The organism is Paenibacillus sp. FSL L8-0502 (genome assembly GCF_038593055.1).
In the GTDB taxonomy this organism is placed as follows: domain Bacteria; phylum Bacillota; class Bacilli; order Paenibacillales; family Paenibacillaceae; genus Paenibacillus; species Paenibacillus polymyxa_D.
Genome location: NZ_CP151958.1, coordinates 3,345,074 through 3,402,744 on the forward strand (window position 1 = coordinate 3,345,074; position 57,671 = coordinate 3,402,744).

Below are 57,671 nucleotides of genomic sequence, written 5' to 3' on the forward strand. Positions count from 1 at the left end.
TTTCGTCTCACCCTTTATCCGAAGATTTAGGGCTTTAATTTATCGAGCCAGGTCGTGGTAGCTCGCATGACCTCTTCACTGTAAGAGACGCGCTCTTTTGGAGGAATCGGCTTTCCGTCTGTTTGCGGCATCATTTTGTCAAAGGCTCCACTGGACAACAAGATCAACGTTAGGCTTGCGGCGACAACATAGTGAAACACAGGTTTTTCAAACCAGCGGCGTTTTTTGAACATAACTTGACTCGGTTCAGCTTCTAGCTCGGGAAGAACGGCCATTACCTGATCTGTGAAGCGCTCCGTATCCATCCAGGCAGAATAATCTTTCATAGTTGACTCCAATTGCTCCAGTGCAACAAGATATAACATCAGCGCCTGTTCGTCTTCCAGCAGGAGCCTTTCCAGCCGGGCAGATTCCTCTATCGTGCAAGTTCCTGCAATGTAAGCATGCCAGTCATTCGATTTCCCTTCAATCCACGGTTTATCCTGTTGGTCAGTCATTGCCATTCCTCCTCCTTCCAGTGGTTTCGAATCCATAGTCGCGCCCGGTAGAGTCTCGACTCTACCGTTTTTAAAGCTACCTGCGTCTCTTCTGCAATTTGGTCGTAGGTTTTGCCCTGCATATAGTAGGCTTGAATAATATCCCGATGTTGCTGGGGCAACTGAGCGATTTTTTGCGATAGTTCTTTAATTTGCTCCTCGCGGATGAGACGAGCCAGCACATCCTCATCCCGGGAAGGGAGCTGTACAAGGGACTGTGCGACGTCTATTAGCTCTGCGGGGCGTCTGTCCTGTTTGCGCTTAATATCCAGCGCTTTGTGGAGCGCAATTCGGCTCAGCCACGTTTTAAAACCTTCGTTCCGGTACTGGGGGAGAGACTTGTACACCTGAACGAATGCCTCCTGCGCGGCATCTTCTGCTTCCTTGCTGTCATGCAGCACCGAATAGGCGATATGAAATACATGCTTGCTGTACAGCTCTACGATCTCACGGAACGCCTGCCGGTCACCAGACCGTATTCGTTCAATGATTCTCTCTATATCAATGACGCTCTCCCCCTTCCCAATACTATAGACGCCAGGAAATTTCCTTCCCCTGCATATTTCGAAAAAATAATTTAAAAAGGACACACCCTCCTGACGGAATGGTGTGTCCTCTATCATTAAAGCCTATTTACTCGTCTTCATTTCGGCTTAGCTCACGCGCACAGGCGATATTCCATGTTGTCCTCATTGCACAATAGCCAATCTGCAGTAACAGCCTTCATATATAAGTCTACTACCTAAAAGGCTTAGACCGATACATTAATTGCGTCCGCCACCACGGAATCGCTGGGCGTATTCTTTGGCATCCTGTGCATTACGGACACGGTTTCGGCTCCACTCCAGCAAAATACGGTCTATATACCGGAAATGTACCTTCCCTGCAAATACCGCTTCCTTCAAAGCCAGCAAAATAAGCTCCTCGGGATACCGATCCTGATCCACCCAGCTGGTGATCGTCTCGTATTCCATCGGTGATAATGGTCGCCCGAATTCTTTCTCGAAAATCGTGAACAAATTCCGTTCTTCTGTAAGCGGGGATTCCGATATTCCATTCAGTAAATCCGGCTTTCCGGCAAACAAAATGTCATCTTCATCGTGCTGCTCGTTACGCTCGGCGATCATACATTCTGCCAACTTACGATACAGCCCCGTCAAATTGTAACGTTCGAATTGTACAGATGAACTGCGGTCTTCTACGGAATCAATTCTCAAAAATCCTTCTTTCATGAGCTTACTGAAATAGAGTGCGATTTCATTCGCAGTGCATCCGATACGGGCCTGCAATTGTTCCCATGTCGGAAATTCATTACGTTCCGCTTGTTTGAAGGCAAGCAACTGCATCAGTAGCAGCATTTCGCCATCTGCCAGCCGAAGTGTTCGATAATGCTTGAGCAGGGCGTAGGGAATCTGGACCATTCCGGCTTCCATAGCAAAGGCTACTCCCTCCGCCCATTCTGCCGCTGATGTCTTGTCGAATGATCCGGTCATCGGTTACGGATACAAACGATACAGCATACGTGGGAACGGAATCGTTTCACGTACATGATCGAGTCCACAAATCCATGCTACTGTACGCTCCAGGCCCAGTCCAAAACCAGAATGCGGAACGGTACCATATGTGCGCAGATCCATATACCATTGGTAGGCTTCACGAGCCAAGTTATGCTCGTTAAAACGTTCTTCCATCAATGCTGGATCATCAATCCGTTGGGAACCCCCGATAATTTCGCCGTAGCCTTCAGGAGCGATCATATCGGCACACAGAACAACCTCTGGACGGGTCGGGTCTGGTTTCATATAGAATGCCTTAATGTGTGTCGGCCAATGTGTAATAAACACAGGCTTGTTATATCTTTCGGCAATCGCCGTTTCATGAGGAGCACCAAAGTCTTCCCCCCATGGGATATCGAAACCTTCACCTTGAAGGAAGGCAATCGCCTCATCATACGTAATACGTGGGAATTCGCCTTGAATTTGCTCCAGCTTCGAAACATCGCGTCCGATAGTTTCAAGCTCCTTCGCACAATTTTTCAGAACAGATTGCACGATATGGCTTACAAACTGCTCCTGTACGCGCAAGGATTCTTCATGATCCACAAAAGCCATCTCAGGTTCGATCATCCAGAACTCAATCAGGTGACGACGTGTTTTGGATTTTTCTGCACGGAAAGTTGGACCAAAGGAATACACTTTGCCCAGCGCCATTGCCGCGGCTTCCATATACAACTGTCCGCTTTGTGTCAAATACGCATCTTCATCAAAATATTTAATGTGGAACAACTCTGTTGTGCCTTCTGCAGAGGAAGGAGTCAAAATGGGTGGGTCCACCTTCGTAAAGCCGTTGCCGTTAAAGAATTCCTGTACAGCACGGATAATTTCCGCCCGTACGATCAGAACAGCACGTTGCTTGGCGGAACGCAACCACAAGTGACGATGATCCATCAGGAAATCTACACCGTGCTCTTTGGGTGTAATCGGGTAGTTTTCGGTCAAATGAATAATCTCAATGCCTGTAACCGTTAATTCAAAGCCCGATTGGCTACGCGGTTCTTCACGCACCACTCCAGTAACGTAAAGGGAGCTCTCTTGAGTCAAGGATTTGGCGTCATTCCAAATATCCTCGGACACTTCGCTTTTCACGATAACCCCTTGAATATACCCGCTACCATCGCGCAGTTGCAGGAACTGAATTTTACCACTAGATCGTTTATTGTTTACCCAAGCGCCGATTGTAACCGTTTCCCCTACATGGCGACCCACTTGGGCAATCGTACTTTTATTCGTCATGACCGTCTCTCTCCTCTTAACCGAAAATCAAACAGCCCTTCCCCCTGGGTCAGGCTGTTTGCTCTCGCTGTTTGGTGCATGCGGAACTCAAACAATAGTCCACATGCATAAAGTTTACACTTTCGAACCGAACTACTGAACCAGACGGAACGTGTCGCGGGCAATAACCAGTTCTTCGTTCGTTGGAATGATCAGTACTTCTACCTTTGAATTTGCAGTTGTAATCCGGCGAGGCTCGCCAGAACGAATAGCATTCAACGATTCATCCAGCTCGACACCGAGGAATGTCAATTGCTCCAACACTCTCTTACGCAGAACGATGGAGTTCTCGCCTACACCTGCTGTAAATGCAATTACGTCTACCCCGTTCATTGCGGCAGCATACGATCCAATGTATTTGCGCAGACGGTATTCATACATTTCAAATGCCAATGTAGAATTAGCTTCGCCTTTTTCCATACCTTCTGTGATTTCACGCATGTCACTGCTGATACCGGAGATAGCTAAAAGTCCACTATGCTTGTTCAGCATGGAATTGACTTCATTGACAGTCAATTCTTCTTTGTTCATGACATAAGGTACGATTGCTGGGTCCAAATCACCACTACGAGTACCCATCATAAGGCCTTCCAGTGGAGTCATCCCCATGGAAGTATCAACAGACAAACCGCCTTGAACTGCTGTTATACTACCACCATTACCGATATGACAAGTGATAATCTTCAGGTCTTCCAAAGGACGACCAAGGAATTTGGCTGCTTCCTTACTCACAAAGTCATGGGAAGTACCGTGGGCACCGTAACGACGAACCTTGTACTTATTGTACAACACTCTTGGAATGGCGTACATATAAGCTTTTTCAGGCATGGTTTGATGGAACGAGGTATCGAATACTACAACCTGCGGTACATCTGGCATATTCAATTCAGCCGCTTTAATCCCCATCATGGAAGCAGGGTTATGCAGTGGCGCCAGGTCAAACAAGCGGCGGATTTCACTCTTCGCTTCAGGCGTTACAACTGCTGACTGTTTAAAGATTTCGCCTCCATGAACCACACGGTGGCCCACAGCCTGAATTTCGCTAGTACTGGAGATTACACCATGTTCAGCATCTGTGAGTGCGTTTAGCACTTTACGGATGGCTGTAGTATGTTCCAAAATTTCGCTAACTTCGGTGTATTCTTCTTTATTGGTTGGCTTATGCGTCAGAATGGAGGAATCCATACCGATACGCTCTACCAGTCCCTTTGCCAAAACGGACTCGTCCGTCATATCATACAATTGGTATTTCAGAGAAGAACTCCCTGCATTGATTACGAGAATTTTCATATCCGGTCACCATCCTTGTCGTACTTAAAGAAGCCTTCGCCCGATTTCACGCCCAGATTACCTGCACGCACCATTTTCTTCAGTACGATGGACGGACGATATTTCAATTCACCAAATTCACGGAACATACGCTCCAGAGCAGCCAAAACGGAATCCAGACCAAAGCGGTCAGCCATTTCCAAAGGGCCGTTTTGGAAGTTATAGCCGATTCGCATAGCGTCATCGATATCATCAGCGGAAGCCACGCCTTCTTGAAGTACATGGGCCGCTTCGTTAATCAGCAGACAGATAATCCGGCTTGTTACGAATCCAGGAGATTCATAAATCATGACTCCTTTTTTCTCCACTATTTCTTCCACGAACATCTTAGTGTTTTCAAAGGTATCATCCGAAGTTTTTAAACCACGAATAATTTCTACGAGATCAATACGGGATACTGGATAAATAAAGTGCATACCAATAACACGCTCTGGATACTTGGTCGAGCTGGCAAGCTCGGTCAGGCTCAGCGTGGATGTATTACTTGCAAGAATAATATTGTTTGGACACACATGGTCCAGCTCTTGGAACACTGCTTTCTTCTCGTCCAGATTCTCTGTAATAGTCTCAATGACCATATCACAGCTGCCGAGCTCCGCTAAATGGGATACTTTCTGAATGCGGGATAAGATCAATTTTTTCTCAGCTTGAGTAATTGCCCATTTTTCCAGTTGTTTGTCCAGACTCGTTTCAATCATATTGTAGGCGTAGTCTAGTTTCTCTGGTGTCTGCTCTACCAGCAGCACATCGATTCCTTTGGACGCGAGCATTTCAGAAATCCCCTGTCCCATGGTGCCGCCGCCGATGACGCCGATTTTTTTAAATTGCATGATTCTTAACTCCACCCTTTCCTGGTCACTCTCATATATTGTATCCTTCTTTGTCGAAAAATACATGTTTATGTCCCAATAGATAATAATATCTTAGCACGGACTAAAAGTAAAAAAAAATAACCAGCATAAAAAATTATGCTGGTAATAAAGCATTTTCACTAAATTGACATCTAAATTGGTCTCCAGACAAAGTTTCCTCCTTCATTAGGATGTCAAGTGAGTTGTCGAACACAGGACGATGCTTTTCCAGCAGTTCCAAAGTTCGGGTATGCAGGTCAGCCATAATCTCGCCATTTTCCCGCATGAGTTCTTCTTTCGTTACCATTTCCATGTTAATAATGCCAAGTGAAGTCAAACCGGAAGTCATCATCGTATGGACGATGTTCAGCGCCTGCTCAAAATCATTACTAGAGCCGGTACTTCGACCGCCATAGTACATTTCTTCTGCCGTAGCCCCTGCGAGCGAGATCATAATCTGCTCCTCCAGATACTGCTTGGTGTATAAATAATGCTCTTGCTGTGGATTGTGGCGCACATACCCAAGCGCTTTCCCACGTGGGCTAAGTGCAACCTGGCTTACGCTACCAGGACGAACAATTTCGGCCATAATAGCATGTCCCAGTTCATGGATCGCTACACGTTTTTTCTCTTCCAAGGTCGATTCTCGATCTGTCTTTTCACCCATCATCACTTTGTCAATTGCCATCGACAGATGTTTCTGTGCAATCATTTTCTGATCCTGTCTCATCGCATAGATTGCCGCTTCATTCATTACGCTCTCCAGCTGTGCGCCAGAAAACCCGTAAGATTCCTCAGCAATTTTATCCAGATTCGCATCTTCCTGAATCGGTTTGTTTTTGGCATGAATTTTAAGAATATGAAGACGGCCCTTCTTATCAGGCAAATCCACTTGAATATGACGGTCAAAACGCCCTGGGCGCGTTAAGGCGCTGTCCAGCATTTCTTTACGGTTTGTTGCCGCAATGATCAAAATCCGCGGTGTATCTACCGAGTAAATACCATCCATTTCTGTCAGCAACTGATTCAAAGTCTGATCATATTCTCGTTGCTGTCCACCCTCACGTTTACCACCAATTACGTCGATTTCGTCAATAAAAATAATTGCATTTTCCTTCTTTTCCTTGGCTGCACGAGTACGTGCCTCCCGGAACAACTCACGCACACGACCTGCTCCAACACCAACGTACATTTCAACAAATTCACTACCTGAGGCTGCAACAAAAACAGAATTAGTATAGTGTGCCGCTGCCTTAGCCATCAGTGTTTTTCCTGTTCCCGGAGGACCTGTGAGCAAAACGCCTTTTAATGGACGGATACCAAACTTGGAGATTTCATCATGTCGATTCAAAAAATCCAAGGCCTCACGCAGCTCCTGCTTAGCGCTTTCTTGCCCACCGATTTCCTCAAAAGTCAGCTTGTCCGGGCCATTTTTTTTACGTTTACGTTCTTGCCCAGCACCTACGGCCAAGCCTCCACGAGCATGCATGAGCATTAACAAGCCGCTGAACATCACACCAGCAACTAGAAGAGGGATAATATTTACCCCAATAAAAACGAGAAATATAATGGTTACCGGCACAATGCCGATTAATATTTCCTTGATCCATCTAGGCATTAGGCCATACCCCCATCTGCTGAGATTGACGTGGCAAAACGATAAACTTGGTCGCTTTCCCTTCGCTGAGTCGGATATAGACATTGTTCGAATCCATGTCGGTATCAGCTTTGATACCCGTCTTTTTCTTTTTCATATGCTCAACTGTAGATGAAATTTGAGTATACTTTCTATTTTCCATCGCTTCGGCTACAGGAAACATAGCCTCAGACCACCATTGATTCAGTGCTGAATTGGAACGGTCTGCAATATCGAGCTTAATGGTGCGGCTGCCAATGATGGATTGTCCTTTTTGCTTAACTACATCGACCAATCCGGCCACATCCGCCTGCGGTTTGAGATCTAGTTTCAATACAACCTGATCCTGTTTAATATCTATTTGAGCGCTTGTCACGCCTGGATATTGAGAAACCAGTTTTTCCAGAGGACTTTGCATTGTAACCTGACGGTAAATGAACCATCCCCCAAATAGCAGCAAAGCTGCCAAAACTGCCGCCACAACGATAGGAACTGCACGCAATTTCAAACAACATCCTCCTCTCAAAATGTAATACTCAGAAGAAACGGGACGAATGTCAACAAACAACCAAATTGCATGATCTTACAGTGATCAGCAATTCTTTTTTCTATCATTTTTGTCTATCACTTATAAAATATAGTATATCATAACGTATATCTAAAATCGAAGGCAATGTGTGGAGGAGTTGTGATGAGGCAAAATCTTTGGTTATGGTGGAGGTGGGACGCTGCGTGTAGGATTTGATCTTACGATCGCTGTTGCCCGCCATAAAGATGAATTTGCCTTAGGAGAGAAGTTGGGTAGGTAAAGATGCTTCGCTGGCATTCAGCTCATCTTTACGGCATAGCAAGACTAAAAGACGTAAATACGAATTTCATCGCATTTACGTCTTTTTCTTGAGCTTTTAATCATTTACTAGTCATTCATTCCACATCTGCTGATCCTCAACCAGCTCAGTTATTGGGCAAAGTATACTTTACCCCCGTCGCTCCCCCATCTGAAAAACGGTAAAAGGCATAGTAATGATGGCTTCCATCATCGTAAAACAGCTGCCACACATATTCGCCATTGAACACACTCGGCTGGAGGCTTACAATTTTCACACCTGGAAGCTGCTGCTGAATTAGCGCCGTCATTTTTTGCTCGTCGACTCCGTTCTTCAGCAGCTCGGTATGAACACCGCTATTATCTGCGGCAGGTACGTTAGGTTGTCCCTCCACTTTTTGAAAAGGAACCCATACCATTATATTTTCATTCTGTGCATTTTTCCCTTGAACCACCCAATATACCTGATCCCACACAGACTTCCATGTTTGAGTCGTGCTAACCAGACCACCTGATTGCTTGGCCTTAATGATAGCGGCATTTTTCTCAGCCACCTGGTCTTGAGTAACATAGGAATAATACCAGAAAATGCTGACCAGGATCAGTATCACGGCCAAAATGGCGACCGCTATCCATTTTTTCTTATTTTTCAAACCCGTGCTTCCTCTCTAAGGGGATGTGACACCTGAATTAGCGCGACAGCAGCCCTTCAAAGGCGGCTTGTGCCTCATGTTTGATACGTTCCTCGTCCATAGTCAGGCATTCGCCGTTTTTCACAACCTGACGACCGTCTACCCACACATGAGCCACGTCCTTGGCGCTTGCAGAGTATACCGCATGGGAAATAAGATCTGTACGCGGCAAGAAATGTGCCTGATTCAGATCCAGCGCGATAAAGTCAGCCTTGTTGCCTGCTGCCAACGCTCCTACTTCTTTTAAACCAATCGACTTTGCACCGTATTCTGTTGCCAGACGCAGCGCTTCACTTGCAGGAACTGCCGTAGGGTCACCGGATACACCCTTGTGAATAAGTGCTGCCAGACGCATTTCCTCGAACATATCCAGGTTATTATTGCTGGCAGGACCATCCGTTCCGAGAGAAACCGTAACCCCTGCACGCAGCAATTCAGGCACTCTTGCCACACCACTTGCCAGCTTCAAGTTGCTGCCAGGATTGTGGGAAACCGCTACACCACGTTCTGCCAGTAAAGCTATTTCTTCGTCGTTCAAATGAACGCCATGGGCAACAAGCGAAGGACGGGAGAAAAAGCCAAGCTTATCCAAGTGTGCAACCGGACGCAAACCGTAGTCGCGTACGTTTTGCTCTACTTCGGCGATCGTCTCAGACATGTGCGTATGCAGTGGCAAGTCCAGATCATGCGCAGCTTGTACGAATTTTTCAATAAACGCAGGTGGACATGTATATGGCGCATGCGGTGACATCATCGTTGTAATACGGCCGTCTGCTTTACCGTGCCAGTTACGCGCAAAAGTCACGGCCTCTGCCAGCTTGATTCGCTGTTCTTCCTCCGAACATAGTCCAATTGCTCCACGCATCAGACTTGCACGAATACCTGACTCTTCAGCCACACGAGCCACCTCATCCATATGATCGTACATATCGAGGAAGGTTGTTGTTCCACCTTTCAGCATTTCCAGCACAGACAAGGACGTACCCCAGTACACGTCTGTAGATGTAAACTTGGCTTCCATAGGCCACATTTTTTCCTGAAGCCATACTTGAAGTGCCAAATCATCTCCATGCCCACGCAGTAGAGACATCGCCGCATGACCATGAGTATTGATCAGACCAGGTAAAAACAATAGCCCTTTACCATCGATCGCTTCCGTCTCTTCCTCACCCGCAGGCAAGGTTTCGCCAATATAAGTAATACGACTATCCTCCACAATCATAAAACCATGGACTACCCCTGCTTCTGGTCCATTTACGGCAAAAGATCCGTTTTTAATCATCCATTTATTCACTGTCATATTGTGCTTCTTCCTTTCCGTCCTCCAAATAATAAGCGAGGCTAAGCAAATCAGTTGTAAAGTCTGTGGCATGAATCCGAATGTTGGCTGGTGCCTTGAGAGTAGTCGGTGCAAAGTTCAGGATCGCTCCAATTCCGCTATCAATAAGCCTATCAGCCACGTGCTGTGCTTCAAAATCAGGTACGGTAATAATCCCGATTCGAATGTTTTTTTCTTTCACAGTCGCTTCCAGTTCATCCATCGGTTGCACGACCAATGTATTGATCTTGGTTCCTACCTTATCCGGAAACGCATCAAATACCGCCACAATCTTCATATTGTCTTTTAAATAAGCGTTATAATTCGAAAGGGCTTGCCCCAGATTACCCGCTCCGACCAATACTACATTAATTTGTTGGTCGATTTTCAGGATATGGCGTATTTTCTCAATGAGATAAGAAACATCATAACCGATACCCTTCCGACCAAAATCTCCAAAATAAGCAAGATCTTTACGGATTTGGGCCGGGTTCAAATCTAGCCTCTGTCCCAGCTCTTGAGAAGAGACCGTAGCCACCTCCCGTTTGTGCAGTGCATTCAGATAACGTAAATATACGGGTAACCTCCGTACGACAGCCTCTGAAATTTTATCTGATTTCATACTTGCTCCCCCTAATTGTAACGAACATACTTATGTCCGTCCGTTATGCCTCTGTCTCCGGGGCGGATTGGAGCCATTCGGCGATGCGGGGCACCATTTGCTCCGATGGCATATGCTCCATTTTTGGTCCCGGTAACGAGTACAAAAAGTGCTTTCCGTAATAGGATTCAATCACACGCGTATCATAAACGATAACGACCCCGTGGTCGTTCGCTGTACGTACCAACCGACCAAATCCCTGTTTGAAGCGAATGACCGCTTGCGGTACAGACAGCTTCATAAATGGATTCTTCTTCTGCTGCTGGAGCAGTTCGCTTTTTGCCTCCAGCAGCGGGTGATTCGGCGGTTGAAACGGCAAGCGAACAATGGCTAGACAAGTCAGAGCCTTCCCCGGAATATCGACGCCTTCCCAGAAACTGCTGGTCCCCAGCAATACAGAAGCTTTCGCTTCCTGAAACCGGCGGGTTAGCTTGCTGCGACTTCCACTGTCCACACCTTGTCCCAGCACAGTAATTTCGCTGGATGCTAAGGCCTCTTTGAGCGGCTCATACACTTGCCGGAGCATCCGATAGGACGTAAACAGAACGAGCATTCTCCCACGTGTCGCCTGAGCAGTCGCTCCTAGAGAGCTAACGAGCATATCTACAAAATGCGCATCTCCTACACTGCCCTTCACACTTGGGAAATCCCGTGGAATAACCAGCAACACCTGATCCCTGTAATTAAAGGGTGACGGGAGCTGCGAAGTCATCAGCCGCTCTTGATCTGCGGCCTCCTGTAAGCCGAGCTGATCGATCATGTACTGAAACGACTTATCTACCGACAAGGTAGCAGAAGTCAGAATAATGCTTCTTTTTTTGTCAAAAAACATTTCTTTCAACTGGCGGCTCACATCGACGGGTACCGCATAAAATTGCAATGATTTACTACGGAATTGCCCGCTTGCCTCGAGCCAGTATACGGTTGTTTCATCATCGAGTCGGATAAAAAAGCGCAAATTTTCTCGAATCCCCGCCAAATCCTTGAGCAGACCCGTGATATCTGTAATAAGGCTATCCGCCGCATAATCGTCATGTTCTTCCTTGACGTCCAGCATCAGCTTGTCGCCCTTGCGCAAAATTTCGCTCATCGTTACATATAGCTGATTTTCCAAAGCTCCCGCCTGATCCCACTTTGCAGGCTTGGCCGAAGGTTTGAGACGGGAAGAAAACTGTCCTGTTTCACCCGGTGTCGCATCACTTCGCTCCGGCAACATGCCAAACAGCTTGTCGCTTAGCAGGTCCCAAGTTTCCTTCACCTCTAACACGAGCGGATACAGCTGGTCGATAGTTGAGGCCCAATCTGCCGACTTCTCGTGCCCCGATTTCGCCAACTGTTGACGAAGTGAAGGCAGTTGTCCATTCTTGCTGTCTTTGAACAGTCGCGTCAGTGTATGCACGAGTGTGAAATATTTCATATGCATACCTAGGTGTTTACCAGCTACTTCCTCCAGGTGATGGGCTTCATCTATCACCAGATGTTCATAGCTCGGCAATAACTGATGACTGGCTTTGACGTCTGTGAACAACTTAGAGTGATTCGTAATAACAACATCCGCTATTCCTGCTTCATGGCGTGCACGATGATAATAACATTTGCGGAACCATGGGCAGGAACGACCAAGACAGGACTCTGAATCACTCGCCACCGTTTCCCAGAAATCCCCTCCACGGTTGCTCAGATTCAGTTCTTCATCATCACCGGTTTCTGTTAGCGTCAACCAGACGATCATCTGAGCCGCTGTAATTAAATCTTCCTTCGGTGTAGCGAAGTCTCTTCTGTTTATTTTATGTTCAAACTTACGCAGACACAAATAATGTCCCCGACCCTTGAAAATAGCAGCCCGGAACGGAAACGGAATCACCTTGGTCAGCATCGGAATGTCGCGCTCGCGTAATTGCTCCTGCAGGTTGATCGTATGTGTACTCACCATAACGCGCTGTCCCTTTTTCACACTGTGATACAGCGATGGGAGCAAATAACCCAGAGACTTCCCTGTTCCTGTACCTGCTTCAATCAGCAGATGCTTGTCTTCACTCAGTGCCTGATTCACACCCTCAATCATCTGTATCTGCGCCTCGCGCTCCTCATATTGACTCAAGGATGAACGCAAATTGTCCCGCACATCATCCATGTACTCCTCAAAGGTAACACCTGACAGTGGATTCGGGTCATCTTCTCTACGCGGAGCAGCTAGCTCCGTCCAATCTTCCACTTTTAGCGCAAGCTGACGAAAAAACTGATATCCCTCCAAATCCTGAATAGGATCAAGCTCTTTCTCTTCACGCACCCCATCAAGAAACCATCCAAGGTCACTGTCTTCCTCTGCAAACAAATCACTAAGCCGCTGTATCGTTATCAGAGGTAATGCTTGAAGCTCACCCAGACACTTTAAAAACACCTCGGCCGTAGCCAATGCGTCGCTGTCTGCTTGGTGAGGGCGATCATGTGCCAGCCCGAACTCAGAAGACACAAAACCCAACTGATACGAAGATAGTGATGGAAACATAATTTTCAGAAAATCCATTGTATCCAAGATTCTTCCGCTAAATGGCAAGTATCCGCACCGATCCAGAGCGTTTTGCAAAAAATTAAAATCAAACGCCACATTATGACCGACCAGTACAACATCGTCCAGCATAGGCACAAGCTCCATCATCATTTCTTCAAGTGCAGGTGCATCCTTCACGTCATCGTCTGTAATTCCGGTCAATCCAGTGATAAAAGGTGGAATAGATCTGCCAGGGTTTACATAAGAGCCGTAAACACGGGAAATGCTGTTATCATGATCTATAATTGCAAGTCCGACTTGAATGATGTCATCCGCGGACTGGGTGCCTGTCGTTTCAAAATCCAATACCGCAAATTTCATTCGGGCTTAATCCTTTCTTATGACACTTACAAAAATAATAACTCCGTATATTAGCATAGCAGAAGATCGCGTGTTTGGAAATTAAGACAGCCAAAAAAGACGATGCATACGCCGCCTCAGGAGGTGGGCATGCATCGTCTTACTCGGTGTCTGACAACTACATCCAGGTCATTATGGAGCTGTCGTATCGAAGCTTTTCGGTACCGGACAAACAGGCTTCCATATTGTGCAGCGGCTCGGGTAACGCAGGATCTAACTGATGTGCGAGAGCAAAACATTTTTGCGCCTCCTCTACGTCAGCCTGCTTTGCCAACAGACAGCCTAGCGCATTATAGATGACCGCTTTTAGTCCTGCCTGCTCAGTCAGGTCCAGCACCTTCTGAAAATGGTATACAGCTTCTGCTGGATCATCTAGTTGAAAATAGGCCATTCCCATATACATGCGACTCTGCCAACTGTTCGGAAAATGCTGTAGTACCTGCTCAAATTGTTGGATCGCCTCAGGGTACATAAGTAATCGATAATACCCTTGCCCCCGACTAAAAGCCGGCAGCTCTTTTTCAGGCAGCTCCGTGTCAGACATATCGGTCTCCGCGGAAAAGCCGGCCGCACGCAGGCACACCATTTTTTCCTCAAAGGCCAGCCACTCATCCATAATTCCGTCACTCATTCTCCGCAGCAGACTCCAGTGCTGTAGCAGCTCCTGCCTGCGGGAGCCCTGGGCTGATGGGTAATGCTTCACGATATCATCTAACATGCTGTTCATTTCTGCGAATACATGCTGGAACATGTGCATCCCGCCCTTATGAAAGATGGATTAATACACTCACATTTTTCGCTTAAAAGACGGGTTTCATCCGCACTCCCATTCATTACATGATCGTCGCATGTACTTCTTTGTTCATCGTTTGGGCTGGTTTATTATGTTCATCAACAAATACCACTGTTGGTTTGTATGTTTTGGCCTCTTCATTTGACATGGAAGCATAGGAAATAATAATGACTGTATCACCAGGCTGCACCAAACGAGCTGCCGCACCGTTGAGACAGATCACGCCGCTCCCACGCGGTCCGGGGATAACATAGGTTTCCAGTCGAGCTCCATTGTTATTGTTTACAATTTGAACCTTTTCATTCTCCAACAGATCCGATGTCTCCATGAGATCTTCATCTATAGTGATACTCCCCACATAGTTCAGGTTAGCTTCCGTAACCGTAGCGCGGTGAATTTTGGATTTCATCATAGTTCTAAACATGGGAAAGCACCTCCGCCTTCTGTATTCTTATATTGTCAATCAGTCGGGTACTGCCAAATTTCACAGCTAGCGCTACGATGATGTCTTCCTGAACATCACATAGCCGCTGCTCGGGAAGAAGGGGCTCCAGACCAGGAAAAGTTAAAATTTCAATGTAATCAATGTCTGCTAAAGGAGAGGAAGTAATGGTGGACTCCACCATTTGATGTAACTGACGAATCGTAATTGTGTTTGTTACAATATCTTCGCTCACTTCTTGCACCTTACGCAGTGACTGGGACAGCACCAATGCCTGCTCGCGCTGTTCTGCACTTAAATACACGTTACGGGAGCTGAGGGCCAAACCATCCGCCTCTCTGACGATGGGACAAGGTACGATAGTCACGTTCATATTGAGATCAGTCACCATCTGCTGGAGCACAGCAACCTGCTGTGCGTCCTTCATCCCAAAAAAGGCCAAATCAGGACCTATCATGTTAAAAAGCTTGGCTACCACCGTAGTCACACCATCAAAATGGCCGGGACGGGAAGCACCGCACAAGCGATCTGTCAAAGCGGATACACGAATTTTGGTTTGGGTTGGTTGTGGATACATTTCTGCTACAGTTGGCAAAAATACAATATCCACGCCCTCACGCCGTGCTACCTCCAAATCACGAGCTTCATCGCGGGGATAGCTTTCCAGATCTTCATTCGGTCCAAATTGGATCGGATTTACGAAAATGCTAAGCACCACCGTATCTGCCATTTCACGCGCCTTGTGCATCAAGCTCGCATGTCCTTCATGCAGGTATCCCATCGTTGGTACAAAGCCGACTTTATGTTGCAGTAAAGAGGCAGAATCGTGTACCGTTTTTGCTCCATTGGCTCCAAGTTGCCGACGTTCGGCAATAACCTTGCGTAGTTGAGCCACTTCTCTTACGATGATCATGACTGAGATTCCACCTTTTCCTTAGCTTGTTTCTGCGCTTGTCCTTTTGCCTGTCCGTACAAGGACTCCAGGGACTCCACAACACGGTCATCCGCGCTGAATACATGCTCTGCGGCCGGGAATGCCCGCCCTTTCACATCACTCACATACTGCTCAATGCTGCTGCGGATCAAGCCGCCTACATCGGCATAGGTTTTAACAAAGCGTTTGCTGAAATAAGGAGATGCGTACTGAATCAGATCGTGATAAACAAGTACTTGACCGTCACATCCACGTCCTGCACCGATTCCAATGGTTGGAATGGAAAGTTCTTTAGAAATCGCCGTTGCCACTTCCTCAGTCACCAATTCCAAGACAATACCAAAGGCACCCGCCTGCTCTAATGCCTTGGCATCTGCCATCAACCGGCGTGCGTCTGCTTCGTCCTTACCTTGAATGCGATAGCCACCAATTTGATTAACTGATTGCGGAGTAAGCCCGATATGTCCCAGCACAGGTACACCTGCCTGAACAGTCGCTTTTACGACATCGGTAATTTCAGCTCCGCCCTCCAATTTAACAGCATGCGCATGTCCTTCTTGCATCAGACGGCGGATGCCTTGAAGACTTTCGGATATGCTGCCGTGATATGTCATAAAAGGCATGTCCGCTACGATAAATGTATTCTCAGCGCCTCTTGCAACTGTCCGGGAATGGTACACCATATCATCCAAGGTCACAGGGATGGTCGAATCGTAACCAAGAACTACGTTACCCAGCGAGTCCCCCACGAGAATGATGTCAATTCCCGCCTCCTCGGCTATCTTAGCCGATGGATAATCATAGGCGGTCAGCATACTGAGCGGAATGCCCTCCTGCTTCATTTTTTTCATTTTTACAATATTCAGCGCTTGTTTTCCTGCCATCGCGAATGGCTCCCTTCCATCTTTTTTTGGCACAAAAAATAACCTTTTATGAACGCCTGTACATCTGCGTCATCAAAAGGTCCGAACAGCCAAAAAAGACACTCATTTTGAGATCGTCCCTTCTGTCTCGGTCCTGTTCGGCTCAGAGCAGAATCCAACGTAACCTTCAAATGAAGTTATGATGGTCTTACAAACTTGCTAAAGTAGAGCAATGTGCCCTTGGAGTGCAGCTCGGACCGTCCGATGCCGCCTCCTGCACAGTATAACAAAAAACATCAGCTTTTTCACGTGAAGTTTCACACAGGAAACAGAAAGATTGTGGTCGTATACTCAGCTAGGGTCGCTTCTACAATTGTATATCCCCTGAAATAACCTGAATCCGCTCACCCTGGTTCGTTTCTATCACTAGTGCCCCTGAAGGGTCCAAGCCCACCGCTGTACCTTCTACCGCTATCCCTTGTCCCGTATGTGCCCGAACGCTGCGGTTCATCGTCACGGATAACGCCTCCCACAGCATGGCTATGGGCTGGAACCCCTGCTCGGCATACAACTTACTTAGCAGCTCCATTTCTTCCAGAACTGCAGCAATCAGTGCAGTACGGTCAATTTCAAGTCCTGCTTCTATTTTCAAGGATGTCCCTACATGGGATAGCTCTTCCGGGTAATCTTCTTTATTTAAATTTACGTCAATGCCGACCCCTGCAATACAGTAGCGGACCCGTTGATCCTCTGTTGCAGATTCCAACAGAATACCGGATACTTTGCGACCATGAATCAACAGATCGTTTGGCCATTTGATTCCTGCCTCCACACCCGTCAGCCGACGAATGGCTCTACACACTGCTACACCTGTAAGTAGCGTTAGCTGGGGGGTAAAAGCTAAGGGCTGGGTGGGGCGCAATACAATGCTCATCCATATCCCTTTGCCGCGAGGGGAATACCATTTACGTCCCTGACGTCCCCGACCCGCCGTCTGTTCTTCTGCCAGCACTACCGTTCCCTCCGGCGCATCCTCTTCTGCTAAACGCATAGCATCCTGCTGAGTGGATACCGTCGAATCCAGCACTATGATACGCTGGCCAAACGATTGTGTAGTTAATAGATCTGCCAGTTTGGATACTTCCAATCGGTCAGGCCGAGATATCAACCGATAGCCCCGGCGCGAAGAGGCATCGATATTATAACCCAGCTCACGCAGTTTGTTGATTTGCTTCCATATTGCTGTGCGACTAACGGAGAGGCGTCGGCTAATCTCCTCACCAGATACGTAATCGGATGAACCTTCCTCCAGTATGCCTAACAGTCTATCATGATTATTCACTACTCATCACCCGTTTCACTTCCTGAAGCAATGTTTCTGTTTCATTCGGGATATCTCCGCAAGCGACCGCTTGTAAAAGCCGTTCCATCATCTGCCCCAGCCAAGGTCCACCTGGTCGATTCATTGCCTGAACCAGTTCATTTCCAGTAATATTTAAATCTTTGATACGAACGACGACAGCCTGCTGTGTCCACGAGTTTGCCAGTTCGGCAATCTTCTTCACATGCTTTTCTACCCACGGCGGTAATCCACGGAACGAAGAAGGCAGTGTCTTGTGAAGCTCCAGCCAGTCTGAAGCTGTATCCTTTCCCAGCTTAATTAACAATCGAATCCAGTTACGACGCAGTACCTCGTCGTTGATAGGGTCAGAATCTCTCGAAACAGAGTTGTCAGCTATGGCAACAGCATGGCTGATGAGCTCGGTCTCCCATTCCAATAAATGAACCAAACGCAAACGTACGGCGTTGGAGAAGGTCCAAGCTCTTAATAGCTCGTCCGCTGCCTCGGAGCTAAGTCTACAAGACATAAGGAGCAAACCCCACCGTAGCTCTGCTGGCAGCTGCACGATCTCCTTGAGCGCCTGTGCGTCACATTGTTCCCAGGGAACCGGAACCTTCGTACAGCCAAGCAATCCGCTACGTCCCAGCATCTCCAATCCACGTAATGGGTCAGGCCCCGCTAGCATCTTTTCTAACTCGACTCGTACCCGTTCCATGGCTATATATCGAAGTCCCTCTCTGCGACGGATCATACCTTTCCAGGTATTGTAGGCCACCCGGAACCGAAATACAGAGGCAAAACGGATGCAACGCAGCATTCGCAGCCCGTCCTCCTCAAAGCGTTCCTCAGCTCGTCCCACACAACGAACGAGAGCAGCTCGCAAATCGGCTTCTCCCCCAAACGGGTCCACCCGCTCTCCGTGTTCTGCCATCGCAATCGCATTCATAGTAAAATCCCGTCGCATCAGATCCTCACGGATATCCTTCACGAAGGCAACTTCCGTTGGACGGCGGTGATCGGCATAACCGCTTTCTGTACGAAAAGTGGTCACCTCGAACGCATGGCCACCCTGCATAACCGTTACCGTCCCATGCTGGATTCCTGTCGGAATAACATGAGGGAATAGCGCTAAGACCTGTTCAGGCTCAGCCGAAGTGGTCAGATCCATATCATGAATAGCTCGTCCTAATAGCTCATCCCGCACACAGCCGCCAACCCAGTAAGCTTCGTGGCCTGCTGCTGTTAGTGTATGTATGACCTCTCTGCCATGAAGTGCCATCTCTTGGTCAGCGCATTGCCAAGTATTTGTATTCATAGGGTTTCCCCCTTTGCAAGTATTCAATATAAAAAACGGACGCGAGTCCGCCCCCTTAAACGCTGATCGGTTTAAGATCCGGCACCTCGCGTCCCAACACACGGTAATAGATTTCTTCATATTGACGGGTAATCAGCTCATCACAAAAAACGGTACGGGCGCGGGTCAGACACGCTTCACGGAAACGTTCCGCCATCGCTTCATCGGACAACAGCTCAACTGCATAATCAGCCATCGCCTCAGTATTACCAATTTCAGCAAGATACCCCGTACTTCCATGCACAACGAGTTCAGGAACTCCTCCGGCCTGAGAACCGATTGTCGGCACTCCACAGGCCATTGCTTCCAGCGCAACCAAACCAAAACTTTCTTTTTCCGAGGGAAGCAGCAGCACATCCGCCATAGAAATCACTTCTGCGATCTGATCCTGCTTACCTAAAAAGAAGACCTTGTCTTGAAGTCCTAAATCCTCAATTTTGCAACGGATTTTTGGTAGATCCGGTCCTTCCCCCACCAGCAGCAGCTTCGCAGGCACTTTTCGTTGCACTCTTTCAAATATATCCAACACATCGCCCACCCTTTTGACAGGACGGAAATTGGAAATATGCATCATTATTTTTTCATGCGGTTGGGCAAAGTCTCTTCTAAGCGCAGCGGCATCTCGTGGATAATACACCCGTTTATCTACAAAATTATAGGTTAAATCAATAGGCCGTGTAATTTCCAGCGCATCTATCGTCTCCCGAATCAAATCTTTGGAAACCGCCGTCACAGCGTCACTTTTGTTAATAGCCAGCCGAATCAGGTCCTTCAACGACTCATCCTGTGCCAAGACTGTAATGTCCGTACCGTGTAGGGTGGTTACCACCTTCAGATGATCACCCACCATTTCCTTCGCCAAGTAAGCGCATACTGCATGTGGTACCGCATAATGAACATGGAGTACATCCAAATTCTTCATTTGTGCGACTTGGGCCATTTTGGTCGCCAGTGACAAATCATAGGGCGGATATCTAAACACGTAATAATCGTTAATTTCAACCTCATGATAAAAAATATTTTTCTGAAACGTCCCGCCTAATCTGAACGGAATGCTATTGGCAATAAAATGAACCTCGTGCCCTTTTTCTGCCAGCAACTTGCCCAGCTCAGTAGCCACTACGCCGGAACCACCCAGCGACGGATAACAGGTAATCCCAATTTTCAGTTTGTCATTCAAGCTAGCTGCCTCCTTCCGATCACCAGTGATAACTTTTCTGCCGATTTATTTTAACACTCTGCAAAATGCTCAAGTATAGAATTCTTATGTGAATAGCTTAACCAGATATGGCGTTTTGGACGCAAAGCCTTCCGCATACGAAATCAATTTGCGCTGACCCAACAACGAGTCGCGAGCTTTTACGCGTTCCACATATCCCTGATTTAATGGAGTGGATACTGTATCCTTTCCAGGCGCTGCCTGAAATTGCGAAGCATAACTCAATAATGACTGTTCCTTGACTTCATAATGCTCGGTGATATCCACAATCAAATCCGTTCTGCCAATATCATTGATAAAATAAAAATATAATTGCTCTACCTGTACCGCAGGATTTTCTGGCATAAAACGTCGCAACTTCGCGTTAAATACCGCTTCCTCCACCAACTTGCTACACATGACATGGTCTGGATGCCGATCCTCCCAATAAGGAGCGAATACGACTTTCGGTGCATGGCGCCTGATTTCTGCTGTAACTGCAGCTACATGTTCAGGAGTTACATATAATCCACGATCAGGCAGACCCAAATTCGTCCGCACAGCAAGCCCGAGCACTTTCGAAGCATGTTCAGCTTCTGACATACGAGTATCCACATCACCATTGGATGACATTTCAGCCCGCGTCAAATCGCACACGCCCACCTTTAAACCAGCGGCTGTATGCTTGGCAATCGTGCCTCCCATTCCTATTTCTGCATCGTCAGCATGAGCTCCGAAAATCAGGATGTCCAGCGTCATTATATATCACCCTGCTGGTCAATGCCCGGTTTATATTTATGTACCAGCTCACGCCAAGCAAAATCGCCTCGGTCCAGCGCTTTCACCAGTATTTCAGCAGTTGCAACGTTTGTTGCCAAAGGAATCCCCTGCACGTCACACAAACGTAACAAGGCACTAATGTCCGGCTCATGCGGTTGTGCCATGAGCGGATCACGCAAGAATATAATCAAGTCCATGTCATTTTGTGCAACCATAGCCCCGATTTGCTGATCTCCTCCAAGCGGCCCGGACATGAAACGGTGAATTTCAAGCTTGGTTTGCTCCATAATGCGCAGACCTGTTGTACCTGTTGAAAATAACTTGTGATCTGTAAAAACATGCTCATAGGCCGTTATGAAATTTACCATTTCATCCTTTTTTCGGTCATGCGCTATAAATGCAATCTTTAACATTCGAAGTTCCTCCTGCCTCATTCTATAATTTCATTCGTCCAATCATTCGCGTATTCTTAATCGATGTAATGCTCAAATCCATATACAAGCCCTGGCTGCTCCATGACCTTCTGAATACCGATTTTAACACCCGGCATATAGCCCGCCCGTTCATAAGAATCCTGACGAATCTTCAGAGATTGTCCAAACCCTCCGAATATCACTTCTTGCTGTGCGAACACACCGGGAAGACGGACACTGTGGACACGAAACCCTTGATAGTAACCTCCCCGTGATCCTTCTAACGTTTCTTCCTCTTCCGGGTTACCCTGTCGCAGCTCTTCACGCTGTTCGGCGATCAGCTCTGCGGTCTTAATGGCTGTGCCCGATGGCGCGTCCAATTTTTGGTCACCATGATATTCGATAATTTCCAGATGTGGGAAGTATTTCGCTGCCTGAGCCGCAAACCGCATCATCAAAATGACGCCAATTGAAAAGTTTGGCGCGATCAGACCACCAATTTGCTGCTCACGACACTGCTTGTCCAGTTCATCAATCTGTTCGGGAGTAAACCCTGTTGTTCCGATAACCGGACGAACTCCATGCTTGATAGCAAGCTCTGTATGTGCATATGCAAAACGCGGCCCCGTAAAATCGACCATGACATCCGCTCGGCTATCCAGTAATGCCTGCTCCACATCCTCCACAATAGCGATACCCGCTTCCGGTAGTCCGACGAGAAGGCCGGCATCACTGCCGGCATGTGTTCTGTTCACTGCGGCCACAAGCTGTAGTTCCTCATCTTGAAGAACCAATTTGACAACTTCACGGCCCATACGCCCTGCTGCTCCTACAACAGCCACTTTTATTGGTTCTGACATATCCCTACAACTCCTTATGCATCCATTTGTGCTAGATCTGTTCATTCATCTGCTGGCATAACTTCTTCATGAGGTTGGCAAGCTGCACATTGTGAGGAAACAGTGCAGCCGCCTCACGAGCAGCCTGCACAGCCAGCTTATACTCATTCATTTCGTCATAAATCAATGCGAGCAGCAAAAAAGCATCCCCACATAACGGATCGAGGGCTATTGCTCGTTCCAGTAACAAGATCGCATCCTGACGCACCTGCGGCGTAGCTCTGTCGACATCCAGCATTTTTCTGGCCTTCTCCGTATGCTGCCTGGCTTCCTGCGCATGTAGATGGAGAACATATTCATCCTGCTGTGGAGCGAGACGAACCGCATGCTCTGCATATGCGAGAGCCTGCTCCAAACGACCACTACGAGCATAGGTAACCGAGCACCGGAAATAATGCTCCGCATGATCAGGCTGAGCTGAAATTGCTTTTTCAAACCATTCCACGGCCTGCTCAAAATCGTTCTGCAAAATGCACTGATAAGCTTTCTGAACGTATTCCTCCGCCTTCATGACACTGCACCTCCGGGTAACCGGTTTGGTACAGCATATGTACAAAGCGCCTAATCGGTGTCCTTTTTGGTCCAACGATTCGCATCACGTGTGTTAAATTTATGCATAACCTTATCATGTGCCTCGGTCAAATTTATACCTAGCGAGTTCGCAAAGCAGATGGTGATGAACAAAATGTCCCCCAGCTCCAGCTCAATGGAATTGTCCGCCTCATCCGTTTTTTTCGGTTTCTCGCCAAAGGAGTGATTGACTTCCCTCGCCAGTTCCCCGACTTCCTCAGACATCCGGGCCAACATCGCTAAAGGGCTAAAATACCCTTCCTTAAATTGAGATATATACTGGTCTACCTCACGTTGAATTTCATCTAATGATTTTTCCATGAAACACGCAATCCCCCCATGTGCAGGTTTATTCATATGTTATCGTAAAGCACATTTTAAAACAAATTTTTTTTAATTGTGAACTTACGACCCCAACTTACTGTCATCAGTCTTTTAAAGCTACCGTAAAAAGGTATACTACATATAAGGAGCTGCGATTAGCAAAATCAGCATGAAGTCGTTCTTCCTTAAACTGCTACTGCGAGGGATTATATGAAGATATCCAAGTCCATGGAACAGCTTAAAATGATTTTACCCATTGTGCTCGGGACCGCCATCTATGCATTCGGTCTGCTTTATTTTATTATACCCAGTAAACTGATGGAAGGTGGTATTACTGGGATCACCCTGCTGCTCAATTATGCTTTTTCGATTTCACCCTCTCTCTCCACATTGCTTCTGAACATTCCTTTATTTTTAATTGGATGGAAAATGCTTGGGGGCAAGCAAATTCTATATACAGGGGTAGGTATTGGGTCGCTCACTTTTTTTCTGTGGTTGTATGAAAAAATGATTCATCTCGGATGGATGGGAACATTTCAAACTGAACACGATTTTATACTTTCTTCATTATATGCGGGGGTTACGCTTGGGGCCGGATTAGGTATTGTGTTCCGCTTTGGCGGCACCACGGGCGGCTCGGATATAATCGCTCGTATTCTTAACCGGAAGTTTGGCTGGAGTATGGGAAGGATTATGCTGGTCATTGATATCGTCATTATCGGTGCTTCACTACTTTACATACCAAAAGAAAAAATTCTATATACATTAGTCGCCGTGTTCATCGCGTCCAAGATTATTGATTTTATACAAGAAGGCGCCTATTCCGCCAGAGCCTTTATGATTATCAGCGACCACACGATGGACATTGCGGATATTATTATTAGAGACATGGATCGCGGAGTTACTATTATTCCGGCTGTAGGTGCATTTTCCAAGCAGGCCAAGCATGTTGCCTATTGTGTCGTGCCTCGTCAGGAAATACGACGTTTGCACCAAATTGTTAAATCGGTTGATCCACGGGCGTTTATTATCATACAGGATGTGCATGATGTACATGGAGAGGGGTTCAAAGAGGAATAGCCCGGAAATCCGGGCGATGGGCTAACATATATGGATGGCTCAGCAGCCAACGACGCGAATGTTCGAATTTGCATCGTTATCCAGAGAAACCAGCTCGATATTTACGATAACCTGCATAGACCAGCGCCAGCAGAACAATCATGCCGATTGCCAATTCTGCCCGGCGCTCACTTTCACGCGGGATAAATGGCGCCAGTGCAGTGGCGTCTTTTTCACGTCCAAACAAGGCATTAAACGTCGGATTTCCCTGATCCAACGCCCCTCTAATCGCTGAGGCATCTGCGTATTGCTGATCACCCAATCCTTTGACGTAGGAAATCCATGAATCAGCCCGGACAACCTCACTTGTTCTGCCATGTATCAATGCTGCTGTACGAATCGTCTCATAATGGTCCTCCAGCACTGCGGCTCCAGCTTTGAAACCCTTCATGTTACCTTTAGCAAACTGGCTGTTCAAACCGCTAACATCTTCTTTTAAAATCTTATAATACTGCTGCCATAAGGGCTGACGCGGATGTGCAAGCGCATCTGTCGCAAGTCGTAAATTGGCCGCAGCCTTCACCCACTCATCTGGTGATACTTGGACGGACTGTGTAGCTTGCTGCACCTCAAGGATGCTGCCGGACAAAGCATGAATGGCCTCTACAGATAACGCTGCCTGCACCTGTCCGGTGCCAAACCATCGACTCACCTCGGCTACATCCGCGCGCGCTTTTTCAATGTTCCCGTCCATCACATCCCGGTACAGTATCGCAGCTGCATGATCCAGTTCCTCAATTTCTTTTGTATTTCCTATGGGTTTTGATTGATCACGCGCTTCTGCCACACCTGGAGGGACGCAGACGGACAGCATCAGGACCATAGATAATACAACACTCGAAACAATACGTATCGTAATTTGAAACGTCTGACCCCTAATCATGGGACATCCCTCCTCACCTTACTGTATGGCAAGGTTACCGGGACTAGAACTTTCTTCAAAATCAAACCAAAACTTTGTGTAGCTAAATGATTAAAGCTCTTTCTTATTTTATGATCATCACGGATTCCTTTCTATTTCTTCACTTCTACTCTCATTCGATTGCGCGCAAACATGGCAAGCCATGCTGCTACGATACTGACAAGGGTGAGCATATAGGTAAACGCACGCACTTGCGGTACATTATCCATTAGCGTCTTTGGAAGATACGGATATATACCAAATGTATAATCCATCGTATCATTTAACAATGTCCAGAGTGCGGCTAGGCATAAAGCAGCCCATTTGCAGGTGAAAAAACGCACGAACAGTAACGCTTCGACCGCCATTGCCGTGTGAGATGCCACCAGCATCCAATCCTGCCATATCATATGTCCGCCCTGCGCAACTCCCCAAAAAATAATAGCTGAAGCCCATATGCCATATTTTACACTCGTGACAACAGCCAACGCCTCCATGATCTGTCGAATGACCTTCAAGCTCTTGAGACGCGGAGAATAGAGCAAAAATGCTATAGAGATCGTAAAAAACAGACTCGCCGTCGGACTATCAGGCACAAATACAATCTGCCACATCGGATGATAATTTAGAGTATATGCCAACTGCCCCCCATACCATATGTACCCATACACTGTTCCTACCAGATTACACCAGAACAGCAGCCATAAAAAAGGCCGGCTCGTCAAGAACGACCGGCTCCACAAATAAGATAACGACACGCCCTTCATCCTCCGTTCATACGACGGTTGCCTTGTACAGGCCCATCCTACAAAAACTATATCATATCCAAGCGTACCAAAAAAACCTGACCGCCGCTACAGTCAGGTTTGATGATTATAATCTCGAACTAACAATTGGTCTGAAATCCAACTTAGGGTTCCTAAGATTATTCTAACTCATTGCTTTCAGCTCATCCGTAAGATGACGAAAAGCTACTTCATCTCCGGAGGCTAGCGCCTCATCAATATCCTTGTAGAGTTTTTCACTCCGGTGTTTACGTAATGCCTCGTCCAAAACCATTTCAGCAGACAGGCCCAACATTACTTCATAAGTAACCTTCATTTTATCCATAGGATGCACCTCCAACATGAGTTTAAGAGATCCTATATTCTTTTCCTTTCGCCACATAGCTGAGTGCCGTTCGTGACATCCGCTGCAAATCTGCATCTGTCAATTCGCGCACCACTTTGGCAGGTGTACCGAGAGAAAGAGTATAGGGTGGTATTTTGGTATTTTCCGTAACGACCGACCCTGCTCCTATTAAAGCATATTCACCAAGCTCCGCTCCGTTGAGTACAATGGCCCCCATACCGATTAAAGTGCCTTTGCCTACCGTACAACCGTGGATTATTGCAGCATGACCTATCGAAATGTCATCCGCCAGCAACAGGGGCTGATCCGTGTTCACATGTCCCACGACACCGTCCTGAATATTGCAGCGTTCACCGATGATGATAGGCGCCATATCTCCGCGCAGTACGGCATTAAACCATACAGAGGAATCTTGGCCGATCGTTACTTTTCCGACAATTTTTGCTCCTTCTGCCACATAGACAGATGAATGGAGCTGTGGCATGTTTCCGGTATAGTGAATCAGCATCAACTTCACCCTCTCTTTTTGGGTGAAATTCTATCAACATGTGTGTTGCTTGTCAATGGAGCCGTATACCCGAGTCGTTCCGCCCAATGCGGCACTCTCCCGCCAACTTCAGCCCCCAGGCCGTCATCTGTACAGAGGGTCCCGTCGGATGTTCACCCTGACGAAGCATACCCAAGTGAAGCATCATTCGTATAATTCTCTGATCAAAGACCGAACGGGGCGTATCATAGTAAAACGGTCGAATCAGTGGGCCGATATGTACAAAAAGCGACTCTGAGGACGTCCACGGTCTGGCACATTCTCCAATCCAGTAGACTAGAGAAAGCAAATTAGGAACGGCTCCTTTATACAGTCTTAACCAAAACCTGAATAGCTGTATCATTTCTTCCTCAATTGTATGCTCCTGATGCGCTTCTCCCTTTGCTGTCAGCACAACCTGGTCCCCTTTCTCCTCGATGTACTTGGAGTGACGGGCATAATCATACAGTAGGGCCATTCGGTCTGGATAAAACTTAAAAGAGGAACCATACCCGAAACGCCATCCTCCCTTACCCAAAAGCGGCTCCGCAATGTGCAAATGCTCCATCAGCTGCTGCTGATTGCGACGATACCAAGCCCCCTCGGGATTTAGCGGGACCTCATGCTGCCCCATGTATTGAAGGAAAAGCCGTAAATCCTCTGCCAGTAGATGCCCTTCATCCCGGTACGATGACGGTTCGCTTACCCGTGTCATTCCGCTTTGGAAGTCATGTACCATAACACGTCGAAAGCGCTCCTTCATATCCAACGGAATTTGGAACAAATACCTCGTGTTGTGCGTCGAACCGTTGAACAACCAGCCACTAGAACGCAGACGGGTCACAATATCTCTTGGCCGCTCACCAGGATTTTCGTCCTCCTCAACAGACTGTTTGGCTATTGCAATCAATTCCTCCATGCTGAAATACGGTCGGTCATCGAACAGCAGTGCGTTCAAAAACCTTACCTCTGACAACCTCAGCTCCTTGACCTGCGCCTCAAAAAAACTACTGCTGCCGAGCTTCGTCAAAATCCCCTGGATCAACTCATGCTTGGAATTAGGTTTACAGTCACAATCGTAATACACCGCGATTCTGTTCAAATGCACAATATCCGCAAATGTCAGCATATCCGCCAGATTCATTGTTCCATCGCCTCGTCACTGGACTGTCATCCGGAATTGATTCTTACCTGTTGTACCCACAGCTTTGACGGATTGTTCAAACTCTAAACCTCTTTTTTTGCAAAGGTATAATTAAAAAACAAAAAAGACCACGACTTCTACGATGAGTAGAAGCCGTGGTCTTTTACTAACTTTTTGAGTTACAGTCACTTTTCTCTTGCAAATGCTTCGTGCAATTATACAAAAGTGGTGCCCAATCCATATCCTCACGCTGAAGTATACTAAGTGACAAATTGCCGATTCGTTCCGTGAATTTTTCCTGATACAGAGCCTTATACAAATTAGCCAAAAAACCGCCGTGGGAAACGACCAGCAGATTCTTGTCCCGATTTTCCGTCCAAATGGCCTCCATAAAACCTAGCCCGCGAAGCTGAAGATCCGCATCGCTTTCCTGCCCTAGATCCAGCAGATGCCAGTCGACTCCCCACTTCTCTTCACGCTCGGCCTGTGTCATGCCCTCGACCTGACCATAAGCACGTTCTCTTAGTCGATCATCAGATTCTAGCAACGGAAGATGCAGAGCAGAAGCAATAATCTCCCCGGTCTCTTTCGCTCTGGAGAGACTACTTGTAATAAGCCCGTCCCAATGATAAGACTCTCTCTTTAATCGTTCTGCAAGCAAGCGTGCCTGCTGGCGTCCTTCCTCATTTAACGGAATATCACTGTGGCCCTGGATTTTCCCTATCGCATTCCAATCCGTCAATCCATGTCTGATTAAGCCAATAAGCATCGTGTCTTTTCCTCCGCTGTTTTGTTATTCAGGCATTGTTATGAATTCATATTGGAGTCCAGCTGTCCTGCTAACTTCTGACCCTTCTCGTCCGATGGATCCAGCCCAGAGAAAATAAAGCAAGCGCAAGTGCCAATACAGACAACAGCATCCAGTATTGCGGATAAGTAGGAACAATGCTAGCAACCAGCGGGTCCATAATGCCACTATTCACATCTTTAATGTGGTATTGATATTGTGGAGATGTACTTGTAGTTTCCAACAGGCCTGTCGGTAAAATACCCGTATCCATGACAGGAGCTGCTTGAGGGGGATTTTCCTGAGAGGAGCTTCCATTCCAGTTCAAAAACAAAAAGCTGCATAAAAATACGGCCAAGAAGCCAGCGATCCATACAGACATATACTTACGGGCTGCTGGGTTCACACGCGCACGTCGATGCTCACCCGGAACAAGCCACGGTGATTCTTCATAAATTCGATCCATGACTCTGCGATTCATGGCCTCTAGCTTATCATCTGTTATTTCAAAGGAAATATCACGAATAGCGGATCGATTTTCTTTTGACAAATCCCACTCTTTTTCTTCCGAACCATGTTCCCACCCAGCAGACGAGCTTTTGGCCCGTCTGCGCTCCGAGTCTTGCTTCGATACATTTTTGCCTGTAGCGAACAAATCCTCAGTGTCCCTGGATTTCATTGGCTGCTCATCCCTTCGTTTTCCTCATAGAGAGGCTCAAAAAAATAAGGCTCCAACTGCGTCTTCACACTGGTTCTTGCCCGGAAAAGCAACGACTTCACCGCACTGACGGTCTGTCCTAAAATAGTCGCAATCTCCTGATAATCTAATTGCTCATATTCACGCAAAATCAGCGCAGATCGCTGCTTCTCAGGCAATCTATTGATCGCTTCACGAACCATCTCTACCTTCTCACCGCGAAGGACAGCCTGCTCCGGAATTACATCCGATGGAGCTACCGGTACATAACCGCTCTCCTCCAATGGAACCTGACCGCTACGGTGCTTGCGAAGCTCACTTAGCACCGTATTGCGTGCAATTGTATATAACCAAGTGGAGAACGATGCGTCTACCTCGCGAAAAGAGTGCAGGCTCCGATACGCTTTGTAAAACGTCTCCGAGCATAAGTCCTCAGCAATCATTTCCAGGTTCGAACTTTTCAGCATATGATAAACAAAAGCTAAAATTTTACGTTGGTGACGCCTCATTAATTCTGAATAAACCTCAACATTACCTTGTTTGATTTCCTGAATCATCTGGGAATCTGTCATCATCCGAGTGAGACCCTCCTCGCCCATACATGTGCTGTTTTCCCGTTCGATTCTGTCTATATATACCGAACAGGTCAAAAAAAGTTGCGCCCTCTGCGCAAATGGATGAAACAGCATCATGGAACATTTGTTATTTTCTTACCCTATGTAGTGCCAACATTAACGGTGCTATCCCCAACAATATTCAACGTCCAAAATGGACTTACCCATTGTACCACAAAATGACCGCCAGTAAAAAAGTCCAAAATCCCCACGATTTCCATCAATGCCTCCCTAACGCTGGCAACTAATTCATTTATACAGCTTTTCAATGGATTTTAAATTTTTTCAAGATTAAATGACAAACCTACTGAAAGCGTGCCATCAAATAAACCAATAAGGATAATTACACAAAAAAAGAAAACGCTTTAAAAAAATATTGACAAAATGAAAACGTATACATATAATAAAAGTACAGTATGGTTTCTCTCCACTCCTATCCTACTCAGCTACTTCACTAAAAGTAGCTACCACCCGGGGCTTTACCCGGGTGGTCTTTTTTTTGTTTTCCAATACTCCTCTTTACCTTACTCACCTACCCCATATGTGGGTTGATAAAATACATCAATATTTCACCAATTATTTGGTTGTCCTATTAAAACACATTATTATATAATTAATTTTTTCAATAGATAGGGGGCAGGAAATGAATAATAAGTGGAACAAGGCTGTATATAAGATTTGGTCTCCAATTTATGATAACTTTTTCAATTCAGGTAGCTTCCTCAATTCTAGAAAGATCATATTTCAAGAAAAGTCATTTAATAGCGAGCAAAAAATACTTTTTGTAGGTGTAGGAACTGGAGCAGATTTAGAATTAATAAATCACTACGGGCTGGATATTACTGCCATAGATTATTCACCTGAAATGCTTAACAAAGCAAAAGATAAATTTGCCAAAACATCCATAAAATTCTTGGAAATGGATGCTCAACAAATGAATTTTATGGATGAGCAATTTGATATAGTAGTAGGAAGTTTAATTCTCTCAGTAGTACCTAACGCAAATAAATGCTTCGATGAGATGGTGCGGGTTTTGAAAAAAGACGGGGAAATTATTATTTTCGATAAGTTTTCTCCTAAAGGAAAAAAGCCCTCATTATTCAAAAAAACGATAAGGCCCGTTATTAAGGTGTTAGGAACCGATATAGGGTTGAATTTTGAAGAACTGTTTGAAACCCAAAAAACAAAACTGCGGATCAAAGAGGATGCACCTATAATGTTCAACGGTATGTATAGAAAGATAGTAATTACAAAATAACGCGTAGCTCCACTACCTCTTCAAGTAACAAAAAAGCGAGCGAAGAGAACCTTCACCCGCTTTAGATCTTTTCTTACTACTTCACTCCCAGAAAGTGTGGTGCTTTTAAGGCGGTCCATAGCGTAGAGGTTCATTTGAATCTGGAGAAGCGGAGCGCTCGCCTTTGCCTGCGGGATTTTCCCCTTTGTACATATATTCAGAAAATCCGCAGACAACAGCGATCGTAAGATCAAATGAATCGCGGAGCGCAGTCCCTCCTTTAACGAACACTCATACTTTCTTCACCCTTTATACCACCACTTTATAGCCCATCGAATCCAGCAGTGTCTTGGCACGCTCCCAATCCTGCTCTTGACGGAAGGAAAGCCGCATGATGCCTGGGACATCCTCCCGGCTTTCAATGATTTGCATATTGCTCAGATTAATGCTGTGATTCCCCAGTTCCATAGCAATTCGCCCGATAATCCCTGGGGTATCCGGTACATCAATATACAGATCAAACGTAGAGACGATGACTCCTTTACGACGCTCTGGCAGTTCACTGCGGAAGTGCCCAGCTGTTAAAAACTCGTCAGCGATTCCCTCACCGTCTTGTATTCTCAGTAAATGGGTAAAACGCTCAATCTGTCCGTTCCATTCTTCCAACAGACCTAGTAAAACTTCACGATTGCTCAGTAAGATGTCCCGCCACACAACCGGATCACTAGAGGCTATCCGTGTAATATCACGGAACCCACCGGCAGCCAATGTACGGTACAACGGATTTTCATCATTGTGCTTTCGCACCTGATTCACCAGCGCTGCTGCAATAATGTGCGGAAGATGGCTAATCGCACCGACAATGTCATCGTGCATAGCTGGTTCGACACGCACAACATGAGCATTAGTATATTTTAATAAACGTTCCAGCGAGCAGTATGCTTCCTCAGGCACACCCTCTGCCGGGGAAAGCACATAATATGCATTTTCAAACAGCAACGCGGAAGCAGCCTTTACACCGGAACGCTCCGAACCGGCCATCGGATGACCACCGATAAAGTAAGCATTGCGCAAAGAAATTTCTGATGCTTTTTTGGCAATTGCCGATTTCGTGCTGCCTACATCAGTGATAATACAACCCGCTTTAAGCGGTAGCCTGCTTAACAGTTCGAGATAATACTCCAATAAGCCCACAGGTACGCATAAAAAAATAAAATCGGCATCCTCTGCCGCTTCTTCAACCGAAAGAGTCGCGGTGTCCACGACACCACGGCTTAACATCGGTTCCATCAGTTCAGGGAGATGGGCATGGCCGACAACCGAAATATCCGGCTTCCCTTTAAAACAAAGTGCGAGGGACCCACCTATCAGTCCCACGCCGAAAATGGCAATCTTCATCAATTATCAAATCCCATCTGCGGAAATTATAGGCGTACTTTCGCCGCTTCCGCCCCCAGGACCTGTTCCAGCGCACGAATAAACAACTCATTTTGCGGTTGTGATCCAACGGACACTCTAATATATGTCGGATATTTGTGATGACCTGCGCGAATAATCACACCTTTACGAAGCAACTCCTGGAATACCTCACCGGATGGACGACGTACATCCAGCATAATAAAATTACCATGTGCTGGGAAAGACTCCAATCCCAGACGCTTCAGCTCATTTTGCAAATAAGCTCTGCCCTCTGCATTACGATCCCGGCATTCTTGAACAAATTCCTGATCTTCCAAAGCAGCAATAGCCGCAGCCTGTGCTACCCGTGAAGTATTAAACGGTTCACGAACCTGATTTATCAAGCGAATAATTGACTCAGCTCCCATACCATAACCAATGCGAAGCGAAGCAAGGCCATAGATTTTGGAGAAGGTGCGAAGTACAACCAGATTTTCATACACTGGCAACAAACGAATGCCGTCGGGATAAGAACGATCCGTCACAAACTCGGCGTAAGCTTCATCCAGCACAACCATGATATGCTTTGGTACTTGGTTCAAAAACGCAATCAGCTCCGCTTCGGGTACAATCGTGCCCGTCGGGTTATTTGGATTACATATCCAAATAATTTTTGTACGGTCATTGATGTGGGACAGCATAGCATCCAAATCATGTACACCATCACGCAAAGGCACCTCAACTGCAACCGCTCCCTCAATTTCCACGTTACTTTTATACACGGAAAATGTCTGATCGGCCATGATGCTTTCTTCTCCAGGAAGGAGGAAAGCACGCGTAATCAACGCAATAATTTCGTCAGAGCCACAGCCATAGATAAACTGTTCCTCTTTTAAACCCGTCCGTTTAGCTAGTGCCTGTGTCAAAGCTACCGCACTTCCATCAGGATACACACTAATGTTAGCAAACTCCTGCTGAATAGCCTGCAATACTTTAGGAGAGCTACCATACGGATTCTCATTCGAGGCGAGCTTGATGACTTCATCGAGTCCCAGCTCACGTTTTACGTCTTCAATCGGTTTACCGGGCTGATATACTGGCAAATGTACAATATGCGGTTTAGGTTGCATGCCCCTACCTCCTCTATCCAATCAGAACTATATTTACTACTTTATATTTTGACACCCATTATTGCTTTAATTGTGCCACAAAATTATGAATTTGCAAAAGACCTTCTTGCCTGCGTGCAGAATCATTCAGTAGCGGAATGGCCTCCTCTACCTGACGTACAATAGCACTGCCGACTACAACTCCATCACAAATGTTTGAAAACCGGGCTACCTGTTCTTGAGTAGAAATCCCGAAGCCGACCGCTACCGGAATATCCGTATGCCGTTTGACCTGCGCGATAAAGCCCTCTATACCTTCAAAAAAGGAAGCTCTTTCCCCAGTTACACCCAGCGAGGATACACAGTATACAAATCCACGGGCCTGACGGACAATTCGCTCGATCCGCTGTTCAGACGTTGGAGCCACCAGAGGAATCAGATGCACACCCACCTCTGCTGCCCGTCCTCCCAGCTCCTCCGCTTCCTCAAGCGGAAGGTCCGGAATAATAAGACCGCTGATACCGTGCTCCTGCAAGCCTGCAAAGAAAGCATCCATCCCCATCTGTAATACAGGGTTATAATACGTGAACAGAATAAAAGGCAGGTTTGAACCTGCCGCCCTAGCCAGAGAAGCTGTCTCCATGCACGTGCGGATGGAAATTTGCCGTTTCAGTGCACGCTCAGACGCGCGCTGAATTACAGGTCCATCAGCCAGCGGGTCGGAATAGGGTACACCCAGTTCCAATATGTCAGCTCCGGCCGACTCTAACTGCCGAATGATCTCTATCGTCGTATCCACATCCGGGTCGCCTACCGTCAGAAAAGGAATTAATGCCGTTTTGCCTTCATTTTTAAGGCGATCAAACGCCTGATCAATTAAATTCATGACGGATTTCCTCCCAAATACTTGATAATGGAGTCCACATCTTTATCCCCGCGTCCAGACAAACAAATAACGATAATATCATCTGCCGTCAACGTGGGTGCCAGCTTGACAACCTGCGCAACTGCATGTGCCGACTCTAATGCAGGAAGTATTCCTTCGGTACGGCAGAGGAGCTGAAGCGCATCCAGCGCTTCCTGATCCGTGATCGGAACATATTGGGCCCGCTCAATATCTTTCAGGTATGAATGCTCCGGTCCAACACCTGGATAATCCAGTCCAGCCGAGATGGAATGCGCAGGTTGCACTTGTCCGTACTCATCCTGAAGCAGATAACTCATAGAGCCTTGGAAGACCCCTTGTGTTCCCTTGGTCATCGTAGCTGCATGGAATTCTGTTTCGACACCTTTTCCAGCGGCCTCCACGCCAATCAAAGCGACACCCTGATCCTCAATAAAAGGATAAAACATGCCGATGGCATTGCTTCCGCCACCGATCGCTGCCACGATGACATCCGGCAATCTGCCTTCCTTCTCTAGGATCTGGCGACGCGTTTCATCACCAATCACACGTTGGAAGTCCCGCACCATCATTGGATATGGATGCGGGCCGACAGCCGAACCCAAAATATAAAACGTATCATGGACATGGCTGACCCAGTAACGCAAGGCTTCATTACCAGCATCCTTAAGTGTACGTGTACCCGATGTCACTGGAATGACCTCTGCACCCAAAAGCTGCATCCGAAAGACGTTCAATTGCTGGCGCACAGTATCCTCTTCGCCCATAAACACCTTGCATTCCAATCCGAGCAACGCAGCCACAGTTGCTGTCGCGACACCATGCTGTCCTGCGCCAGTTTCAGCAATAACCTTCTGTTTACCCATACGCTTCGCCAGCAATCCCTGAGCTAATGCATTATTGATTTTGTGAGCACCGGTATGATTTAAATCTTCGCGCTTCAGGTAAATTTTAGCCCCGCCCAAATGCTGGCTCAGACGCTCCGCATGATAAAGCGGCGTTTCCCGACCAGAATAGTCCTTTAGGAGCTCGTTCAACTCTGCTTTAAACTCGGGATCATCCGCGTACTTACGGTAGGATTCCTCCAATTCAATCAGTGCGTTCATCAACGTTTCCGGTACAAAACGTCCTCCAAATGTTCCAAAACGTCCGTTGTTATCAGGTAATTGTGTCATGCCTGCTTCACCCTTTCTACGAATGCTGTGATTTTTGCAATGTCCTTGACTCCGTTCGTCTCTACACCGCTGGATACATCCAGCCCTTCGGGATGATACTCATGAACCAGCTTTTCCACATTATCAGCAGTCAGCCCGCCGGCTACAAACAAAGGAATTCCATGTTGATGGGTCCAAGCCTGATAGGCAGGAATTCGATCCCACGCAAACGTTTTTCCAGAACCGCCACCATACAGGGGATCGTATGTATCGAGCAGTAAAGCATCAATTGTTCCGACATAGGCATCCAATTCGTCCGCCGAGCGTTCTCTCTGTCCTTGACTGTCCACAGACCATGCCTTGAATACCTGTATACCAAAATACTCCCTGATTTCCCGACAGCGCTCTGGACTCTCCTGTCCATGCAGCTGTATGACATCCAAGGGTGCTTTCTCCATCACATCATTTAACAGTGCATCACCAGGGTTCACAAATACGCCCACGCTGCGCGGTCTGCTGCCTGAGGTCCATTCATCCAATACGCGAAGCAGCTCTCCAGCCTGTACGCCGTCAATCCGGCGCTTGCTGTCGGCAAACACAAAACCTAAATAATCGACCGGTAAGTTTACCATAGATTTTAGCACTTCAACGCTTTGAAGTCCACAAATTTTTACGCCCGTTTTGTTCATACTTTAATCCCGTCCATCAATTCGGTTACAGCCTGTCCCACATCTTCCTTGCGCATCAGATGCTCCCCTACCAGGATGCCGTGTGCACCCACCGAATGCAGATACTTTACATCTTCCGGTCCAGCAATTCCGCTCTCACTGATGAACGTAATCCCTTTAGGAATTAGTGAGATCAGCTCCTCCGTCGTCTGGAGACGAGTCTCGAATGTTCGCAGATTTCGATTATTTACGCCAATCAAGGTTGCTGTCCCCAGCTCCAGCACCGCTTTAAGCTCCTCACTGTCATGCACCTCTACCAATGCGTCCAGCCCAAGGTCCTTGGCGATTTGTAAAAAGGACCCTAATACACGCGGTTCCAGTATAGCGGCAATCAACAGCACCGCATCCGCTCCCAGCAAACGAGCTTCATATATTTGCCGTTCATCAATGATAAAATCCTTTCGCAACAGCGGAATCTTCACCTGATCGCGAATCTGCTGTAAATATTCAGGACTTCCCTGAAAATACGTCACATCTGTCAGTACAGAAATGCAATCCGCTCCTGCTCCCTCATATGCACGTGCAATGTCCACCGGATGGAAATCCGGTCGAATCAGCCCTTTGGATGGGGAAGCATTCTTCACCTCAGCAATCAGTCCGAGCGGACGGTTGCGCCCGCTCGCGATCGCATTTTCGAATCCTCTCGTCGCAGGTAAATCAGCAATTAATCGTTCAGCTTTACTTATTTGAAAATGCTCCTTAAGCTGCTCCACTTCTTGTCGCTTCGTCACCACAATTTTATCAAGATACATATTGATATTCCCCCGTTGCCTGTATTAATTGGTCCAGCTTGGAAAGTGCCCGTCCAGAGTCAATGGCTTCGGCCGCTCGTGCTACTCCGTCCGTCAAGGTAGCTGCTGTGCCTGATACATAAATGCACGCTCCTGCATTCGCTAACACAACATCCCGATAAGCTCCATGCTCTCCGTTTAAAATTCGTCGTATGATATCTGCGTTAACCTGTGCGTCACCGCCCAGCACCTGATCAAGAGAATGCGTCTGCAAGCCCAAATCCGACGGATGAAGCTCGAACGTGTGAACCTTGCCGTCCCTTAGCTCGGATACTCGTGTCGCAGCTGAAATGCTAATTTCATCTAGTCCATCCAGACTGCTGACAACCATGGCCCGTTTGGAGCCTAGCCGGTTCAATACCTCGGCAATGACTTCCGTTTTGCTGGCGTCATAAATGCCCAACAACTGCCGATCCGCACCAGCCGGATTCGTCAATGGACCCAGCATATTGAATACCGTCCGCACACCCAGTTCGCGGCGCGGCGCGGCGGCATGCTTCATAGACGGATGATACAGCTGTGCGAATAAAAAGCAGATGCCGATTCGGTCCAGACATGACCTAGCCTGATCACTCGTCAAATGAATGTTGACTCCCAATGCCTCCAGGACATCAGCGCTCCCGGCACGGCCACTTGCAGAACGGTTGCCATGCTTTGCTACCCGTACAGACACCGAAGCTGCGATGATCGCGGATATCGTGGAAATATTAAACTTGTGAATACCCGAACCTCCAGTACCACATGTGTCCAGCAGACGACCGCTGCCTTCTTCAGCTTGCACTGGACTAGCGTAGCTACGCATAGCCTCGGCAAAACCAGTGATTTCATCTACCGTTTCCCCTTTGAGGCGAAGAGCCGTCAGTAGCCCGCCAATTTGCGCCTGTGTAGCACTTCCACTCATAATCTGTTCCATTACGCTACGGGCCTCCGTACGCGAAAGATGCTGTCCCTCCATGATCCGGCTTAACCCCACTTGCATCATGTCATGTCGTTCCATTGTCGTCTCCTCCTCAAAATCAGATTTTTGCGTGTTATGGAGTGTACAAATAATCCTGGTTGATGACGCTGTTATAGGGCTGTGTCGTTGCCGGGAACATCACTTCTGCCGTGCGGATTGCCTTCAGCAATGCCTTTGCTTTGTTCACCGTCTCCTGATACTCGCTTTCCGGAACTGAGTCCCACACAATTCCAGCGCCTGCCTGGACATAAGCCCGGTTCTTTTTAAACACAATCGTGCGAATCGTAATGCAAGCGTCCATATTGCCCGAGAAGCCCAAATATCCAATTGCCCCTGCATAGGGTCCACGTGCTTCCCGCTCCAACTCAGCAATAATCTCCATGGCCCGCAGCTTTGGTGCCCCTGATACGGTGCCGGCTGGCAGACAAGACAGGAAGGCATCGAAGAAATCTTTGTCCTCACGTAGCTCACCCGACACATTGGAAACAATGTGCATGACATGGGAATAGCGTTCAATCTCCATAAACGTATCGCATTTGACTGTGCCAAACTGTGATACACGGCCTAAATCATTTCTTCCCAAATCGACCAGCATCAGATGTTCTGCACGCTCTTTTTCATCGTTTAACAGTTCTTCAGCAAGTGCCACATCTTCTGTCTCTGTTACCCCACGCGGTCTCGTTCCTGCAATAGGACGGGTTTCTACCCGGCCGTTTTCCACCTTGACGAGTGCCTCAGGCGAAGTGCCTACGATGATCTCGTCATCCATTTTCAAATAATACATATATGGCGACGGGTTCATCGTGCGCAGCACGCGGTATACCTGTAAAGGAGAGGCCTCTGTATCAATGTGAAAACGCTGGGATAGTACAACCTGAAAAATATCACCGGAGCGGATATACTCCTTCGCCTGCTCTACGTTTGATATAAACTGTTCCTTCGTCACATTGGATTGAATCTCACCCAGTTCCACATCATCTGGAATGGAGGCCGATCCTAATCGCTCAGGCTGAGGCTGCTTGCGCAGATACTGTGCCGTTTCCTCCAACTTGCGTTCCACATCAGCATAAGCAGCTCGAATATCCTCATCGCGGAACCCTTCGCCTACATGAACATTGCCAACCAGCAAAATTTGCTGTTTCACATGATCAAAGACAATGACTTGATCGCAGAACATAAAACGAATATCATCCATATTCAAATCATCTACCGAGTGCTCTGGCAGCTTTTCATAGTATTGAAGCAGGTCATATCCAAAAAATCCGATAGCCCCGCCTGTAAATGGAGGCATTTCTTTCAGTTTCGGACTGCGGTATTTACGTAGCAATGCTTTGAGCGCTTCAATCGGCTTGTCGTTTAATATTTGCCGTTTACCGTGTTGTTCCAATATCAAACGTCCTTTTTTACCCGAGACCATTAGAAACGGGTCTGTACCGATGAACGAATGTCGCGCCCACTGCTCGCCTCCCTCTACACTCTCTAGCAGAAAGGCACGGTCCCGCTCGGCATACCGACGGAAAATCCGAATCGGCGTCTCCATATCAGCCAGCACTTTTTTGTACACAGGAATCAGGTTAAATTCACTCGCCATCGTTATCACTTGCTCCACATGCGGCGTTAACATGAGATCACTTCCTTTCCAAATTGGCGCAGAACCAAAGGAGAGAATATAAGAAAAACGTCTATCGACGTACCTTCACGGAGGCCAGACCGCGTGTAGCGGAAGTTTTTCTTGCGATTATAGAATTGTTCAGCTCCGCTGAAAATTTTATAAATTCTATAATCGTAAAAAAGCCTCTACCGGTAAGGTAGAGGCTGTCAGTTATTGAAATTATAAGAATGCTCCATATGTAAAATGACTACAGCAAATTGATAAGTATACACTCATCCCTTTGGTTTAACCGCGCAGGTTGCCTCAAATAAGCTTCTCTGTAGAAGAATATCTCTTCATAGACAAAAGCTTACCCGCTACCGCCGATCTCTGTAATCTCATATGGAATTGGCTAAGGCTGCACTCTTCTCATCTCAACTCTGTCTCTGGCTAACTCTACTCTACTCTACTTAACTCTGCTACACACACTATATCTCATGGGATGTTACTTTGGCAACCATCAACTTAAAAAACAGGCACTTATTTCCCTTGGGAAGCTAGATCCGGTCTTAAGGCCTGCGCTCCGTTCAAATATACATGTTTCATTTCCCGCTGGGATTTATCAGTGTTCACCTGTACCATCAGACGGATGCACTTGGGCAAACTACCTGCCACAGGAACTTCTAATGCACACATGAGCGGAACCATATCCCAGCCATCAAGCTGACGAATGGCCTTGGCTGGAAAGGCAGTATCCAGATCATGAGTCACCGTAATCCATACGTTACTAATATCCTCTGGCTGAATTTCATTGTAGGATACAATTTCCTCCAGTAGTTGGCTTGTTGCTTCCAAAATTTCATTTTCTTCATTATTCGCTACGGTCGTCGCGCCACGAATTCCACGATTGTACATCGTTACACCCCCTCTTTTAACTGTTCAATAACTCTTCGGATGTAAGAGACGGAAATATCCTTCACAACCTCCACGTGCCCGATGCTACGTGGGACGACAAAAGTAATGCTGCCTTCTTTGAACTTTTTGTCATGCATCATCGCGTCCAGCAACCGATCTGTATCGAGATGTGACGGAAGGGAGGTCGGTAGCCGTAGTGAAGACAACATATCCTTCGTTGCATCTACCAAAGAAGGATCTGCCCCCAGCTTCACGCCCAAAAGTGCGGAGCCGACCATTCCAATCGAAATGGCTTCCCCGTGTAAAAACTCACCATATCCCGCAATAGCTTCAATCGCATGACCAATCGTATGACCTAGGTTTAAAATAGCGCGCAAATCATTTTCTCGTTCATCGCGTGACACCACTTCGGCTTTAATGGAACATCCCTTTTCCAGACCGTACTCCAGAGCTGTCGCATCCAGTGCAAGCAAATCAGTCGCATGGTCACGGCACCACTGGGCGAAATCAGCATCCCAGATCAAGCCGTGCTTGATCATTTCAGCAAGCCCCGCAGATACCTCACGAGGAGGCAGTGTAGACAACGTATCTACGTCATACAACACAAGTTCCGGTTGATGGAAAGCTCCTATCATATTCTTCGCCAAAGGATGGTTGATGCCGACCTTACCGCCCACGCTACTGTCATGGGCCAGAATCGTAGTGGGGATCTGTACAAACTTGACACCTCTCATATAAGAAGCTGCCACAAATCCAGCCAAATCACCCACGACACCACCCCCAAGTGCAATAACGGCTGAATTGCGATCCAAGCCGCCCTCAATGGCTGCTGTTATGACCTGCTCAAATACAGCAAGCGACTTGGAGGTTTCACCTGGCTTAACGACAAAGGACACTGTCTTGTAGCCAGATGCCTGAAGATTGCTCTCCAATGTTGCCAAGTAGAATCCCGCTACATTTTCGTCAGAAACAATCAACAACGGGCTTTTTTGCGCAATTCCTCGTTCCTTCAACAACTCTCCGGCTCGATATAACAGTCCTCGTCCAATATGAATAGGATAAGAACGTTCGCCAAGCTGTACCGTCAGCGTACTCATTTTAGTACCGCCCCAATTGTTCTTCGTAGGATGCAATATTCGCACGAATCTCTTCAATCGAATCCCCGCCGAATTTTTCTAGCAAAGCTTTTGCAATCTCCCAAGCTACCACATGCTCCATAACTACGCTAGCCGCAGGTACTGCACATGCATCCGAACGCTCAACCTGTGCAGTGAACGCCTCCTTCGTATCAATGTCGACGCTTTGCAGAGGCTTGTAGAGTGTGGGGATCGGCTTCATTACGCCACGAACCACAACTGGCATTCCATTCGTCATGCCCCCCTCAAAGCCGCCCAAACGATTGGTACGACGGTGATATCCACGTTCCTCATCATATAGAATCTCGTCATGCACCTGTGAACCGCGCAACTCTCCTGCTTCAAAACCGATGCCGATTTCCACGCCTTTAAATGCATTAATCGACATGACGCCTTGTGCGATACGTGCATCCAGCTTCCGATCATACTGTACATGACTGCCCAGACCAATCGGAACACCTTCTACAATACATTCCACTACCCCACCGACTGAATCACCTTCTTGCTTGATCAGATCAATATATGCTTCCATTTTCTTTTCGGTTTCTGGATCGGTTACTCTCACCGAGGAAGCTTCTGTCACCGCAATCAGCTCATCAATCGGCAAATCGCGGTAAGGAGCTTCGATTTCCCCAATACGAATGACCTGACCTGCCACCTTGATTCCGAACTCAGCCAGCAATTGACGAGCCAAACCGCCGCATGCCACACGAATTGCTGTTTCACGTGCGCTGGAGCGCTCCAGCACGTTACGAAGATCCTTCAGGTTGTATTTCATTCCGCCATTCAAATCCGCATGACCCGGACGTGGCCGGTGAACCCGACGCTTTTCTTCATCACTGCCTTCAATAGGTTCAATATTCATAATGTTCTGCCAGTGCTTCCAATCGTTATTTTCCACAACCAGCGCAATCGGTGCACCCGTGGTGTATCCGTGACGTACGCCTCCAGCAATCTTCGCCGTATCTTTTTCAATCTGCATACGCCGACCCCGTCCATATCCTTTCTGACGACGGTGCAGCTGAAAATTCAATTCCTCAAAATCCAATTTTAAATTGCTCGGCATACCCTCTACAATGGCAGTTAGCTGGGGACCATGCGTTTCCCCCGCGGTTAAATAACGTAAACTCATGACGCGTTCCCCCTTTAAACTGTTAAACTGTGCATCGCTAAAATCTTTAACTGTGCTTCATTATAGTATACGCACCTTTCTTTGACAAGAAAAGCCACGTGTATGCAGATAAACAAAAACACGCCTCTTAGCCAAAGGGGCTAAAGGACGTGCTTTGCTAATAAGCCAACCATCAATTACTCAAAGATATAAATAAGTCCCTATAAAACTTTGGATGATGTTTGCAGGCTTATGCTTTTTTGCGATAAAAAAAGGTTTCCGTCGATTCCAGACCATATTGGTTAGGAGAAAAGATTTGCTCTGTGCTACCGACAAACAATACTCCGCCGGGACGAAGACTGGCTGCAAACTTTTGATACAACGTATGTTTGGCCTCTTCTGTAAAATAAATCATTACATTTCGACAGATAATGAGATCATAGCCATCCTCAAACCGATCCAGCAGCAAGTTTTGCTTTTGAAATTTCACGGCTTGTTTCAAACGGTCATCAATTCGATACATCGCACCATCCGGCTTAAAATATTTGCTAGCTACCTGCTCAGGCACATCCTTGAGCGAACGCTCCAAATATTTGCCTTCCTTGGCTTTTGCCAATGCACCATCATCAATGTCGGAAGCCGTAATGGAGCAATTCCCCAAAATACCTTTACCGTCGAGAACCATAGCCAAGCTATAAGGCTCTTCACCAGTCGAGCAGGCCGCACTCCACAGCTTAAGCTTCTGCTTCCCCACAAGCAGTTGTGGCAAGATTGTATCTCGCAGCACTTCCCACCGATTGGGATTACGCCAAAATTCCGAAACATTGATCGTCATCCGATCCAGAAATTCATAGAATAGAGGTTTTTCCTTCATCATGGCATCATAAAAAGAAACAAAACTGGGAAACCCGTTTTTGTTGCGAAGCGTAGTTAACCGCCTTTTCATCTGTGCTTCTTTGTATTGTGCAAGATCAATACCTGTGCTGTCCTTGATTTTGCGGATAAACGCTGTGTAATCGGGGTCCGTCTGACCCAGTTCCATATCCGTCATGCTACCATCCTTCTTCATACGTAATTAAACTTACATCCAGGTCGCCACACTTTTTTCATACCGAACGGATTCTTCCGGCATGAAAAAATTTGCAATCTCGCGCTCTGCGCTCTCCGGTGAATCTGAACCATGAATGAGGTTAAACGGTGTATGTGCTGCAAAGTCTCCACGAATTGTGCCCGGAAGAGCTTCGGTTACTTGTGTTTTACCAATCAACAAGCGAGAAAGCGTAACGATGTTATCCCCTTCCCATACCATAGCAAACACAGGGCCTGATGTGATAAAACCTACAAGCTCTTCAAAAAAAGGCTTGCCCACATGCTCCGCATAATGCCGTTCTGCCTGTTCTCTTGATACTTGTACAAGCTTGCCAGCCGCCATTTTAAAGCCTTTGTCTTCCAGACGACTAATGATACGTCCAATCAACCCACGTTGTACACCATCCGGTTTAACCATCAAAAAAGTACGATCCATCGGCTCACTCCCAATCCAATCTAATGTATTTATACAGTACTAAACTGTATTGTAACAGAAAGCTTGGAACTGGTTAAAGCATTTTGTCACAGCAAACCCAAAACACAACTTTAGTAGGAGCGGCGTGTTACAAAATGAGCAATATCGCGTAGCGTCTTTTTTGTTTTGACATCTGGTAGTAAGTCCAGCGCGTTTAGCGCTTTATTAATATATCGGTCGGCGAGAATTTCAGCTTTAGCGATTCCTTCACTTTTTTTGATTATATCCACCGCTTTGCGTGCGTCTCCTAGCCCATCTCCATCCTGAATGCGGCGGATTTCAGCCAGTAGATCTGCACGCAACTCAGGCTGTTCGAGCGCATAAATCACCGGAAGCGTAATATTCCCCTGTCTCATATCGCTGCCCGGCGGCTTTCCGATCTTTTTTTCTGTTCCGCACAGATCAAGCAGATCATCCTGAATTTGAAAAGCCATACCTACGTTATAGCCGTAGCTGTACAGCAGGGAATTGACACTTTCCTGTGCCTCTGCAGCCATAGCTCCCAGCTGGCAACTAACCGCAATTAATAAAGCCGTTTTGCGCCGTATGCGAAGCAAATAATTACGCACACTCTGATCCACATTAAAAAAATCACGAATTTGTTCCATTTCACCAATGGACATCTGCACCAGCGCTTTAGACAGTACCCGGTGAATGTCGGGATTCGGCAATCCAGCAGCAATAGACAGCGCACGTGCATATATGTAGTCTCCGGTGTACATAGCCACCCGATTGTCCCATTTGGACTTCACGGTGGGTTGACCGCGTCTCATTTCCGCATCGTCAATCACATCGTCGTGAACGAGAGAGGCAGAATGAATCAATTCCAGAGGTACCGCTATACGCTTGAGCTTGTCCAGATCATATTCTCCAAACTTGCCTCCCAGCAATACAAATACGGGACGCAAACGCTTGCCCCCTGCTTTAAGCAGATGAAGCGACGTATCATTAATCAACGGCTCCGTACTATCGATACTGCGGTACAACTCTTCTTCTATAAAGTTCATATCCTTCTTTAATAAACCGAACAAATCCAATCGTTTCATTCTTTCACCCGTGTCAGCGTATTGTCACTCCAGAGAAGCGGCTTTACTCGTCGGTCAAGCAGCCCCAGTTCATGCGCATACTGAAAGTAAAGCTCTAAACCTTGTTGTTGCTTCTCTCCAAAATCATAACACAGATTAGTAAAGTAGCGCTCCCAATAATCTCGCAGACCTCCAATTTCCTCGCATGCTTCAGAAATAACAGACGTCAAGTCCGACAGACTACGCTGCTTGCTTGCGCGGAACGCACTCGCAGTTTCAGCCACCGCTGCGGGATTTTGAGCAGCAACAGCACGTCGTACTGCCCATACAGCAAAAGTCATACTGTAGCCCGTCCAGCGCTTCCACTCTTCTCCGAGGTCCGTAACATACAGACCTTCGTTTCGCCAAGATGCCTTAATCGCGTGATCTCCAATCAGTAGCCCCGCATCTGCCTGTTCCAGCATCAAGTCAAGATCCGGTTCACAGTCAAAATAGGAAGGCTGACCTTCCCATGCCTTTTGCATCAAAATTTTCAACAAATTCACGGATGTAGCAGACGTATTTGTTAGTGCAATGGTTCCGTTTTTGATTTCGTCCAGCGGCTTGCGTGAAAATAGTAAAATGGATTGCACAGGACCATCTGCACTGACGGATAAATCCGGCAACAGTAGCATTTCCTCAGCACCGGATGCATACGCAAAGGAGGACATCGCACTGATATCCAAACTCCCATTCAACATACCTTGATTCAATTCAGCCGGAACTTTAGAAACCATCTCCGCCGAATGGAGAAGCTCAGAAGGATTAAAATAATGAAAAATAGGCCAAGCGTTTGTATATTTAATTTTTCCGATTGTGATTGTCTTGGTGTCCGGTGTCGGCATCGGAATCCCCCCATCTCGTAAACAGTTGATGTTCTATACGCAAGCTGTCCAATACTTTGCCTACGAGGAACAGCACAATATCATCCAGCGTCTTCGGATGAAAGTAAAAAGCCGGCATGGCCGGAATCATTTTGACGCCAAGTCTCGCAAGCTTAAGCATGTTTTCCAAATGAATGGCATGTAGAGGCGTCTCACGAGGTACAAGGATCAGCGGACGACCTTCCTTCATCATCACGTCCGCTGCCCTCGCCATGAGATTGTCGGACGAACCGTGTGCTACTGCTGACAACGTCCCCATCGAGCATGGCATGATAATCATCGCATCCACCAAATAAGAGCCGCTCGCAATCGAAGCTCCAATATCTGTGAACGGATGGTATACAAGAGAACCGGGACGGCCTCCGAATTGTTCATTCAAAGCCCCTTCCCGGCCAGTTACATTCCAGCCCAACTCCTCTTTCAACACCCGCCAGCCAGCATTAGACACGATCAGGTGAACTGTGTATTGCAAGTCCAGCAGAGTCTCTACCAGTCGCACACCATAAATGCTTCCGCTCGCGCCTGTAATGCCAATAACGATTCGTTTGCCTTGATGTTCGCTCACCTGATTATTCATTAGTATTAACGCACCACCAAATCAATCAGTGTAAAGGCAAATACGACAGTGCTAAGTACACCGTTCATAGTAAAGAATGCCGTCTGCAAACGACTCAAATCTTTTGGAGATACGATATAGTGCTCATAAAATAAAATAATGTACGAAATAATCATGCCCGCCAGATACCACCAGCTTAAATCTGCAATAAAGAACAGTACAATAAATCCGATCGCCGTAATGACGTGGAATGCCCGAGCGATGTTCAATGCACCTGCTACACCAAAACGGGCAGGAATAGAATAAACTCCTTCGTTTTGGTCAAAATCTATATCCTGACAAGCATAAATAACATCAAATCCAGCCGTCCAAAATGCGATCGTTAGATACAGAACGATAGCGGTCAAATCTATTTGTCCCGTTACTGCAACCCACGCGCCTAGTGGCGCCAAACCAATGGTCAGACCAAGTACAATATGGCAAAGCCAAGTGAAACGCTTGGTGTAAGAGTAAAAAACGAGCATAAAAAAGGCCAGCGGAAACAGCTTGAACGCCAGCGGACTTAACTTGAATGATGCCCAGAATAACAACACCAGACTGACGATAATGAAAATTACCACTTCGCTTGATTTAAGCAACCCTGCCGGGATAGCGCGTCCTGCTGTGCGCGGATTTTTCCCATCAATCACCCGGTCGATCATACGATTGAAGCCAAAAGCAGCGCTGCGTGCGCCAACCATAGCTAGCAGGATCCAGCCGATCTGCGGCCACGAGGGAAGGTTGCCTGTCACGACAACTGACCCCAATACAGCCCCCATGAATGCAAATGGGAGCGCAAATAACGTATGTTCAATTTTAATCATTTCCAAAAAAATAGCAATTTTCTTAAACATGCTGACTCTCCTTGATTCCAATGTGCAATGCCGCAATGCCTCCGGTGAGAGAATGAGCCTGAACATCCTTCAATCCGACTTCACGGAAGATGCCAGCCAACTCATCCCTTCCTGGAAAAAGCGCCAACGAATCAGGGAGCCATTTATACTGCTCATAACGTTTGGCGAACAATTTGCCGAGCATGGGCAAGATGTGTTGAAAATATGTGTAGTAAATTCCCTTGAACGGCTGCCAAGTAGGTTTGGACAATTCTAGACATACGACCTGCCCGCCAGGTTTGACGACTCGTTGCATCTCCTGTAACACGTGGCGCAGATCAGGTACGTTGCGCAGACCGAAACCAATCGTTGCATAATCAAATGAATTATCTTCAAAAGGCAGTTCCATCGCGTTGCCCTGAACAAGCTTAATTTGCTTTTCACGGGATTCTGATATAATTTTACGCTCGCCAACATTGAGCATGTTCTGACTAAAATCGAGTCCTACGATGTGACCACTTTCACTTGCTCGCGCCATCGCAAGCGTCCAGTCACATGTACCACAGCAAAGATCAATTGCCGTATCGCCACGACGCATGTTCATTTTTTTCATCGTAAATTTCCGCCAAGCCTTATGTCTGCGAAAGCTCAGTATATCGTTCATCAAATCGTATTTACCTGCTATGCTTTCAAACACGCCATGAACGAATTGCTCTTTCGGCTTGGTGTCGCTTGATCCCATCACGTTCACCTAACCTTCCCTCACAACTGGGTGCGGACTATTTAGCAGCTTTAGGAAAGGCTCAAGCATGCGTTCAAATCCCTCGATCCCTGTATTTTGATCATCTGACAGGATCTGCCGGATGTGTGTAACTGCCGTGCGAAGCTTGTCCAGTATCGCATCCTCGGCTTTGTATTTCAGAACAAGCTTACGCCATGCTTCAGTGTCAGTACCACTCTCTGAAAGCAACGCTTGCTCGTTCCGGTCCCCGTTACCATAAATATGCCAGAACATATATCCGAAACGGGACTTGTCCGGTTCTGTCCGCTTACCCCATTCCTCCACCAAGGTATCACAGAGGGCAAATTTGTTGAGAAGCTGCTTCCAAATTTCCTGATCCTGTTCTGCTACAAGTGAAGTGAATGATAAAAAAAGCTCCTTTTTGAAACGAACCATCTGAGTTAAATACTGAGTTGCATCCAGGCGGAATTGCTTCATTCCCCAGTACAGACTCATTTTCCCTGCGTTCACTTCACATACAGCATCACTCAGCTTCGAAATGGCCGTAATGCGGCCTGCCAGTGCAAGCAGCTGATAAAAACGACTGCTAAAATAGTCCCCAGCTAACACTTTCAGCTGTCTGGAACGCATCTCCTCCGGGCTCCGTATACCGGATAAAGTATCAATCATATCATGCGTATCCAGCCCCATCTGCACAAGTGAGGTTACCAATGCGTACAGTTCGTCCTCACTGGCATGCAGCTCCTGCGCATTCCGGTTCAAAAACACAAACATCAAACGGGTACGGCTGTCAGGAAAAGCCGGCATTTCCGTATGTTGTTGAATCATGTCGTATTCCACATATTTCCTTGCTAATTGGGGTACGCGATACGGTTTCATCCTAAGCCTCCGAGACATGACTTTCTGCTATACTCAAATAATTGCAATGCCTTATATTATATCACAATTTAAAATGATTCGCGACTAAAGTACTGTAGGTCCACCGGCAGAAACATCTAATCTGTATATACACCGTTAAACCTGTTTTGCCACATGGGCGTTACTGTAATGCGGAAACGGGATTTCAAATCCTCTGGCAATTCCGCGCCTTCCCGGCTTCTCAGCTGTTCCAATGCCTCGTTCGTCCACTCGTTCCGGCGTATATCGGATGCAAGCAGCAAATGACGTTCTCCTGACCATTCGTCCTGCGTCACCACCCGAAGCAGCAATTGCCGCACATTCGTCGTTCCGTAAAAGCTAAAAGCGGCAATCTCCGCCATGTTTTGATAAATCTCTAGCGGGGCAGTTTCTTCCTTGGACAGTTTGACATCCAGGGTCAGGACTGAATGTTCCCAGCTTGCGCTTGCAATCGGTGTAGTCAACGGTAGCTCATTCAGCGTATCCACCAGATTGTCATCTGACAGCAGCACCCGTTGCTGAGGCGAAATCGTCGCCTGTGTCTCACGAACTGCTGCGGTTCCTGAGTCCAGCACTTGTAAAGACGGCAGCAACACAGCTGCTGCGATGGTTATGAGAATGGAGCCACCGAATACAATCCAAGGTTTCATCAGAGCCTCCCCTGACCTCTACCTCATAATGTGGGTTTGCTACGGTAAAGGTCCTCACTCTCATTCTACAACAAAAAAAAGCAGGCTATGCCTGCATTTTAATCCTCCGTATCTACTACCCCGTGCTTGGTCATCACAACGGCTTTGCCGCGAATTTTAATAGCAGAAGTATGATCCGTAAATTGGACAATCAGTACCTCGCCCTTGTCCAATTTTTCTGAATGATGCAAGCGTGTATCCTGGCCTCTGGTCAAACCAAAAACCTGACATCCGTTGCTTTTCGCTTTAATTACGACGTACTCACTGCTACCCGTCACGTTATCTTCCATATCCTTTTCCTCCCTGAGAGCCGAAGCTATACTTTTTATGATGGAGATTCAAGCTTGTTTTGTCAACTACATGCTTCCCGTGCTCCTGCAATAATTAGCATGTCCCGAGCCATACTATCCGTGCAGTCCCATCTATTAAAGAAAGGAACGGATCTGATGAAAAACTACCTTCCCGCCAATCTCAGTCCTGCCCAAATCGAAAGGCTTCAACAGCTGGAGCATGAATTTGCCGAGCTAACAGGTGAACCCCTAGTGCTGATCGCTTATGCCTCGCGAAACGGCAGGGCAGCTTCCTCTTCTCCAGTCCATAGCACCCCTACCACGAAGTAAACAGGACAAAAAGAAAAGGCCGTGAATCAAATTCACGGTCTTTTCAGCGCATTGGGAATATGTAAGAAATCTTATTTAATTCCGTCTTTAAGCGCTTTACCCGGTTTAAATGCCGGAATTTTGCTCGCAGGGATTTCGATTTCTTCTCCTGTTTGCGGGTTACGTCCTTTACGTGCGGAACGTTCACGAACCTCAAAGTTCCCGAAACCTACCAGTTGCACTTTATCTCCGCTTTGCAACGCTCCAGAGATCGCCTCAAATACTGCATCGATTGCTTTGGTTACGTCCTTCTTGGACAATTCAGTGCTTTCAGAAACCTGATTGATCAAATCCGTTTTATTCAACATATTCACCTCCCAATTCAAGTGTAGTCCAGCATTTAGGTTATCGGTGTTAATGACCGATATGAGGTCGCCTGTATAAAATAACCCGGGCGGCGTACTGCCTTCCATAATGTTATCATCTGTTTCCGTTTCGTCGTTAAATATACATAGAATATACCTAACCTCCGCAATATAGGCCGAAACTGGCGTTTTATGGCACCCTGCTTGCGTGGAACAAGGTTTATAGTAATACAGTCCACAGACAATTTCAAGTACGACGACGGTTTAACACATAAAAAGTAACGGCCAGCGCAAGTACCAGCACTACTCCTTTGACAATATCATGGGCGAAATATTGCACATTCATCATCGTTAGTCCATTAACCAACACACCGATCAAAACTGCACCAATAAATGTACCAATGACATTGGGTTTACCAGCACCAAAGACCGAAAAACCGACGAATACTGCAGCTACCGCTTCCATGAGCAAGGGGGAACCCGCGTCAATTTGGCCTGAGCCTACGCGCGAGGCATACAAAATACCGGCAATCGCCGCAAATACACCTGAAGCAACATAGGCCAGAGTACGGACTTTTTTTACCCGTATACCCGACAGACGAGCAGCTTCCTTATTTCCACCCGTTACATACATTTGACGCCCATGCTTTGTATAAGTCAAGAAAACATGCACCGCCGCCACAGCCAGCAACAGTAAAATAACCGAAATCGGGATACCCAACCATTTACCTTGCCCAAGCAAAAGAAATGCAGGAGATATCTCCCCCGGCGCCTTGCTACCATCGGGAAACTGCATATGATTATATATGGTATAGCCCTGTGCGTACGTTTTGTGAATCCCGCTTACAATATACATGATTGCAAGGGTTGCGAGCAAATCAGGAATACGTAGTTTAATGATCAATAATGAATTCAACAGTCCTACCAAAGCGCCGACAATCAGAGACACAATAATGACCACCGCAACAGGCTGCTCATACCAGACCATTAAAGAAGCGGCAACGACCGTTGTCAAAGATACTGTAGCTCCCACCGACAGGTCAAAACCGTCCACGATAAGTGACAATGTCACACCAATGGCAACGAAAGTCACAATGGCAATCGAGCCAAGAATGTCCATTAAATTATCATAAGTCCAGAAATAAGGTAATGTAGATGAAAAAAACGCCAACACACCTATAATGACAACTACGGCACCGTAACGAAATGAGACGTTTAACCATTTTTCCTTCATGAATGCACCTCTTCACCCCCGCTGGCATACAACAGAAGCTGTTCCTGTTCCACTTCGCCCCGAGCAAATTCCTTTATAATTTTGCCATCATACATCACTGCAATCCGATCACCAATGCCAATCCCTTCAGCAAATTCACAGGTTAGATAAATGATCGCTTTTCCTTGCTCCGCCAACTCACCAATGATACGAAAAATATCACTTTTTGCCCCTATATCTACACCCTTGGTTGGCTCGTCAAAAACAAATACATCCGCTCCGGAATGCAGCCATTTCCCAATAGCAACCTTTTGCTGATTCCCGCCACTTAAATATTTAACATTCTGACGGAGCGATGGTGTCTTAATACCGAGAGAGGCGACAATCCCATTACCGTTATTTCGTTCTTTACGCCGACTGATGAAACCAAGGACACTCAGTTTGCCCAAAAGCGGAAGACTAAGGTTTCTTTCCACACTCTCCTCAATTAGCACCCCCTGCTTCCGTCGCTCCTCGGGTATGGACACAATTCCTTGAGCTACCGCATCCGCTGGTTCTCTCAATCGAATGGAGCGACCTTTAAAGGTCAGCTCTCCCTTATCCGGCTTGTCTGCTCCTGTAAGAAGTCGTGACAACTCTGTCTTGCCTGCACCAACCAAACCTACAATAGAGAGAATTTCACCACATCGGACCTGTACATCAATGCCGTGCACTCGTAATCCTTTGTGAAGCCCTTTCGCTTCCAATACCGTTTCACCAATCGGTACCTCTGTTTTTGGGAATTCCTCCTCAAATGTTTTCCCAAGCATATGCGTAACGATGTCGCCTACACTTAAATCAGACGCAGGTCCCGTGAACACGCGCTCACCATCACGCATCACCGTAACACGGTCACTGTGTTCGATAACCTCCGGCAATCGGTGTGTGATGAGGATACATGCAACTCCCTCATCCTTGAGTGTATGGATTGTGCGGAACAAACGTCGCGTTTCTTCTTCGCTGAGCGGCGCCGTAGGCTCGTCAAAAATGATGGCATTGGCTTGCTGTGTCAGAATGCGTGATATAAGTACAAGCTGTTTTTCTGCCAACGTCAATTCAGACACATATCGTCGCACGTCAATATCTATCTCCAGACGTGCTAATGCCTCACGCGCTCGTCTGCGCATAGAAACCGGTGCAGTCCACCATCGACCATCAGGGGCTGACAAATCGTCCATTACAATATTTTCAGCAACAGTTAACTGTGGTACAAGCGCTGAATCGACCTCCTGATACACACAGTGAATTCCCGCTCTTTTGGCCTCCCACGGTGAACTAATGTTCAGTTCCTTGCCACCAACTACGATAGCTCCCTGATCGGAATGATACGCACCGGACAGAATCTTCATCAATGTACTTTTCCCTGCCCCGTTGGCGCCCAGCAGAGCGTGAATCTCGCCACCCTGCACTGTAAAATCCACGGCTCGCAGCGCATCTACACCAGCAAACTGTTTGCTAATTTTCTTCATTTCCAATGTATATACTTGTGAACTCATGGTGCCCCCTCACGCCTGCTTAAGATAAAAGCGCGCCGAAGCGCGCCTTTGCGTTATGCAAACATTTTATTTGGACGTTTCATATTCCTTCATCCAATCCTTATAGCCCTGTTCGCTTTGGCCCCAGCCCTTCACATATTGGGACAGCTCGGATGTGGAAATTTGCTTATCCGGCAACGCTTCGCGTTGCACATATACAGCCTTCAGTACGACTTTCTCCTCCGGATTATCCCCATGCAGCTTCTGATATGCATAGCGCACTTGTACGCGCCCGATATCTGTTGGATCTACGGCTGCCGAGGCCACCCAAGGATTTTTCGGGTCTTGGATCATTTGCAAGTCCTCGTCGCTCATGTCAATGCCGTAGACTTTAATTTCCGTACGTCCCGCTTGTTGGATGGCACGTGCTGCGCCTTTGGCAAATTCATCCCATGCCGCCCAGACGGCTGTAATTTCGCCCTTAGGATATTGCTTTAATACAGCTTCCATTTTGGCTTGCGTATCCAACGCAGGATTCTGAGCCGAACCAAAAGTCGCAATTTCTTTAATATCCGGATTGGATTTCAAAAATGCACCATAAGCAACCTGACGACGTTCCATCGGCGCAAATCCGGCAACCCATACTTTCACAATGTTGCCTTTGCCACCGATATCCTTCTTCATTTGCTCCAGCGTTAGCTCAGCCATGCTTTGGTCATCCTGTGAGAGCACTACCGCACCCGGAACATTGACGGCAGCATCGAACACGATAACTGGAATATTGCGGGAAACTGCTTTTTTCAACCCTGTTTCCAGTAATGCATCACCGTGATCAGTCAAAATGACATCAAACTGCTGGTTAATCGCACTATCAAGCAGAGAAGCCATTTTAGCCTTATCGTTATCTGCCACAAACTTAGTCAGCGTACCGCCAAATTTTTTAACTTCCTCTTCCACACCTTGAACATACTGTTGCGAAAATGTGCCCGTGTTAAACTCCATGATCAACGCAACCCGTTTACCCTTTAGATTTAAGTTGTCCGTTTTTTCGTTTGTTGTATTCGATTCCGCAGTGCTTGTCCCTTGAGTGCCGCTCTCTGTTTTCGGCACGCCACATGCAGTGACCAGCAAAACCAGCACCAGTAGCATGATACCTCCCAGTCCTAGCTTTTTGTGTCTTTGGAACTCTTTTTGGATATCCATGATTTCATTTCCCCCTCGTTCAACCACAAAATGATTCAAATTTGATACTTAATATATCGCTTTAAACCAAGTATGTAAATAGGTTTTATGAAATATAGAAAAATTTCTGTTTTATAGGCCAGAACACAAAAATCAACCGTCCCCGATTGAATACCGGAAAACGGTTGCTGTTTAAATGTAAAATCAAGGCGGAGCCTAGCTCTCTACTTGTGAAACTCATTAATCGGATTGTTATATTTGAACCTACATCCTGCTACGAGAAACGAAAAGCTCAATAAAAACAGAGGTAGTCTAGGACTTTATTTTCTCGTCCATGGCTACCCCTGTCTGGTTTTGGAGGTCAGTCTAATATTTTGTTTTTGCGAACCGTAGAGAGCAAATTGCTCTCCACGGTATTTCTCTTATACATTTTTTAGGTGTGGCTTACCCTTAAAGAATAATAGCAATGAGACCGCCGGAGCCTTCATTAATGATACGACCCAGCGTTTCCTGCAGCTTATAGCGTGCATTGTCCGGCATCATGGCGATTTTACCCTGAATGCCTTCCCGTACAATGGAATGCAGCGAACGTCCGAAAATGTCTGACTCCCAAATTTTGATTGGGTCATTCTCAAAATCTTGCATCAGATAGCGCATAAGCTCTTCACTTTGCTTCTCTGTTCCGATAATCGGAGCAAATTCCGATTCCACATCGACACGAATCATGTGTATAGAAGGTGCTGTCGCCTTGAGCCGCACACCAAACCTTGTACCCTGACGAATCAACTGCGGATCGTCTAGTGCCATCTCAGATAACGACGGCGCGGCAATGCCATATCCCGTTGTCTTGACCATTTCCAGCGCCTCGGCGAAGCGGTCGTACTCTCGTTTGGCATGGGCAAAATCCTGCATCATTTGCAGCAAATGATCCTTGCCACGAATCTCTACCCCGACGACTTCGACCAAAATCTGGTCATACAGCTCATCGGGAGCATACAGATCAATTTCAGCTACGCCCTGCCCCATATTCATCCCGCTCAATCCGGCCCTGTCGATGAATTCATATTCCATAAACTGGCCAACCACTCGATCTACATCACGCAGGCGTCGAATATCTTTAACCGTATCGCGAACGGAATTTTCATAATTGCTACGCAGCCAGTGCTCTTCGTTCAGTACCATGACCCAGCTCGGCAGGTTTACATTCACCTCATGCACCGGAAATTCATACAATACTTCACGAAGTACGCCTGTAACATCATCTTCCGTCATCGTCGCCGCGCTGAGTGTCATAACTGGTATATCGTACTTGGCAGCCAGCTCACCGCGAAGCTGGAGTGTTTCATCACTGCGAGGATGCGTGGAGTTGATAACCAAAACAAATGGTTTGCCAACTTCCTTCAACTCCTCAATGACGCGTTCCTCCGACTCTACATAAGAGCTGCGCGGGATTTCCGCAATCGTGCCGTCTGTAGTGACTACCACACCGAGCGTCGAATGCTCCTGAATAACCTTGCGTGTACCAATTTCTGCCGCTTCCTGAAAAGGAATGGGTTCTTCGAACCATGGTGTGGAGATCATCCTCGGACCATTTTCATCCTCGTACCCTTTTGCTCCTTCTACTGCATATCCTACACAGTCAACCAGACGTACATTCACATCCAGTCCTTCCGTTACTTTGATCTGGACGGCATTATTCGGTACGAATTTAGGCTCCGTCGTCATGATCGTCTTGCCTGCCGCACTTTGCGGCAACTCGTCTACGGCGCGGGCACGGTCCGCCTCACTTGTAATGTTTGGCAGAACAATCGTCTCCATAAACCGCTTGATAAACGTTGATTTTCCTGTTCGGACTGCGCCGACGACCCCAAGATAAATGTCTCCTCCGGTACGTTCGGCAATGTCTTTAAAAATGTCTACTTTCTCCAATGAAATCCCCTCCTAAAAAGTCTCCGAAGGAAAAATGCTTAAAGAGCATCCGCTTCGTGTTCAACCAACTGCTTGATCCCAGATGCGGCAGAACAGCCTTTAAAATGCCCGGAAGTCGTCCGCCGCCGAGATTCAGGAGACTGATGG

Annotated in this window: 61 protein-coding genes; 3 read left to right on the plus strand and 58 right to left on the minus strand. The window is 47.0% G+C overall.

From position 1 onward, the window contains the following. Positions 1 to 26: 26 nt before the first annotated feature. From NSQ57_RS14275 to NSQ57_RS14390, 24 genes are all read right to left on the minus strand, one after another. Complete coding sequence (locus NSQ57_RS14275) at positions 27 to 497, minus strand: hypothetical protein (protein ID WP_029517379.1); 471 nt, start codon at positions 495 to 497, stop codon at positions 27 to 29. Further along, a complete protein-coding gene (locus NSQ57_RS14280; RefSeq protein WP_274597660.1) occupies positions 494 to 1,126 on the minus strand; it encodes an RNA polymerase sigma factor in 633 nt (210 codons plus the stop codon). Before NSQ57_RS14280 ends, NSQ57_RS14275 begins: the two co-directional genes overlap by 4 nt. 174 nt (positions 1,127 to 1,300) lie before the next feature. Next, positions 1,301 to 2,029, minus strand: a complete 729-nt coding sequence (locus NSQ57_RS14285) for a DnaD domain-containing protein (protein WP_049816981.1) — start codon at positions 2,027 to 2,029, stop codon at positions 1,301 to 1,303. Positions 2,030 to 2,032: 3 nt separating this feature from the next. Then, positions 2,033 to 3,328, minus strand: coding sequence for an asparagine--tRNA ligase (gene asnS / locus NSQ57_RS14290; RefSeq protein ID WP_013310674.1), 1,296 nt, complete (start codon positions 3,326 to 3,328; stop codon positions 2,033 to 2,035). A gap of 132 nt (positions 3,329 to 3,460) precedes the next feature. After that, on the minus strand, positions 3,461 to 4,657 hold the full coding sequence (locus NSQ57_RS14295; protein WP_029517375.1) for an acetate kinase: 1,197 nt from the start codon (positions 4,655 to 4,657) through the stop codon (positions 3,461 to 3,463). Continuing rightward, positions 4,654 to 5,526, minus strand: a complete 873-nt coding sequence (locus NSQ57_RS14300) for a 3-hydroxyacyl-CoA dehydrogenase NAD-binding domain-containing protein (RefSeq protein WP_029517374.1) — start codon at positions 5,524 to 5,526, stop codon at positions 4,654 to 4,656. The genes NSQ57_RS14295 and NSQ57_RS14300 overlap by 4 nt, the downstream gene beginning before the upstream one ends. Positions 5,527 to 5,662: 136 nt before the next feature. Beyond that, positions 5,663 to 7,165 carry an AAA family ATPase gene (locus NSQ57_RS14305; RefSeq protein ID WP_029517373.1) on the minus strand — a complete coding sequence of 501 codons (1,503 nt, stop codon included), beginning with the start codon at positions 7,163 to 7,165 and terminating at the stop codon, positions 5,663 to 5,665. Further along, on the minus strand, positions 7,158 to 7,691 hold the full coding sequence (locus NSQ57_RS14310) for a hypothetical protein (protein ID WP_029517372.1): 534 nt from the start codon (positions 7,689 to 7,691) through the stop codon (positions 7,158 to 7,160). The genes NSQ57_RS14305 and NSQ57_RS14310 overlap by 8 nt, the downstream gene beginning before the upstream one ends. Before the next feature lie 446 nt (positions 7,692 to 8,137). After that, positions 8,138 to 8,662 carry a DUF5590 domain-containing protein gene (locus NSQ57_RS14315; RefSeq protein WP_209947384.1) on the minus strand — a complete coding sequence of 175 codons (525 nt, stop codon included), beginning with the start codon at positions 8,660 to 8,662 and terminating at the stop codon, positions 8,138 to 8,140. 37 nt (positions 8,663 to 8,699) lie between these two features. Next, positions 8,700 to 10,001, minus strand: a complete 1,302-nt coding sequence (locus NSQ57_RS14320; RefSeq protein ID WP_069011508.1) for an amidohydrolase — start codon at positions 9,999 to 10,001, stop codon at positions 8,700 to 8,702. Next, entirely contained in the window at positions 9,988 to 10,641 is a 654-nt protein-coding gene (locus NSQ57_RS14325) for a redox-sensing transcriptional repressor Rex (protein ID WP_029517369.1), read from the minus strand. Before NSQ57_RS14325 ends, NSQ57_RS14320 begins: the two co-directional genes overlap by 14 nt. Before the next feature lie 43 nt (positions 10,642 to 10,684). Next, positions 10,685 to 13,552: an ATP-dependent DNA helicase DinG gene (dinG, locus tag NSQ57_RS14330; protein ID WP_318627170.1), complete on the minus strand. Its 2,868-nt coding sequence runs from the start codon at positions 13,550 to 13,552 to the stop codon at positions 10,685 to 10,687. A 157-nt stretch (positions 13,553 to 13,709) separates the two neighbouring features. Then, the gene (locus NSQ57_RS14335; protein WP_029517367.1) at positions 13,710 to 14,342 is read right to left on the minus strand and encodes a tetratricopeptide repeat protein; all 633 of its coding nucleotides are present in this window, start codon (positions 14,340 to 14,342) and stop codon (positions 13,710 to 13,712) included. A gap of 82 nt (positions 14,343 to 14,424) precedes the next feature. Continuing rightward, complete coding sequence (panD, locus tag NSQ57_RS14340) at positions 14,425 to 14,808, minus strand: aspartate 1-decarboxylase (RefSeq protein WP_013371641.1); 384 nt, start codon at positions 14,806 to 14,808, stop codon at positions 14,425 to 14,427. Continuing rightward, a complete protein-coding gene (panC, locus tag NSQ57_RS14345; protein WP_069011505.1) occupies positions 14,801 to 15,739 on the minus strand; it encodes a pantoate--beta-alanine ligase in 939 nt (312 codons plus the stop codon). The genes panD and panC overlap by 8 nt, the downstream gene beginning before the upstream one ends. Further along, entirely contained in the window at positions 15,736 to 16,644 is a 909-nt protein-coding gene (gene panB / locus NSQ57_RS14350) for a 3-methyl-2-oxobutanoate hydroxymethyltransferase (protein ID WP_039271112.1), read from the minus strand. Before panB ends, panC begins: the two co-directional genes overlap by 4 nt. A gap of 346 nt (positions 16,645 to 16,990) precedes the next feature. After that, positions 16,991 to 17,965, minus strand: a complete 975-nt coding sequence (locus NSQ57_RS14355; RefSeq protein WP_029517364.1) for a biotin--[acetyl-CoA-carboxylase] ligase — start codon at positions 17,963 to 17,965, stop codon at positions 16,991 to 16,993. Further along, positions 17,958 to 19,280, minus strand: coding sequence for a CCA tRNA nucleotidyltransferase (locus tag NSQ57_RS14360; protein WP_340932481.1), 1,323 nt, complete (start codon positions 19,278 to 19,280; stop codon positions 17,958 to 17,960). Before NSQ57_RS14360 ends, NSQ57_RS14355 begins: the two co-directional genes overlap by 8 nt. Before the next feature lie 55 nt (positions 19,281 to 19,335). Beyond that, positions 19,336 to 20,499, minus strand: coding sequence for an N-acetyl-alpha-D-glucosaminyl L-malate synthase BshA (gene bshA / locus NSQ57_RS14365; protein ID WP_029517362.1), 1,164 nt, complete (start codon positions 20,497 to 20,499; stop codon positions 19,336 to 19,338). An 84-nt stretch (positions 20,500 to 20,583) separates the two neighbouring features. After that, entirely contained in the window at positions 20,584 to 21,276 is a 693-nt protein-coding gene (gene bshB1 / locus NSQ57_RS14370) for a bacillithiol biosynthesis deacetylase BshB1 (RefSeq protein ID WP_029517361.1), read from the minus strand. Then, positions 21,276 to 21,710 (minus strand): methylglyoxal synthase, encoded by a 435-nt coding sequence (gene mgsA / locus NSQ57_RS14375; RefSeq protein WP_029517360.1) that lies wholly within the window; start codon positions 21,708 to 21,710, stop codon positions 21,276 to 21,278. The genes bshB1 and mgsA overlap by 1 nt, the downstream gene beginning before the upstream one ends. 56 nt (positions 21,711 to 21,766) lie before the next feature. Next, positions 21,767 to 22,570, minus strand: coding sequence for a 4-hydroxy-tetrahydrodipicolinate reductase (gene dapB, locus NSQ57_RS14380; protein ID WP_029517359.1), 804 nt, complete (start codon positions 22,568 to 22,570; stop codon positions 21,767 to 21,769). Positions 22,571 to 22,601: 31 nt separating this feature from the next. Then, positions 22,602 to 23,120, minus strand: a complete 519-nt coding sequence (locus NSQ57_RS14385) for a tetratricopeptide repeat protein (RefSeq protein ID WP_029517358.1) — start codon at positions 23,118 to 23,120, stop codon at positions 22,602 to 22,604. 50 nt (positions 23,121 to 23,170) lie between these two features. Beyond that, on the minus strand, positions 23,171 to 23,500 hold the full coding sequence (locus tag NSQ57_RS14390; protein WP_029517357.1) for a nucleotide pyrophosphohydrolase: 330 nt from the start codon (positions 23,498 to 23,500) through the stop codon (positions 23,171 to 23,173). A gap of 213 nt (positions 23,501 to 23,713) precedes the next feature. Here NSQ57_RS14390 and NSQ57_RS14395 point away from each other — a divergent pair, with 213 nt between their 5' ends. Continuing rightward, positions 23,714 to 24,583 (plus strand): YitT family protein, encoded by an 870-nt coding sequence (locus NSQ57_RS14395; RefSeq protein WP_029517356.1) that lies wholly within the window; start codon positions 23,714 to 23,716, stop codon positions 24,581 to 24,583. Between the two features lie 76 nt (positions 24,584 to 24,659). On the opposite strand, the gene NSQ57_RS14400 is transcribed toward NSQ57_RS14395, so the two are convergent. From NSQ57_RS14400 to NSQ57_RS14435, 8 genes are all read right to left on the minus strand, one after another. Then, positions 24,660 to 25,505, minus strand: coding sequence for a sporulation protein YpjB (locus tag NSQ57_RS14400; RefSeq protein ID WP_039271103.1), 846 nt, complete (start codon positions 25,503 to 25,505; stop codon positions 24,660 to 24,662). 131 nt (positions 25,506 to 25,636) lie between these two features. Then, complete coding sequence (locus NSQ57_RS14405; RefSeq protein ID WP_342424968.1) at positions 25,637 to 26,281, minus strand: DUF1405 domain-containing protein; 645 nt, start codon at positions 26,279 to 26,281, stop codon at positions 25,637 to 25,639. Between the two features lie 172 nt (positions 26,282 to 26,453). Further along, complete coding sequence (locus NSQ57_RS14410) at positions 26,454 to 26,633, minus strand: IDEAL domain-containing protein (RefSeq protein ID WP_013371655.1); 180 nt, start codon at positions 26,631 to 26,633, stop codon at positions 26,454 to 26,456. Between the two features lie 22 nt (positions 26,634 to 26,655). After that, positions 26,656 to 27,162: a gamma carbonic anhydrase family protein gene (locus tag NSQ57_RS14415; protein WP_039271101.1), complete on the minus strand. Its 507-nt coding sequence runs from the start codon at positions 27,160 to 27,162 to the stop codon at positions 26,656 to 26,658. Between the two features lie 52 nt (positions 27,163 to 27,214). After that, positions 27,215 to 28,324, minus strand: a complete 1,110-nt coding sequence (locus NSQ57_RS14420; protein ID WP_069012435.1) for a hypothetical protein — start codon at positions 28,322 to 28,324, stop codon at positions 27,215 to 27,217. Positions 28,325 to 28,490: 166 nt separating this feature from the next. Next, a complete protein-coding gene (locus NSQ57_RS14425) occupies positions 28,491 to 29,093 on the minus strand; it encodes a histidine phosphatase family protein (RefSeq protein WP_342424969.1) in 603 nt (200 codons plus the stop codon). Positions 29,094 to 29,163: 70 nt separating this feature from the next. After that, the gene (locus NSQ57_RS14430; RefSeq protein WP_307346106.1) at positions 29,164 to 29,790 is read right to left on the minus strand and encodes an anti-sigma factor; all 627 of its coding nucleotides are present in this window, start codon (positions 29,788 to 29,790) and stop codon (positions 29,164 to 29,166) included. Beyond that, positions 29,787 to 30,383, minus strand: a complete 597-nt coding sequence (locus NSQ57_RS14435; protein ID WP_013310707.1) for an RNA polymerase sigma factor — start codon at positions 30,381 to 30,383, stop codon at positions 29,787 to 29,789. The genes NSQ57_RS14430 and NSQ57_RS14435 overlap by 4 nt, the downstream gene beginning before the upstream one ends. A 682-nt stretch (positions 30,384 to 31,065) precedes the next feature. Here NSQ57_RS14435 and NSQ57_RS14440 point away from each other — a divergent pair. Further along, positions 31,066 to 31,680, plus strand: a complete 615-nt coding sequence (locus tag NSQ57_RS14440) for a class I SAM-dependent methyltransferase (RefSeq protein WP_029517349.1) — start codon at positions 31,066 to 31,068, stop codon at positions 31,678 to 31,680. A gap of 288 nt (positions 31,681 to 31,968) precedes the next feature. Here NSQ57_RS14440 and NSQ57_RS14445 read toward each other — a convergent pair whose 3' ends face one another. From NSQ57_RS14445 to mtrB, 21 genes are all read right to left on the minus strand, one after another. Further along, complete coding sequence (locus NSQ57_RS14445; protein ID WP_069012433.1) at positions 31,969 to 33,057, minus strand: prephenate dehydrogenase; 1,089 nt, start codon at positions 33,055 to 33,057, stop codon at positions 31,969 to 31,971. Positions 33,058 to 33,083: 26 nt separating this feature from the next. Then, on the minus strand, positions 33,084 to 34,187 hold the full coding sequence (gene hisC, locus NSQ57_RS14450; RefSeq protein WP_069012432.1) for a histidinol-phosphate transaminase: 1,104 nt from the start codon (positions 34,185 to 34,187) through the stop codon (positions 33,084 to 33,086). 58 nt (positions 34,188 to 34,245) lie between these two features. After that, complete coding sequence (gene trpA / locus NSQ57_RS14455) at positions 34,246 to 35,052, minus strand: tryptophan synthase subunit alpha (protein ID WP_340932488.1); 807 nt, start codon at positions 35,050 to 35,052, stop codon at positions 34,246 to 34,248. Next, a complete protein-coding gene (trpB, locus tag NSQ57_RS14460) occupies positions 35,049 to 36,245 on the minus strand; it encodes a tryptophan synthase subunit beta (RefSeq protein ID WP_342424970.1) in 1,197 nt (398 codons plus the stop codon). The genes trpA and trpB overlap by 4 nt, the downstream gene beginning before the upstream one ends. Beyond that, positions 36,242 to 36,913, minus strand: coding sequence for a phosphoribosylanthranilate isomerase (locus NSQ57_RS14465; protein WP_342424971.1), 672 nt, complete (start codon positions 36,911 to 36,913; stop codon positions 36,242 to 36,244). The genes trpB and NSQ57_RS14465 overlap by 4 nt, the downstream gene beginning before the upstream one ends. Continuing rightward, entirely contained in the window at positions 36,910 to 37,704 is a 795-nt protein-coding gene (trpC, locus tag NSQ57_RS14470; RefSeq protein ID WP_342424972.1) for an indole-3-glycerol phosphate synthase TrpC, read from the minus strand. The genes NSQ57_RS14465 and trpC overlap by 4 nt, the downstream gene beginning before the upstream one ends. Further along, positions 37,694 to 38,740 carry an anthranilate phosphoribosyltransferase gene (trpD, locus tag NSQ57_RS14475; RefSeq protein ID WP_342424973.1) on the minus strand — a complete coding sequence of 349 codons (1,047 nt, stop codon included), beginning with the start codon at positions 38,738 to 38,740 and terminating at the stop codon, positions 37,694 to 37,696. The genes trpC and trpD overlap by 11 nt, the downstream gene beginning before the upstream one ends. A 34-nt stretch (positions 38,741 to 38,774) precedes the next feature. Continuing rightward, a complete protein-coding gene (gene trpE, locus NSQ57_RS14480; RefSeq protein ID WP_029517340.1) occupies positions 38,775 to 40,325 on the minus strand; it encodes an anthranilate synthase component I in 1,551 nt (516 codons plus the stop codon). 507 nt (positions 40,326 to 40,832) lie between these two features. Beyond that, positions 40,833 to 41,207, minus strand: coding sequence for a chorismate mutase (gene aroH / locus NSQ57_RS14485; protein ID WP_069012693.1), 375 nt, complete (start codon positions 41,205 to 41,207; stop codon positions 40,833 to 40,835). A 2-nt stretch (positions 41,208 to 41,209) separates the two neighbouring features. Next, entirely contained in the window at positions 41,210 to 42,304 is a 1,095-nt protein-coding gene (gene aroB / locus NSQ57_RS14490) for a 3-dehydroquinate synthase (RefSeq protein WP_039271072.1), read from the minus strand. Position 42,305: 1 nt separating this feature from the next. Then, positions 42,306 to 43,475 carry a chorismate synthase gene (gene aroC / locus NSQ57_RS14495; RefSeq protein ID WP_013310720.1) on the minus strand — a complete coding sequence of 390 codons (1,170 nt, stop codon included), beginning with the start codon at positions 43,473 to 43,475 and terminating at the stop codon, positions 42,306 to 42,308. Between the two features lie 229 nt (positions 43,476 to 43,704). Then, positions 43,705 to 44,505 (minus strand): protein-glutamate O-methyltransferase CheR, encoded by an 801-nt coding sequence (locus tag NSQ57_RS14500; protein WP_023989169.1) that lies wholly within the window; start codon positions 44,503 to 44,505, stop codon positions 43,705 to 43,707. 30 nt (positions 44,506 to 44,535) lie between these two features. Further along, positions 44,536 to 44,979 carry a nucleoside-diphosphate kinase gene (ndk, locus tag NSQ57_RS14505; protein WP_039271067.1) on the minus strand — a complete coding sequence of 148 codons (444 nt, stop codon included), beginning with the start codon at positions 44,977 to 44,979 and terminating at the stop codon, positions 44,536 to 44,538. A gap of 110 nt (positions 44,980 to 45,089) precedes the next feature. Then, on the minus strand, positions 45,090 to 46,064 hold the full coding sequence (locus NSQ57_RS14510; RefSeq protein ID WP_029517336.1) for a polyprenyl synthetase family protein: 975 nt from the start codon (positions 46,062 to 46,064) through the stop codon (positions 45,090 to 45,092). Then, on the minus strand, positions 46,061 to 46,927 hold the full coding sequence (locus tag NSQ57_RS14515; protein ID WP_029517335.1) for a menaquinone biosynthesis protein: 867 nt from the start codon (positions 46,925 to 46,927) through the stop codon (positions 46,061 to 46,063). Before NSQ57_RS14515 ends, NSQ57_RS14510 begins: the two co-directional genes overlap by 4 nt. After that, positions 46,884 to 47,543, minus strand: coding sequence for a flavin prenyltransferase UbiX (locus tag NSQ57_RS14520; RefSeq protein ID WP_342424974.1), 660 nt, complete (start codon positions 47,541 to 47,543; stop codon positions 46,884 to 46,886). The genes NSQ57_RS14515 and NSQ57_RS14520 overlap by 44 nt, the downstream gene beginning before the upstream one ends. A 5-nt stretch (positions 47,544 to 47,548) precedes the next feature. After that, the gene (locus tag NSQ57_RS14525) at positions 47,549 to 48,415 is read right to left on the minus strand and encodes a UbiA-like polyprenyltransferase (protein ID WP_029517333.1); all 867 of its coding nucleotides are present in this window, start codon (positions 48,413 to 48,415) and stop codon (positions 47,549 to 47,551) included. Next, positions 48,408 to 49,136 carry a demethylmenaquinone methyltransferase gene (locus NSQ57_RS14530; RefSeq protein ID WP_039271329.1) on the minus strand — a complete coding sequence of 243 codons (729 nt, stop codon included), beginning with the start codon at positions 49,134 to 49,136 and terminating at the stop codon, positions 48,408 to 48,410. Before NSQ57_RS14530 ends, NSQ57_RS14525 begins: the two co-directional genes overlap by 8 nt. A gap of 9 nt (positions 49,137 to 49,145) precedes the next feature. Continuing rightward, positions 49,146 to 50,015 (minus strand): heptaprenyl diphosphate synthase component 1, encoded by an 870-nt coding sequence (locus tag NSQ57_RS14535; RefSeq protein WP_342424975.1) that lies wholly within the window; start codon positions 50,013 to 50,015, stop codon positions 49,146 to 49,148. Positions 50,016 to 50,131: 116 nt separating this feature from the next. Beyond that, positions 50,132 to 50,683, minus strand: coding sequence for a hypothetical protein (locus NSQ57_RS14540; RefSeq protein ID WP_029517330.1), 552 nt, complete (start codon positions 50,681 to 50,683; stop codon positions 50,132 to 50,134). A gap of 98 nt (positions 50,684 to 50,781) precedes the next feature. After that, the gene (gene mtrB, locus NSQ57_RS14545) at positions 50,782 to 51,012 is read right to left on the minus strand and encodes a trp RNA-binding attenuation protein MtrB (protein ID WP_013310730.1); all 231 of its coding nucleotides are present in this window, start codon (positions 51,010 to 51,012) and stop codon (positions 50,782 to 50,784) included. A gap of 156 nt (positions 51,013 to 51,168) precedes the next feature. Here mtrB and NSQ57_RS14550 point away from each other — a divergent pair, with 156 nt between their 5' ends. Further along, entirely contained in the window at positions 51,169 to 51,342 is a 174-nt protein-coding gene (locus NSQ57_RS14550; protein ID WP_165146994.1) for a hypothetical protein, read from the plus strand. Between the two features lie 71 nt (positions 51,343 to 51,413). On the opposite strand, the gene NSQ57_RS14555 is transcribed toward NSQ57_RS14550, so the two are convergent. The 5 genes from NSQ57_RS14555 to spoIVA form a co-directional block, all read right to left on the minus strand. Next, entirely contained in the window at positions 51,414 to 51,686 is a 273-nt protein-coding gene (locus tag NSQ57_RS14555; protein WP_013310732.1) for an HU family DNA-binding protein, read from the minus strand. A 247-nt stretch (positions 51,687 to 51,933) separates the two neighbouring features. Next, on the minus strand, positions 51,934 to 52,920 hold the full coding sequence (locus NSQ57_RS14560) for an ABC transporter permease (protein ID WP_029517329.1): 987 nt from the start codon (positions 52,918 to 52,920) through the stop codon (positions 51,934 to 51,936). After that, positions 52,917 to 54,434, minus strand: coding sequence for a sugar ABC transporter ATP-binding protein (locus tag NSQ57_RS14565; RefSeq protein WP_165147000.1), 1,518 nt, complete (start codon positions 54,432 to 54,434; stop codon positions 52,917 to 52,919). The genes NSQ57_RS14560 and NSQ57_RS14565 overlap by 4 nt, the downstream gene beginning before the upstream one ends. Positions 54,435 to 54,500: 66 nt before the next feature. After that, positions 54,501 to 55,616, minus strand: coding sequence for a sugar ABC transporter substrate-binding protein (locus NSQ57_RS14570; RefSeq protein WP_340885733.1), 1,116 nt, complete (start codon positions 55,614 to 55,616; stop codon positions 54,501 to 54,503). A 429-nt stretch (positions 55,617 to 56,045) separates the two neighbouring features. After that, positions 56,046 to 57,524: a stage IV sporulation protein A gene (gene spoIVA / locus NSQ57_RS14575; RefSeq protein WP_029517326.1), complete on the minus strand. Its 1,479-nt coding sequence runs from the start codon at positions 57,522 to 57,524 to the stop codon at positions 56,046 to 56,048. Between the last annotated feature and the right edge of the window lie 147 nt (positions 57,525 to 57,671).

Excerpts from the sequence above, each read along its gene's own strand:
- NSQ57_RS14275 (WP_029517379.1), bottom strand. The coding sequence starts at position 497 with ATGACTGACCAACAGGATAAACCGTGGATTGAAGGGAAATCGAATGAC.
- NSQ57_RS14285 (WP_049816981.1), bottom strand. The coding sequence starts at position 2,029 with ATGACCGGATCATTCGACAAGACATCAGCGGCAGAATGGGCGGAGGGA.
- asnS (WP_013310674.1), bottom strand. The coding sequence starts at position 3,328 with ATGACGAATAAAAGTACGATTGCCCAAGTGGGTCGCCATGTAGGGGAA.
- NSQ57_RS14295 (WP_029517375.1), bottom strand. The coding sequence starts at position 4,657 with ATGAAAATTCTCGTAATCAATGCAGGGAGTTCTTCTCTGAAATACCAA.
- NSQ57_RS14300 (WP_029517374.1), bottom strand. The coding sequence starts at position 5,526 with ATGCAATTTAAAAAAATCGGCGTCATCGGCGGCGGCACCATGGGACAG.
- NSQ57_RS14305 (WP_029517373.1), bottom strand. The coding sequence starts at position 7,165 with ATGCCTAGATGGATCAAGGAAATATTAATCGGCATTGTGCCGGTAACC.
- NSQ57_RS14320 (WP_069011508.1), bottom strand. The coding sequence starts at position 10,001 with ATGACAGTGAATAAATGGATGATTAAAAACGGATCTTTTGCCGTAAAT.
- NSQ57_RS14325 (WP_029517369.1), bottom strand. The coding sequence starts at position 10,641 with ATGAAATCAGATAAAATTTCAGAGGCTGTCGTACGGAGGTTACCCGTA.
- dinG (WP_318627170.1), bottom strand. The coding sequence starts at position 13,552 with ATGAAATTTGCGGTATTGGATTTTGAAACGACAGGCACCCAGTCCGCG.
- NSQ57_RS14335 (WP_029517367.1), bottom strand. The coding sequence starts at position 14,342 with ATGTTCCAGCATGTATTCGCAGAAATGAACAGCATGTTAGATGATATC.
- panD (WP_013371641.1), bottom strand. The coding sequence starts at position 14,808 with ATGTTTAGAACTATGATGAAATCCAAAATTCACCGCGCTACGGTTACG.
- panC (WP_069011505.1), bottom strand. The coding sequence starts at position 15,739 with ATGATCATCGTAAGAGAAGTGGCTCAACTACGCAAGGTTATTGCCGAA.
- panB (WP_039271112.1), bottom strand. The coding sequence starts at position 16,644 with ATGGCAGGAAAACAAGCGCTGAATATTGTAAAAATGAAAAAAATGAAG.
- NSQ57_RS14360 (WP_340932481.1), bottom strand. The coding sequence starts at position 19,280 with ATGAATACAAATACTTGGCAATGCGCTGACCAAGAGATGGCACTTCAT.
- bshB1 (WP_029517361.1), bottom strand. The coding sequence starts at position 21,276 with ATGACGCTGGACATCCTGATTTTCGGAGCTCATGCTGACGATGCAGAA.
- mgsA (WP_029517360.1), bottom strand. The coding sequence starts at position 21,710 with ATGTTAAAGATTGCATTTATAGCGCATGACCGAAAAAAGGATGAAATG.
- dapB (WP_029517359.1), bottom strand. The coding sequence starts at position 22,570 with ATGTCAGAACCAATAAAAGTGGCTGTTGTAGGAGCAGCAGGGCGTATG.
- NSQ57_RS14385 (WP_029517358.1), bottom strand. The coding sequence starts at position 23,120 with ATGAAGGCGGAGGAATACGTTCAGAAAGCTTATCAGTGCATTTTGCAG.
- NSQ57_RS14390 (WP_029517357.1), bottom strand. The coding sequence starts at position 23,500 with ATGGAAAAATCATTAGATGAAATTCAACGTGAGGTAGACCAGTATATA.
- NSQ57_RS14395 (WP_029517356.1), top strand. The coding sequence starts at position 23,714 with ATGAAGATATCCAAGTCCATGGAACAGCTTAAAATGATTTTACCCATT.
- NSQ57_RS14400 (WP_039271103.1), bottom strand. The coding sequence starts at position 25,505 with ATGATTAGGGGTCAGACGTTTCAAATTACGATACGTATTGTTTCGAGT.
- NSQ57_RS14410 (WP_013371655.1), bottom strand. The coding sequence starts at position 26,633 with ATGGATAAAATGAAGGTTACTTATGAAGTAATGTTGGGCCTGTCTGCT.
- NSQ57_RS14415 (WP_039271101.1), bottom strand. The coding sequence starts at position 27,162 with ATGCTGATTCACTATACCGGAAACATGCCACAGCTCCATTCATCTGTC.
- NSQ57_RS14420 (WP_069012435.1), bottom strand. The coding sequence starts at position 28,324 with ATGAATCTGGCGGATATGCTGACATTTGCGGATATTGTGCATTTGAAC.
- NSQ57_RS14425 (WP_342424969.1), bottom strand. The coding sequence starts at position 29,093 with ATGCTTATTGGCTTAATCAGACATGGATTGACGGATTGGAATGCGATA.
- NSQ57_RS14430 (WP_307346106.1), bottom strand. The coding sequence starts at position 29,790 with ATGAAATCCAGGGACACTGAGGATTTGTTCGCTACAGGCAAAAATGTA.
- NSQ57_RS14435 (WP_013310707.1), bottom strand. The coding sequence starts at position 30,383 with ATGATGACAGATTCCCAGATGATTCAGGAAATCAAACAAGGTAATGTT.
- NSQ57_RS14440 (WP_029517349.1), top strand. The coding sequence starts at position 31,066 with ATGAATAATAAGTGGAACAAGGCTGTATATAAGATTTGGTCTCCAATT.
- NSQ57_RS14445 (WP_069012433.1), bottom strand. The coding sequence starts at position 33,057 with ATGAAGATTGCCATTTTCGGCGTGGGACTGATAGGTGGGTCCCTCGCA.
- hisC (WP_069012432.1), bottom strand. The coding sequence starts at position 34,187 with ATGCAACCTAAACCGCATATTGTACATTTGCCAGTATATCAGCCCGGT.
- trpA (WP_340932488.1), bottom strand. The coding sequence starts at position 35,052 with ATGAATTTAATTGATCAGGCGTTTGATCGCCTTAAAAATGAAGGCAAA.
- trpB (WP_342424970.1), bottom strand. The coding sequence starts at position 36,245 with ATGACACAATTACCTGATAACAACGGACGTTTTGGAACATTTGGAGGA.
- NSQ57_RS14465 (WP_342424971.1), bottom strand. The coding sequence starts at position 36,913 with ATGAACAAAACGGGCGTAAAAATTTGTGGACTTCAAAGCGTTGAAGTG.
- trpC (WP_342424972.1), bottom strand. The coding sequence starts at position 37,704 with ATGTATCTTGATAAAATTGTGGTGACGAAGCGACAAGAAGTGGAGCAG.
- trpD (WP_342424973.1), bottom strand. The coding sequence starts at position 38,740 with ATGGAACGACATGACATGATGCAAGTGGGGTTAAGCCGGATCATGGAG.
- trpE (WP_029517340.1), bottom strand. The coding sequence starts at position 40,325 with ATGTTAACGCCGCATGTGGAGCAAGTGATAACGATGGCGAGTGAATTT.
- aroH (WP_069012693.1), bottom strand. The coding sequence starts at position 41,207 with ATGTACAATCGTGGAATTCGTGGCGCGACGACCGTAGCGAATAATGAA.
- aroB (WP_039271072.1), bottom strand. The coding sequence starts at position 42,304 with ATGAGTACGCTGACGGTACAGCTTGGCGAACGTTCTTATCCTATTCAT.
- aroC (WP_013310720.1), bottom strand. The coding sequence starts at position 43,475 with ATGAGTTTACGTTATTTAACCGCGGGGGAAACGCATGGTCCCCAGCTA.
- NSQ57_RS14500 (WP_023989169.1), bottom strand. The coding sequence starts at position 44,505 with ATGACGGATATGGAACTGGGTCAGACGGACCCCGATTACACAGCGTTT.
- ndk (WP_039271067.1), bottom strand. The coding sequence starts at position 44,979 with ATGGATCGTACTTTTTTGATGGTTAAACCGGATGGTGTACAACGTGGG.
- NSQ57_RS14510 (WP_029517336.1), bottom strand. The coding sequence starts at position 46,064 with ATGAAACGATTGGATTTGTTCGGTTTATTAAAGAAGGATATGAACTTT.
- NSQ57_RS14515 (WP_029517335.1), bottom strand. The coding sequence starts at position 46,927 with ATGCCGACACCGGACACCAAGACAATCACAATCGGAAAAATTAAATAT.
- NSQ57_RS14520 (WP_342424974.1), bottom strand. The coding sequence starts at position 47,543 with ATGAATAATCAGGTGAGCGAACATCAAGGCAAACGAATCGTTATTGGC.
- NSQ57_RS14525 (WP_029517333.1), bottom strand. The coding sequence starts at position 48,415 with ATGTTTAAGAAAATTGCTATTTTTTTGGAAATGATTAAAATTGAACAT.
- NSQ57_RS14530 (WP_039271329.1), bottom strand. The coding sequence starts at position 49,136 with ATGGGATCAAGCGACACCAAGCCGAAAGAGCAATTCGTTCATGGCGTG.
- NSQ57_RS14535 (WP_342424975.1), bottom strand. The coding sequence starts at position 50,015 with ATGAAACCGTATCGCGTACCCCAATTAGCAAGGAAATATGTGGAATAC.
- NSQ57_RS14540 (WP_029517330.1), bottom strand. The coding sequence starts at position 50,683 with ATGAAACCTTGGATTGTATTCGGTGGCTCCATTCTCATAACCATCGCA.
- mtrB (WP_013310730.1), bottom strand. The coding sequence starts at position 51,012 with ATGGAAGATAACGTGACGGGTAGCAGTGAGTACGTCGTAATTAAAGCG.
- NSQ57_RS14550 (WP_165146994.1), top strand. The coding sequence starts at position 51,169 with ATGAAAAACTACCTTCCCGCCAATCTCAGTCCTGCCCAAATCGAAAGG.
- NSQ57_RS14560 (WP_029517329.1), bottom strand. The coding sequence starts at position 52,920 with ATGAAGGAAAAATGGTTAAACGTCTCATTTCGTTACGGTGCCGTAGTT.
- NSQ57_RS14565 (WP_165147000.1), bottom strand. The coding sequence starts at position 54,434 with ATGAGTTCACAAGTATATACATTGGAAATGAAGAAAATTAGCAAACAG.
- NSQ57_RS14570 (WP_340885733.1), bottom strand. The coding sequence starts at position 55,616 with ATGGATATCCAAAAAGAGTTCCAAAGACACAAAAAGCTAGGACTGGGA.